Source organism: Shewanella sp. 125m-1 (assembly GCF_052977065.1).
Genome location: NZ_JBRILT010000019.1, coordinates 1 through 57,671, shown reverse-complemented (window position 1 = coordinate 57,671; position 57,671 = coordinate 1). Strand labels below are relative to the sequence as shown.

Sequence of the window (57,671 nt, the reverse complement as noted above, 5' to 3'; positions counted from 1 at the left end):
TTTGTTGCATATTAATAAAGAGCAGAATACGAATGTTTGATCAGACTACTCACACTGAAGTTCACCCACTTACTGTTGGCAAAATCGAAACCGCAAGTGGCGCTATTAAGCCACAATTACTACGTGATGCGGTAAAGCGTGCTGTCACCAACTTTTTCGCTCAAATGGACGGGCAAGAAGCTGAAGAAGTATATGAAATGGTGTTAAGCGAAGTTGAAGCACCTCTGCTAGATATCATCATGCAACACACTCGTGGCAACCAGACTCGTGCTGCCAACATGCTAGGTATCAACCGTGGTACGCTACGCAAGAAATTAAAGAAATACGGCATGAACTAAGACTAACGTCTTAACTTGTTGTATTGAAACGGGCTTTCCAGCAATGGAAAGCCCGTTTTGCTATGCGTGCTACACACCGTGCTACACACGGACAATTTCATCATCGTGATATCCGCCTCTCTTCTTCTTTCCCCTATGATTTAATCTTCCTTCCAAAAATAACTATACCCAAAGCAGAGCATCTCAACCGCCTCGCACCTACCTCGAGTTAATCAATGGACAAACACAGATTATTTCCCAATTGCCCTAATCGTGAAAATGACAAAATCCACTCTTCAGATATTGCTCTTCATCAAACATCACAAGAAATAACCCCTGAAGATGTATATATGGCAAAACATAATCCAGTAGCTTCTCAAGGGATGGCTACAACTCAAAACATTTTTACGTCAATACAGTCCCTCAAACCAATCACCTTTCAAGAAAGTCAGCTAGATGAGATATACCTATTACAACAAGCTGAGATCCGAGAGAAAACAGCGCAAGTAGAGAGCCAACTAGCCTTACTTAAACGTCACCTCAAAGACGCGCCAGAAGAGATAAAGTACTTTCTTGATAAGACGGTAACTGACAGCATTCAACTTGGTGAAAGCATCGGGGAGTTCAACGAGCGAATCGATGCCCTTCAACCAATGCGGAATGATAAGCAATATACTCAAGACAGAAAATTGGGACCTCAGAAACAGCAGCAAAAGTACTATCAACCCTTTCAAGATTTAGTTAATGATATTGTCCTGATGCTGGAAACCGATACACAACTGCGTTTTCCCACTAAAGAAAAGCTAGCTAAGTCCATAATCAATATGATCTCTACTAAGCGTCAGGATTGCCTAAGTAGCAAAACTATCCAAAAATATATTAAACAAAGCAGAACAATCAAAGCTAGTGGCGGTCACCCCTCTAAGAACACCACCACAGAAAACGAGCTCAAATTATGGCTTGATACCCACTTTACTCATAAAGTTGACCAATATTTCATCAGAAAATCTAAATAATCAAACTAAACCGGTACCTCTGCTAGCAGAGGTACCTGTTTCCAACTTTATAAACTCTTAATAATTGGCTCATCAAATACAAACCAATTAAAACTGGAGTTTACAAAGTGAAACGCAATTTTATACAAACAGACCGCTTCATTCGCGAAGCAGAACGTAAAGCAATTACCTCTATATCACGTACAACAGCTTGGATTCTTGAACAACAAGGACAATTTCCCAAGCGACGCCGCATATCCCAAAGTAGCCGCTCTGTAGGCTGGTTGCTATCAGAACTCATTGAATGGATCGAATCACGTCAATCTGTCAAATAAGGAGCTATAAAAATGACACATAAGCAACTTGATCCTTTAGCAATGTACATAGATCAAAATAGAGTCGTAATGAGACCTGAAGTCCAAAAGCTATTAGGAGGGATCAGTCGCTCAACATTAGGAAGAAGGGTTAAGTCAGGCGAATTTCCGTCACCTAAACTGACAATAAAACGGCACTCATGTTGGATATTTAAAGATATCCATAAATGGCTTCCTAACTGATAAACAATAAGCAGGCTCAGGCCTGCTTTTTTATACCCTGAATAACTCATAGGGCTTGTCAGTAGGGGCTCAAAAGACAACCTCACCCGCTGACACACTTTGACCCACTTATGAAGTGAACATTAACCAGCTGAAAAGCCTTCAAACCCAGACGTACTGCATCGTTCAGGCAAAAACCAATAATGGATTACGGCGGATATTAAATAATATACCCCACTAGGCTAACAGCAATGCAAACGACTAGAAAAACTAACCATGACTAAAAAAACAAATAAACCCAGCAGAAAAGCTAAGCCCCGTAAAAAGCCCTTTTGTATAACCAAACACAACTCAATGTTGTTTGCTTACAAGAACCATGCTTACGATGTTTTTAAACCGGAACATAAGTGTTTAAGAAAAAACATAGTTAATACCATTATCTCTGATTACGAGATCATGCATAGCCATTACAAACGACTGCTGGTTGCTAGAATTGACCTACACCCAAGCCACTACTCTGCTGATAATCAAACAATTACCAAATTCTTAAAGCAGTTACAGCAATTGCTTGAAACCCAATACAAATGTAAGGTGATTTACCACTGCGCCAGAGAGCAGAACACATCTGAAATTGAGCATTATCATCTTGAAGTCATGCTTAGTGCCCACAAAATAGAGCACTCCAGCCGATTACAATCACTTATTAAAGCAATGTGGGAAATGCATGCTAATGGCACAGTATCATTTGTTGAAAACCCTTATTGCATCACTTACAGAGGCGACAAAGCCTCACTCAAGAGTGCCATCTACCGCTCAAGCTACTTGGCTAAAGAGCACACTAAAGAGCTCAACGGTAAAGCTAGAGGCTTTTTAAGCAACAAGCTCGCTCCGGCAACAAACTTCGACCCGACTACAGAACTCATGCTGGTGGACCCAGAAATCACCTTCGATAACAACCAACGAAAGCAAGCCTTTGAACATTTTAAAATAGCTAACCCACAATTCAATAGTCAAACAATTCGACCACCAAAACATGGCTGGTTTAACCCCCTTTCTCACGAGCAGCAGCTAAAAGCGTGTATTGCCGAAAGGCCCACCAGCTTAGAGCATTTAACCAATCCCCCTCTAACTGATGCCAAACCAAAGTATCGCTATAAAGACTCGCTGATAAATGATCAAGCTAATGAAGTGATCAGTCTCCATGTAACAGTGATCACTCGACTAACAGCCCATGAACCGAAAAGTGATCACTCTTTTTTTGATCACTTAGATCATCAATGAACAAATCATAAGGCTGCTGCAAACAACAGAAAACCAATATGCCTCGGGGGTGTAGTGAACATTTCAGTGATCAGCTGCTCACTACAAATTTCAAAATGCAGAACAAAGCCCATGAACCGAACTAATTCCAAAAAGTGATCACTAGATTGATCAAAAGGAGTAGAAACAAAATGGCTAGATTTAACCTTGAGAACTTGCCCAAATGCGGCGCTAAAACCAGAAGTGGAAAGCCTTGCCAGCGTTATGGAAATAATACCAATGGCCGCTGTAAGCTGCACGGAGGGCGTTCGACTGGTGCAAAGACAAAAGAAGGAAAGCTTGCGTTACGTACTAATGCCTTACTCAACGTTTTTGCTTGGCACTGTGATAAAACAATCTATCTACAAATCAAAAATTCAGACCTAGAAGGGGCCCTCACCGCCTATCTAACGCTAATAGAGCTACAAGACCTAGATTCTCGCGAGCTAAAAGATCTGGTTTTCAACGTCGTTAGTCAATATCGAGTTGAGCTAGAAATGTGTAAATACCTCATCGCTGAGCGTGATGGTGCATTCGCTTTACTACTCATTCAATCAGCGTTAGATCATTACTATAAAGATGATGCCTACCAACACTTACTCTTCCACATTCATGCGCCAATATATCCCACACCTTTCTTTCAAAGGCTTATTGGCTCTAATGCTGAATTCGACCACCAGATGAAATTAATGATTAATGCAGACAGAAAAAAAGGACCTTTCTATACAGGCAGCACTAGATTAACCCCGGGAATGAGAGCATTCAATAAGCAAATAAAAGCACTAAAAAATTATGCAAAAAAACCATGAACGAATTAAACAAGTCCTTTAGAGGGATAAAAGGCACACAATAGGACGACTCAACATAAACCGTCCTAGTAGCTTAGCCTTCTCGCCCCCAAGAATCATATTCCATCCCTGAACGCCCATATGCACTGCGCCGATATTTATCTTGCGGTATACCTCTAGGACCAACTTTTTCTGGTTCAGGATTTTTCTTTAGATACTCGGCTATTTCGGGGTCATTATATGTCGACGAGCAAGCTTTACCACTTCTAAGACTTGTACCTTGAGATGCCGTAGTCCGATTCGGGCAACGGCTAGCCAAATGACTCTTAAGCTTTTTCTCAGAAATAGACGTAGAACACTTGGGACAAAAAACTAATTTTAAAGCGCCACTACTTTCTTTGTTAATTGGACTCTTTTTTATTTCTAGCAGCTTTTCTTTCTGCCTTTCAAGGCAAGCGGTCTCATGCTTTGCTAGCTTTTTCTTTGAAACCTGAACTCCACAGCAAGAGCAATTTGTAAGAGGCGTCTTCTTCGAAGTTTTTATTGGAGCAAGCAACCTATGACCGACACGATCAACACTTTTAGCGTTAAATGATTTACGAGGCTTACTACCTGCCCCTCCCTGACCAACGCTTAATACTGGACGTCCAAACCATCCATGAACATTCGCTAAATGTGTATGTAAATCGCACTCAGCAACAACACACTGACACAACCCGCACAAAAGAGCTTTCATTTTGCCCACCCTGTACCATCACATTTCCAACAACGTCCACCAGCTCCGCCATCTCCACCACATTGAGTACAAAAAACAGGTCCCGTATTAGCTGACGATTTACTTGTTGTTATGACCCTTTTAATTATAGAGGGGCTATCTGAGAGTGTTGCCTTTGAGGATAACGGCGCACTTGATAAAAAATTCTTATTGAGCATTGAGCTAATACGCTTTACTCGCTGAACGTAAAACTGCTCCCCTCTCTCTTTCGCATAAAAATCTAACCATTGCAGTGCAATTTTCTCCGATGGTAACGCAACCACTGATGCCCCGTTATTGGAAGTGATGTGCCAATTATTTTCATATTGAAATAAACACACATCCTTTATATTTTTATGTTGCTTAGATAATTTAGACCACTGATGCGCCGCAAAAGTATCGTGGGAATCAGCCATCAAATCGGCATTCTCAGATACTTTTTTCCATCCATGATCAATTACTAGATGGCTAAATAGCTCTCTGGGAGCAATAACCCTCCCACAAAGACCACAACAATTAGCGTTTAGCACCTATGCTTTCCTTTTCATAATGTATCGTAAAGTGCCAGTTAGGCAGGTAGCAACTTTGCTTTATTTGCAGCTTTCAATGTGCCATTACTCATCATTGCAGCTTTAATTTTCACTTTGGCTCCTACGGGAAACTTATCTCTTTCAGAGTTTGAACAACTCACAAATTTTCCCTTATGCGCCCCTTCTACCACCAAGAACCGCTTCTTAGCTCGATTAATCACAATCTCTCCAATTAGCAAATCACGGTCTTTATCTTCAAATTTGATGTTATTGTGATTTGTTGAACGAGATGCCAGCTCGAATGTGTTAACAACCTTATCTAACGAATCAAAGAAGCTCGGCTGAGATAAGCTAACTCCAGAGGAAGTGTTTAAGTCCGGTGCGTAGTACTGTATTGCCGCAGACTTTCTGGCCTGAGATTCATCTTTCGACTTTGCTAACGCAACAACAAAGAACTCAGGGTCGCGAAACTTAACGACTGCAGCTCGAACCTTGTCAGTAACAGAGTTAGGGGTGTTATTCCAAGAAGTGTTGTAAATAGAATACCAACTGGTAACTAAGTCCTGACTTTCTACTACGTAAGTAGAGCCATTTGAGAACTTAATTAAATAAACTAAGAATGCTGCACACTCAGTTTGAGTTCGAGTAATGCCGTTCACCGTATTAACGGTTAATGAATATCTTTCAGCCATGAAACTGTTTTCTCACAATATTTAGAGCCTTTCTTTTAGTTGGTTATTTACCGACGTTCAAGCATCTAAATACGAAAGAGTTCTTTGCATCACAATAATTTAGCTCTCACAACAGTTATATTTGTTTTACGTCAAATAAGCTCACACAAAAGCCTACCTTTATCACTCCACCAGCAATCAGTTAAAACAAGGCCGACTAATACAAAACGTACTATTTCCTTATCAATCCTTGAGCTAAATCCTGTGCTTCCTTAAGGCTTTATGACACAATTGAAATGGGCAAAGCTGTCCGTAACTGTTTGTTATCTTTCCTAGAAGGACCTTGTTAGGTTATGAGCATCAATAAAGCAAAACTGACTGAAACCGATATCATCACCAAATTCATCATGCCAGCAATTAAAGATGCAGGCTGGGATGATATGACGCAAATTCGCCAAGAGGTGAAGCTACGCGATGGTAAGGTCATTGTGCGTGGTCAATTAGGATTACGTAAAACCGTAAAGTCTGCCGATATTGTGCTTTATCATAAACCTAGTATGCCGCTTGCCGTGATTGAGGCTAAAGCGAACAAGCATGAAATGGGTAAAGGTATGCAGCAAGGTCTCGATTATGCGCGCTTGCTTGAAGTACCTTTCATCTTCGCCTCTAACGGTGATGGTTTTATCTTTCACGACAAAACCCATGCCGTCACAAACAGTCAAGGCACATCAGAAGCCCACAACCTAGAATCCGAAATCCGTCTTGAAGACTTCCCATCGCCACAAGAGCTCTGGGCCAAGTATTGCGCTTGGAAAGGCTACACCGAAAAGCAGCTGCCCATTATCAACCAAGAATACTATGACGATGGTAGCGGTAAGCACCCTCGTTATTACCAACTACAAGCCATCAATAAGACCGTAGAGGCAATATCATCAGGTAAAGACCGTGTATTGCTCGTCATGGCAACAGGCACTGGTAAAACTTACACGGCGTTTCAGATCATCTGGCGCTTATGGAAGTCTCGCGCTAAAAAACGCATTCTATTCCTAGCCGACCGTAATATCTTGGTCGACCAAACCAAGACAGGTGACTTTCAACCTTTTGGTCCCGCAATGACCAAGGTCTCAGGCAGAACCGTTGATCCATCATATGAGATACACCTAGCCCTATATCAAGCTTTAACCGGCCCTGAAGAGAGCCAGAAAGCCTTTAAACAAGTTGACCCAGACTTCTTTGACTTAATCATTATCGATGAGTGTCATCGCGGTAGCGCCTCAGAAGACAGTGCATGGCGTGAAATCTTAGAGTATTTCAAAAGCGCTGCTCAGGTAGGCTTAACGGCCACCCCTAAAGAAACCGATGAAGTATCAAACTCGGACTACTTTGGTGATCCGGCTTATACCTACTCCCTTAAAGAAGGCATTGAAGACGGCTTCTTAGCGCCCTATAAAGTGGTGCGTGTGGATATTGATGTCGACCTGCAAGGCTGGCGACCAACAAAAGGCCAAGTCGATAATCAAGGTGAGGTAATAGAAGACCGTATCTATAACCAAAAAGACTTTGACCGCACCATGGTGATTGATGAACGAACTCAGCTGGTGGCCGAGACGATAACCAACTACCTAAAGCGTACAGACCCAATGGCCAAGACCATTGTCTTTTGTAATGACATCGATCACGCCGAGCGTATGCGCCGTGCTATCGCCAACCTCAACCCAGAGCAAATGGCGAAGAACGATAAGTACGTGATGAAAATCACAGGTGATGATGAACTAGGTAAAGCCCAGCTTGATAACTTCATCAATCCTAAAAAGCCTTATCCAGTCATTGCTACTACTTCTGAGCTGATGACCACTGGTGTCGATGCTAAAACCTGTAAGCTAGTGGTGCTGGATCAAAACATTCAGTCAATGACCAAGTTTAAACAGATCATTGGTCGCGGCACCCGTATCGACGAAAGGTACGGCAAGCTATGGTTTACTATCTTAGACTTCAAAAAAGCCACCGAACTGTTTGCCGATGAGCGCTTTGACGGTACACCAGAAAAGATAATCATTAAGAAACCTGAAGAGATTGAAGATCCTGACATTGATATTGATGGCGCAGGAGGTGAGGACTCAACCGATGGTAACGGTAATGATGACGAACACGATGGAACGAACCAACCAGATACGCCCGACACAGGTGGGAATGAAACCGGTGGTGAACAAGGTACAGGTGAAGGTGAATGGACAGACGATGAACCCCGCAAGGTAAACAAATACCGAGTTTCAGGTGTTACTGTCAGTAAGGTCGCAGAGCGTGTGCAGTATTACGACAGTGACGGCAAGTTAGTCACCGAGTCTTTCAAAGATTACACCCGTAAAACCATGGCTAAGCAGTTCAGCTCACTTGATGAGTTTATTAAGCGCTGGAATGATTCTGACCGTAAACAAGCCATCATCGATGAGCTCGCTCAAGAAGGCATTATCTGGGCCGCACTTGAAGAAGAGGTTGGCAAAGATATGGACCCCTTCGACATGATCTGCCATGTGGTTTATGACCAACCAGCGCTCACCCGTAAAGAGCGTGCAAACAGCGTTAAGAAGCGTAATTACTTCACCAAGTATTCGGATACCGCCCAAACGGTACTAGAGAATCTACTGGTTAAATACGCCGATGTTGGAGTGCAAGAAATCGAGACCATGCAAGTGCTTAAAGTGCAGCCCTTCAACGAGATTGGTAGCCTAAGTGAAATCGTAAAAAAAGGCTTTGGCGGTAAAAAAGAGTACGAGCAAGCGATTAGCGAATTGGAAGCTGAGATCTATCAAATCCACCAGCAATCAGCTTAAGGATTATTCTTGGGGTCTATGTTAACTGTTACCCCAACCGTTATTTTTACAGTGTGCAGTGACTAATCAGTTAGTCACTGCACTAGCTCCAGTACGAACTCTAACCCAAACAGAACCCTAAACTGCCACTACGAATCCAATACACATGCAGCCAAACCTCAAAGCTTCAGCCTTTGTAAGCGCATATCGAAGTATCAACTTCAAGCTGCTACTGGTGCTCGTCTTAACCAGCTTAATCCCGTTAATATATTCCACGACTCGGATACATTTTTTAGGCGATATCCCTAATCCATGGGCGTTCAGTATCGCAGCGCAAGTGGCTTGGCTTAATGTGATTTATGAGGTGCTTAGTGAGGCGCTACTTTTGCCGCTAGCATTCGTATTTGGTCAAGTGATACGAGAACCTAAAAAGTACAATGTCAGGTTATCGACAGGGCTTACTATCGTGGTCATGGCCTATATCATCGTTACTATTATGGTAATAACACTAGCACCACAAATGGTTGCAGCTATGCAGCAGCAAGCCGCGCTTATAGAGCAAACCGTCAGTTATATTCGCCTTGAGTCCATTGCGATTTTATTGTCGAGTGTATTCTCATTTGCAAGCTTAGTGCTCGTGCTCAAAAACAAGCAAAAGCTTATCTACCTGTTATTACTTATCCAAACCCTACTAACCCTATTATGCGACAGCGTGTTTGTCAGTCAGCTACCATTCTCTTTAAACCTTGGGGTTAACGGCATTGCGTGGACCAATATTATCGTCAGCTTGGTTCTATCTAGCGTGGCCATTTTATATCTAACGAGTAAGGGCTTATCAGTACGCTGCATTCAGTTTCATCAGCAACCATGGCTGGTAACTTGGCTAAGGGTTGGCGCCAAGTCAGGTTTAGAGTCATTAGTTCGCAACACCGCTTTTGTGGTGATGATCCTGCAGCTGGTTAATCAGGTTCAACAAGCAGGAGTATTTTGGTTGGCGAATCAGTTTATCTGGGGTTGGTTACTATTACCTATTCTGGCGCTAGGCCAGTTAGTGAAGCGCGATACGGCCAACAATGGTGGATTAAGCAAAGATAAAGTGAACTGTTATATGGGCATCGTATTGGTATTTGTATGCTGCTGGCTGGGGTCTATACCTGCATGGCAACCTTTTATCGAACAAGTTATGGGTGTTAGCCAGTCGCAAGCCGTCACAAAGCTAGTTTTACTTATGCTTGGCTTTTACATTGTGTTTGCCTTTAACCATGTCATTGATAGCTACTTTTACGGCATAGGCCGAACTGACTTAATGTTATACCAGTCGTTAATCGTAAACATCGGCTTCTACGGCAGTGCATTTATGTCTTATCAAATGGGCTGGTTCGTTCCATCGCTTGATAAAATCGCCATCATGTTTGGCTTGGGAATAACAATCGATGCCATCATCACCGCTTACCTGTACTACCGGCTAACTAAAGCCCGTGCCCCCGACATGACTAACATTCTAGTCCATTAGAATATGCAGCGACCATAGGGGGTGTTAGCGCCCCTTTGCTTTTACAGTTAGCTATCTAGTTCACTAGACAGCTCAGTGAGACTCATCGTAATGTCATCATTTAAGCAGCTATGGTTAACATATTGGCTGCGGACTTTATCAAGGTTGAGGCTTTGGTAACTAGGCTGATCTGCCAATATATCAAGGTATGAGTCCAACACTTCCTCTTTGGTGGTTTTTCGCTGTAGCTGCTTCTTAATGTTCGCGGCGAGCTTCAGCTCTGCCTCCTCATCATTGTCATCAAAACGCGCTTCATAAACTAACCCTGCGAAATTGTTGATACTCAGGTTTAGCTTTTGCAGTAACGCTTTTATTTGTTTCTGTTTTACTTCTGTCCCCATCGGTCCCCGCCCCCTATGTCATTCTGTGCCTGTCTTAGCGAAGACACTTATTAAATTAACCAGTAAAAAAGGAATTGAACATGACTAAAAGTAAAACCCCTATGACACCTGAAGCCGCTGCTCGTATTCAATCAGGTACTGCCAAGCAAAATAGTGGCAAGGTAGATAAAGGCAGTTTTGGTGCTCGTGCACAACGAGCGGCTGAAACCAACAAAAAGTCAGGCCAATAAGGAGATTACCGTGAGCAAATCAACACCAAAATCAAGCCCAAAAGCACCTGCTGCACCTCGTCCAAGTAACAACCCCAACTACCCAAGCACAACGGGTAAACCGTCTGGCAACGGGCGAGGTAACGCTCCAAAGGGTAAATAAAACCCTAAAAGGTTAAACTCGGCGAAAGCGGTCCCTCAAGGTGACCGCTTTTTTACCTTTAAATTACCTACAGCTCTTAGCATACCGACGAAAAATAGGCACAAAGCCTTTCGCATCATCTTCATAATCAGAATAAGGATAATCTTCTTGAGCCCCTTCCAGAGCACATAGACAAAGATCACGCTTGCTGAGGTAACGGTTTTGAGAAATAGAATTGCTACTGCCGTTAATACAGCTGTCGAGCAGAGCGTATTCCACCGCGATAGGATAACGATCTCCGTAGCCTTTAACCTCGTCATTCAGGGTATGAAAACCAACATAAGTTAAAAGGGCGAGCGCTGTTCCTGTTATGATTTTTCGTTTAGAAAATTCATAACCCTTGTAGTCTTTCTCACATTTTTTACAGCGTATGTTTTCAGCGTATTCGATTTTATTATCTTCGCTGCAATGAGGGCACTCAATAATCATGGGTCACCACTAACGTTCATCCTTGCTAATTAGTTGTTTTGCTAACTATTTAATCACGACTGGATATTAAATGCACCGCATTTATACAGTCCTAAACACCTACCGATGCAGCCATCATCACCGCCTACCTGTACTACCGGTTAACTAAAGCCCGGCCCCCCAATATGACTAACATTCTAGTCCGTTAGAAAATGCAGCGACCAAAGGGGTGTTAGCCGCAAAATTATCATAACTTACTCACTGATTAACCCTACTGGACTTGCTATACTGCGCCGCATTATATTTAGCAATTAAAGTAGCTTTGTTATGTCTATCAGTTCAGCAGTTAAATCCATCCAAGATATTATGCGTAAAGATGCCGGTGTCGACGGCGATGCCCAGCGACTAGGGCAGATGTCTTGGTTACTTTTCCTTAAGGTGTTTGATGCCCAAGAGGAAGAGTTAGAGCTTGAACTAGACGATTACCGTGAGCCAATCCCAGCAGAGTTCCTATGGCGCAACTGGGCTGCGGATAACCAAGGCATCACTGGTGAAGAGCTACTGGATTTTGTTAACGATGAGCTATTTCCACAGCTTAAAAATCTGACTGCGCCGATAGATAAAAACCCGCGCGGCTATGTAGTCAAAGAAGCATTCTCCGATGCCTTTAACTACATGAAAAACGGCACGCTACTGCGCCAAGTGATCAACAAGCTCAATGAAATTGACTTTACCGACTCAAAAGAACGTCACTTGTTTGGTGACCTGTACGAGCAGATCTTAAAAGACTTACAAAGCGCAGGTAATGCGGGCGAGTTCTATACCCCACGCGCCATCACTAAGTTCATTGTAGCGGTAACAGATCCTAAGCTTGGCGAGTCTATTATGGACCCTGCTTGCGGCACTGGCGGCTTCTTAGCGTGCGCGTTTGACCATGTTAAAACTAACTACGTTAAATCAGGCGAAGACCACAAGACCCTACAGCAACAGATCTTTGGTGTTGAGAAAAAGCAGCTACCGCACCTACTGTGTACTACTAACATGATGCTGCACGGCATTGAGGTGCCTGTACAGATTAAGCACGGCAACACCCTCAATAAGCCGTTATCAAGCTGGGATGACCAAGTTGATGTCATCATCACTAACCCACCATTTGGCGGCACCGAAGAAGACGGTATTGAGAAGAATTTCCCAAGTGAAATGCAAACCCGTGAAACTGCCGATCTATTCCTGCAGCTAATCATCGAATTGCTAGCAGAGCCCTCAGCCGGTAAAGAGGGGGGCCGCGCAGCTGTGGTATTGCCAGACGGCACCCTATTTGGTGAAGGCGTTAAAACCAAAATCAAAAAGCTGCTGACTGAAGAGTGTAATCTGCACACTATCGTGCGTTTACCTAACGGTGTATTTAACCCATACACTGGCATTAAAACTAACATCCTATTCTTCACTAAAGGTCAGCCAACCAAAGATGTCTGGTTCTATGAGCACCCATATCCTGCAGGAGTGAAGAACTACAACAAAACCAAGCCAATGAAGTTTGAAGAGTTTGCAACTGAATTGAGCTGGTGGGGTGTTGAAGCCGACGGTTTTGCATCACGAGTTGAAAACGAGCAAGCATGGAAGGTGTCGATCGATGACATCATCGCTCGCAACTACAACTTAGATATTAAAAACCCGCATGTAGGTGATGTGGTCAGCCATGACCCACAAGAGTTATTACAAGACTACGCCAAGCAGCAAGCAGATATTCAAGCCTTACGCGAACAGCTAAAAGGCATACTTTCTGCCGCCCTTTCTCCTAAAGATTCAGCGGGAGAAGTTAAATAATGGCTGAGCACGATATAAAAGTAACTGCTGATCAAAATTCGGAAATAACTGCAGAGCAATTAATCATAGAAAACCTAGATATCTGGACCAGCGCCATCGAGCAAAAGTCAGCGTCAGGCCGTGGTTCATCGAAGAAGTTTTCACTGCATGGCATCAAAAAGCTGCGTGAGCTGATTTTAGAACTCGCCGTGCGCGGTAAGCTAGTACCGCAGGCCAGCCGCGAGGCGAGAAATAGTGAGGAGTATGAACCAGCATCGGTCTTGCTTGAGCGTATTGCCGCTGAAAAAGCGCAATTGGTTAAAGACAAGAAGATTAAAAAGCCTAAAGCTCTGCCTGAAATTAGCGAGGATGAAAAGCCGTTTGATTTGCCGAAGGGGTGGGAATGGGCGAGGCTTCAAGATATATCTTCATATATTCAAAGGGGAAAAGGTCCTTCGTATGCAGAAGAAGGGACTGTTAGAGTTATTTCCCAAAAGTGTGTGCAAAATACAGGGTTTGATATTTCACCAGCTCGTTTTGTTACTGACGATAGTTTAGAAAAGTATCAAGCTGAAAGGTTTCTAATTAATAAAGATATTTTATGGAACTCTACTGGTACCGGAACTGTTGGTAGAGCAAATGTAATTACTAATATTGAAGAAAAGTCACTTGTTGCAGATTCTCATGTAACAGTTATTCGACCAACTCTCGTCTATAGTCGCTTTATATGGTGCTTTATTATGGCACCGGGGATTCAATCTCGAATCGAGCCAGACCATGAGAATGCTCTAGTTTCTGGTTCGACAAAACAAGTGGAATTAAATACAAGCTCTGTAATCACAGTAGTTACTTCCCTCCCCCCTCTTGAAGAACAATACCGTATCGTCGCTAAAGTCGATGAGCTGATGAGCTTGTGTGATGCCCTAGAAGCGCAAACAGAAGCGAGCATATCTGCACACCAAACCTTAGTTGAAACCTTGCTAGGGGCGTTACTGCTTCCTTCTGCTGATGCTAACAGCCCTGAGCGGCACTTTATAGAGAGCTGGCAACGTGTTGCCGAGCACTTCGACACGTTATTCACCACCAGCGCCAGCATCGACACACTAAAGCAAACCATCCTGCAACTCGCCGTCATGGGCAAGCTGGTGGAACAAGATGCTAATGATGAACCTGCTGCCAAGCTACTAGAGCGTATCGCCGCAGAAAAAGCCCAATTAATTGCTGACAAAAAAATCAAAAAGCAGAAACCACTGCCTGCTATCACCGACGAAGAAAAACCGTTTGAACTACCGAAGGGCTGGGCGTTGTGCAGAATAGGACAAGTGATCAATTTAGTTTCAGGGCAACATTTGAAACCAAATGAATATAGCGAGAATAGCCTAGAGAATGGCGTTCCATATATCACTGGACCAGCAGAGTTTGGTTCGAAATATCCAACCTATTCAAAATATACTACTGAGTTTAGAGCGTTAGCGAAGAAAAACGACATACTAATTACGTGTAAAGGGGCTGGTTTAGGCAAGTTGAATCTCGCAAATGAAACCATTGCTATTAGTAGGCAGCTAATGGCAATTCAATCACTAGAAGGCAATCTGGATTTTTTGTTTATTTTAGTTGATTCACAATACCAGTACTTTCAAGATAAGGGGGTAGGTATTGCGATACCAGGTATTTCAAGAGGTGATGTTGAGGAGCTAGTTTTGATGCTCCCACCACTCGAAGAACAACACCGCATAGTCGCTAAAGTTGATGAGTTAATGGCGCTTTGCGACCAGCTCAAAGCCCGCTTAAGCGACGCCCAAACTACCCAACTCCATCTCACCGACGCCATCGTCGAGCAGGCAGTGTAGATATGATGGACTCTAATGAAAATCTTGGCGATTACCATGTGTTTTTTGCACCTGATGATGTATTAATTCCTCTCGATAAACAAATCATTATTAGCCCTATAGCTACTAATTGGAATGACTTTGGTTTTCAGATTAATTGTCGGTTTATTGTAACTAATACAGGTGGGTTCTATGAAGGTGAACTCTATATTGGTTTCGTCTTACCGAGAGCATCTACCGATGAGGTTGGGCGGAAAAAGTTATTACATGACGAGTATACTCTTCCCAAGCTGCTTGATGAAAAAGGTGCAACTAGTGATAGAGGAATAGATGCGGCACAGATGCCGCCATTTTTCACCATGCTGCCTACTCAGCAAGATTATAGAGAGCTAATTAGTCAACTTGGTGTTGAAGTTGCTAACGACATCTTACATTCAATCTGTGATCTTTTAGCATATAAGGATGAAGATGTACGCTGGTATACAGAAGCGGTAGCAAGCAAAGTATTCAGTTTAGCCTTTATGCGTAATTCAGAAACATACTTTACCTACCATAATGCAGATTCAATACTTCAGGGTGTTGAATTTGAAGCTATTGGGGAGTTAGCTCAGTCATTAAGATTAACTTATCAACTAGATGGGTTTGAAAATAAACATGAAATTAACCTTCAATATGATTCAAATTCGATATTACCGCGAAGAGTGAGTGTTTTAATAGGCAAGAATGGAGTGGGCAAAAGCCAGGGGTTAAAGCAATTCATTCGTGCAGCGATGCAAATTACAGACCCATCGATTTCTTTAACTGAAAATGGTTACCGACCTAAAATTAGCCGATTGCTCGCTATAGCCAGCCCAGGTGAAACTAATACCTCATTACCCCCAGAAAGAAAAAATCAAAAACTAGCTTACAAAAGGATGACCTTAACCCGTGGAGCTAAAACTAGAATCGGGCGATCTTTTAAAGATTTGTTGGTTACGCTGGCAAGAATAGATGAACAATTTGTAGGTGGAAAAAGTCGTTGGGACATTTTTATCTCAACTGTTGCGGCTTTTGTACCTATTAAGGAACTTTACTTAAAAGATCGTCAGGGGAAGATGGTGCCTCTACTTGACTTCAGGCGCTTTCTTGGGGAGCAGAGACAGTTAGAAACATGGGGAGGCCTACTTCCATCTGCAGAGCCTAGAAGAAAAGCGGGGCCAAACTATCACTCTTTAAGCAGTGGACAAATTACGTTTATTAAATTCGCTCTTGCTTGTTGTGTATGCATAGAGAATGGCTCATTTGTATTACTTGATGAGCCTGAGACTCATATGCATCCTAATATGATTGGTGACTTTATGATGTTGTTGGACACCTTACTTGAGGAAACTGGTTCGTTAGCACTCATAGCAACGCATTCACCATACTTCGTTAGGGAAGTAAGTCGTGAGCAGGTACATATTTTAAAGCATGTTGATGGTTATATAGATACGCAGTCGCCAAGGCTCAGAACTTTTGGTGCTGATGTGGAATCCATTTCACAATTCATCTTTTCTGAAGATGTCGATGGTAGACTTGTAGATAAAATAATCGGCAAATCAGCGGGTAAATCCTTTGCTGAAATAGAGGAGCAATTAGGCAGTGAGCTTTCAATGTCAGCTTTGATGACTATTAAGGATAGGCTTGAAAATGAAGAGGCTTAATCCTAAAAGAGTCCGAGATTTAACTAAGTTAGATGATTTAGCTTCAAATACTTCTTTAAGTGGTACGAGCTATCCTGAGTTGAGTCGAGAAAAGCAGGTATTAATTGCAGCATATGCTGACTATGAGGTCCATAGAGGGAATGCAATACAGATTGCAATCGTTAATATTAGCAATAAACTCCAAACTGGCTTAATAGCTCATTATGAGTCCCCACCATCGATAGTTGATTATAAGGATTCAATCAGAAATTCCTCACCGGATGTTTGCCCTATGTGCGGAAGTCAGCATCCCCGAACTCTAGATCATGTGTTGCCAAAGTCGCTATATCCAGCTTGGTCAATTTTTTCTAAAAATTTGGTACCCGCTTGTAGTTGCAACCAGAGCCGAAGTGTGGCTACTTTTCTTGCGGGTTCTATAAACAAAAGGGTACTTCATCCTTATTTTGATGACTGTTTAGACACAAGGTTGCTTTCTACATCGTTTGAATATCCCGAAGATCTCAGGTGGGTGAGGGCTAAGTTATCATGTGTAGATGAATCCCACCCAGATATTGATGCGATTAAATATCATGTTAAGCATATTATTGAGAGAAATGGGATTGATACTTGGTTTCGCGGGAAATTGAATAAAATTAAAAACTCTCCGCAGAGTGTAATTACTCAACTCCCTAGAAGAGAAGCAATTCAAGCAATAGATTTACCACCTCTATTACAAGATACACTTGAAACTTATGATGAGCAGCATGGAACACCTAATAATTGGTATTCAATTTTATTACATGGGCTATTAAATGAGAGCTGTTTACATGAATGGATTGTCGATAATCATAATAGGTGGTTAGCTTCCAGAGCGCCAACCTGACGTAACCTGTTTAACCGTAGTATCTCAAACTTCAGAGCTTCTTGAATACGGGAAGTCATGGCCTTCATTTGAACAACTATAGGAAATTATTAGTTTAAATGGCAATCAAATCCAATGACGTTAAAACCATCGCAGAATTGCTTAGTCAGTCACTATACATTCCAACTTACCAACGCCCCTACAAATGGCTGCCCAAACACGTTAATCAGTTGTTTGATGACATCTTTAACCATCGTGCTAAGCCGTGTTATCGACTTGGTACTGTGGTACTGCATCAAGACAAAAACTCCGAAAGTGCAGTGGAAAAGGGTGGTCTTAACATCGTTGATGGTCAGCAGCGCCTACTTACCTTAACGTTGCTTTGCACCATTATGGATGGAGAAGAGAAAACCATCGCATCTAGCCTTCTTGAGCACAAATTTGAATCATCAATTAGCATAGCAAACCTCAAGAATAATGCGCAAATTATCTCTGAACGAGTCGCAAGTCTGCCTGCTACAGAAAAGCAGGAACTACTCGATTTCGTCCTTAACAAGTGCGAACTTATTCAAGTTACATTAGATGACCTGAGCGAAGCGTTCCAGTTCTTCGATTCACAAAACGCTCGTGGCAAGGCACTTGCCCCTCATGATCTGCTAAAAGCTTATCATTTACGTGAAATGATGGACTCAACAGAGCAAACCGAGCGTCTGCATCACGTCAGCTTGTGGGAGCAGGGCGTAAACCCAGATGATGACTCTGCTAATTTGCACACCATTATGGGGGAGTTCTTGTTCCGTATGCGCCGCTGGATTGACGGCGAATACGGCATTCAGTTCAGTCGCCATAACATTGGTGTATTCAAAGGCATTAACCTAGACAGCACTCAATACGCTTATGTGGATGCCATGCTTGCGCTTGATTATGCGATTGAAACCTTTAATGCCGATCCTGCACGCAAATGGGACAAGCAAGCCAAGGGCTATCCATTCCAAGTTGATCAGGTGATGATCAACGGTAAGCGCTTCTTTGAGTACATTCAGCACTACATGGCAATTCACTCAACCTTGTTTGTCGGCAAGGGGGCAAGGTTATCTTCATTCGTATATGAGCATGCTGTTAAGTACAGTGGCAGTAACCGTAAAGGGGATAGCTACGTGCGAAACCTCTTTTTATGTGCAGTGATGTACTACTACGACAAGTTCGGTGATGTGGAGTTAGAGAAAGCGGCACAGATTTGTTATCGCTGGAGTTATTTCTTACGTCTTGAGCTGCAACGCATCGGCATGGAGTCGGTAGATAATCATGCCAAGGCGCGTAGTGGACTGTTCAGAGCAATCAGTAAAGCCGTTCACCCTCAACAGGTGTTGAACTTTCAGCCCCCTTATATCAAAGAGCCTAAGTTCAACAATGCTAAGGACGTACAGGTATCTATTGAAGCCATGAAATCGGGAAGTGTAAATGAGTGATTCGAACCAAGTCGAGCAGTTATCCGTTAGAGCACTTTTTGACAGCAAAACCCAGTATGTGATTCCTATCTATCAGCGTAACTACGCTTGGGGCGCGACAGAGATTGAGCAGCTTATCCAAGATATCAGTGACGCAGCAGGACTCATTACTCAATCTGATGAAACAGCTACCGCCAAACAAGCAAAGTACTATCTTGGTAGCCTTGTGGTTTATCAGCGTACAGCTCATTCACGCCAATCTAATGTGGTGTACGAAACCATTGATGGGCAGCAAAGGCATACCACGCTCTCTATCTTATTGGCGTATCTCAAACATCGTGAAGTACTGGGTACAGATAAACTAAATGGGCTAGACATTAACCTTACCTTTGATAGTCGTCCAAAATCCTCCAGAGCGTTAGATGACATCTATACAGGTAAAACTAATGGCGAGTCAGAAGAGCCTAATATTCACGCTGCCTTTAACATTATTCAGCGTTACTTCAAGACCAAAGGCTTAGATGCAGAGGCGAAAACTAAGCAGTTCTTTGAGTACCTATTAGAAAGCGTCACCATACTGAGAGTCATCGTTCCACCACAAACAGATCTCAACCACTATTTTGAGATCATGAACAACCGTGGTGAGCAGCTGGAAAAGCATGAAGTATTGAAAGCAAAATTCATGGCTACGCTCGCTACTGATGAGGAAAGAGGCTGCTTTTCCACTATTTGGGATGCATGTGCGAATATGACGCGCTATACCCAAATGGGCTTCCAATCTGACTTACGAAAAGAGGTATTCGGAACAAACTGGCAGACGATGCCAACAAGTTTTGAGGCCATTCAAGAAAAGCACGCGAGTAAACAGCAAAAACAAGATGCAATGACGCTGCGAGAAATCATCAGTAACAATGCATCTAGCCCAAATACCGATGATGACGAGCGGGAGAAAGAAGAGCGATTTGGTACGGTTATCGACTTCTCAAACTTCTTACTTCATGTTTTAAAGCTGATGAAGGCGGAAGAGAATGTTTCGTTAGATGATAAGAAGCTGATCGATGCATTTATTTCTAAAGACGATGGCTTGAGGGTTGGAGCCAAAGCCTTTGTTTATGAGTTGCTTAGGTATCGAGTTTTATTTGATAGCTACGTAATTAAGCCTGAACAACACGATGATAAGCGCAAGTGGAGTTTGTTACGGCTTAATGCTTATACAAACAAAAATAGCCTAAGCCCAGAGTACCCAAATGCCTTTAGTAGTGAGTGGAACGAAAAGATTCGCATGATACTGGCGATGTTCCATGTGTCGAATCCAGCCTTAGTTTACAAACGCTGGCTAAATGACGCTTTACGAGTATTGAACGACCTCGCTACTGAAGGCCGATTGGAAGTTGATGGCAGTTCGTACCTAGCAGCACTCGAAAAGCAGAGTGACAAGTATTTTGATGAGATCTGCGATGGTTCTCAGCTTGAGTTTACAGAGAATAATGCAGGTGTGTTACATAAGGGCACTGGCGTACAAAACTTTGTTTTCAACCATTTAGACTACCTATTGTGGAAGAGCCTCTCTGATAATGAATCCTTTGATAGTATAGGTAAAAAAGAACTTGGAAAGCACTTTGAGGAATTCCAGTTTTCATTCCGAACCTCTGTTGAGCATTATTTTCCACAAACTGATCCATCCGGTGCTAAAGGCATGCATGATGTCGACAGGTTCGGTAACCTTTGCCTTATTTCGCCAAGCAGCAACTCAAGGCTGAGTAATTATTCTCCAGCTGATAAAAAGAAGTTTTACCGTGAGAACAACCGTGCCGAGAGCTTAAAGCAAGCGCTCATGATGAGTTACGATCACTGGGGACCTGATGGTGCTGGCATAATTAATATTGAAGAACACGAAAGACTAATGCTTTCAGTATTAAAAGGGGAGTAAGGTAAAACTTAGAAAAATGCGATGGTAACTGAATTGCAGAGTTTTCTAGCACATAACTTCTTCAAAGAAACGCAACAGGCGAGAACAGTTATACCAATAACTACGCTCGCCTGTTCAAAATAAACAAACTACAAAGCCTTCTCACTCTCCACAACAGCCTCTCCATGTATCTCATCGAGCCACTTATCAAGCGCTATCTTTTTCTCATTGATATAGTGGCTGCGGTTGTAGATCCCAGCAACACCAGAGACAGAGTGGCCTAATAGGTGCTCTACAACATGAGGTGGAATACCTAAGTCGTTAAGCCGAGTCGCAAGGGTTCGCCTTAAATCGTGCAAGGTCCACTTCTTCTCGTGTTGTAGCTTTTCCCAAATTTTACCGCCGTAAACGCTAACCGACTCAGGGCTCTTTAACTGCCCAAGTAGATAGCCTGACTTCTGGTTTTTAGCTTTAAGCTGCTTTAACCACGAGTACAACCTAGGCGGTATTGGCCGGATAATTAACTCGTCGGTTTTACTGTTAGCTTTAGGGACTGTCCACAAGCCTTTGTCAAAGTCCCATTCATCCCAAGAAGACAAACGGACCTCTTGTGTACGCGCACCAAAGATAATCAACAGCCAGATAAGATTGTTGTAATACTCTTGATGCTCACCCGCTTTAACTTGATTAATCACATCTTGTAATTCGACCTCTGTAAGTACCCTATCTCGCTTTTTCTGCTTACTACCAACATCAGTGATAGTTAAGTCATCAATTACATAGCTGGTGGCATATTCCCGCTTACGACAAAACAGCAGAGCTTGCTTAGCCCCCTGCAAAACTTGCCCTGCAGCAACAGGTGCCGCCCTTTGCTCATTGGGTATGCCCTTTCTTATTCGGTCAAAACAGGCTAACCATTGAGGCTTAGTTGTTTTATCTAACGGGTACTTACCTATGTATGGGTACAAATGCCGTGCAAACTGCGCCCTATGCTTATCAACATTTTTACGGTTATCAGTGGCATATTCCACCAGCCAATATTCAAGCGCCTCTTTCACAGTCACAGCTTCTTTGCGAACAACTTTAGCCAATGCCAGCTCGACAGCAGGGTCTTTGTCATTATCCAGCCATTCACGGCACTGATCACGCTTATCTCTTGCCTGTTTAATTGAGGTTTCTGGGTACTTACCCAAGCTTGCCCACTTAGGGTTGGTTTCGCGGCCACCCAATCTGTAACGAAACACCCAACCAATAACACCCGTTTTCGAAATACGTACAGCTAAGCCATCGCCATCAGAAATAACTGATTTTCCGGTGTAAGGCTTACCGGAAACTTTACGTAAGAATGTGTCTGATAGTTTATTAATAACGCCCATATGAACCCTTGCCCTGCCACGTTCCGTGCTACACACCGTGCTACACACGGATTGGTTAACGAAGAAAAACCAGCTTAAACAAACACGAACAAGAGTCTCGCTAAGATACTAAAAAATAGCAAGTTTTAAATAGGAGACAGAACAAGCCCGAACAAGAAAAAACACAGATTAGAAAATACGGCATGAACTAAGACTCACGTCTTAACATGTTGTATTAAAACGGGCTTTCCAGCAATGGAAAGCCCGTTTTACTTTGTGTGCTACCCTCATATGTACCCCTGTGGTTTTGTTGCCCTCTGCCAATTCCTATCCTTTTTCACCCTTAAAAAATATCATGTGAAAAGATCTGCCACTGGCATGCTAAAACCCTTAATTTGCTACAAAGCCGAAATGCCGTTTCCCCTCAAACTCCATATCTGCGCAATCAAGCGCTGTGAATACGAGGAAATACCAATGAAAGACGTCAATTTAGCTTTAACGGATATCGGTGCAGCAAATGAATTAGTGTTTGACCGAATGGTTAAAGAGAAAGAGCGAAAGCTCATCACCTCAGTAAGCAGAGCATAAACCTTTCACCTAGAGCACAAAGGTATGCCCTCTAATCGAGGGAAATATCTAAACACTCGTAGACAGCCTGCTTTCAGAGCGACTTTACAGAGTTAGCTTCACAGAGGCTGTAACGTCAGTAGAGGATCTGAGCAACTACAAGTCATAGCAACCTAGAGCTTTCACTATGGGGTTATCAGGAGCGTAGCGCACTCCCACAGGTTAGAACTATACCGCTTATAGGTACTGCAGCAGTGTTAGCTAATTTACGCACTGTGCTGGCTTGAAGAACTGATAGCTTCAAGCAGCACCAATGCCTTTGTAAAAGTCCAAGTAGCAGTAGATAAATTACTGGCAGAAATAGTTATTGTGCTTGTCCTGGAGCTATATATTTGTAAATTTCTTGTTTTAGCTTTACGGGGACTTCGCTTGATAGCAGCTCACGCAAGGTCGTTTCAACGACTGAATGGCTGTCTTTATGCTCACCTAGATAGGTGACTAGCGAGGTAGCGCCTGCCGAGTCTTTGTGCCTTAATACTTCTTCGCTCGCCCAAGTAACGGCTTCAGGCCTATTACTGGTGCTGAGATCCCTGAGCGCTAACTCTCTCACCATAGGGTCGGTTTCATTAGCCAAGCCTTGGGTGAATGTGTTGATAGCATCGCTCCCCTGTAAGCGCAGCATGGTTGTATATGCAACCACCCTTAGATCTGAGTTATCACTGATTAAGAACGCTTCTACATCAGAAACAAAACTGGGATTTCGACTATTCGCGATGGCGGTTAATATTTGGTCTTGATGGTATGCTTGCGAACTATCTTGCAGCTGCTCTCTTAATAACGTTTCAACGTGCTGTGCTTGAGTCGGATTCAATTTATCGCTGCCACCTAACGTACCCACCGCGTAAATAGCCATCGAGCCCAACTCACTGTTGACGGCATCGACAGCCCCACTGGCCCCCTGATGAAATGCAAATAAGCTATCGACCAATTCAGTGATGGGGTATTCAAAATCGTGAGCATAGGCGATGGCGCGATTTCTAGTGGTTGGGTTAAATGCGGCATCGGTGGCCGCCGCCGCGACCGCTTGTTGAGCTTCAGTATGCCCCGCCTCAGTAAGGCTACTCCACAACGCTAATTTAACCGATAAATCCACACGTTCACTTTTAGTGTCTAACTCTTGCACTAATGAGCCAGAAGCCACCGGATACAGGCGCAAATAGTTGACCATAAACTTTCTTGCAAGAGACTCGGTATTAGGATCGCTAAACAATTCAACAAAACGTCCAACCGCCTCTTCAGTATTTAAGCCTTGAGCCATCATATTGAGTTTCGGCTCTGTAGCGTAATAGTCTGCCATGCTTGGCGTTGCAGTATTCGCTTTTGATACTTGCGCGTAGAAATCAGGAAAGCGCACGTTAGAGTCGACTGCCATGCTATTGGCTGCAAAAGTCATCTTAATATCATCAAATGTCTTACCCATGATCTCGGAGTTAATCAGCTCAATGGTATTGATCGATTGAAACCAGCCGCTGTGCTGATCAACAACAAATTCAGCCTGATGCTCCTCAATACTGACTTTAACGTCAGCTAAGCCAATGCCAAGATCCATGTCATTAAGATGACTTTGCTGATAGCTAAGTTTATTTTTGATGATAGTTAGCGGCTGGTATTTAACACCATCGTCTGCCAGTAGTTGATATTGCGCTTTATAAGTCCCATTTTCATCAAGCTCTCGGGTTAACCAACTGGATTTATATTGATTAGGATAAATCAGCTGTACATTATTTATAATCAGTTGGGTGAAATCGGCACCTTGAGTAGCGGTATTGGTTGCAAGATTAGTTATCTGCCCAGTTTGAGAAAAATCAAAAGAGAATTGATGCTCAGCGCCTTGTGGAGTCTCAATCTCCTGGCCATTATTGATATAGCGTAAATCGCTATATTGGCCTAACACATGCCAACCGCTCGTCTGCTGAGGATAAAATTTAAAATGCACTTGAGCATTCGCGCGAATACTCATATTTTGACGTTGTGACCCACTAGCTTGGATCCCTTGAGTGAGTGCTGACGCATCGACTACGCCGTCGATATCCAACATTATTTGGTAAGCATAAACACCATTATCGGCAAAATCATAAATCAATAGGGTCTTATCTGACCTTAAGTCATCCGTAGTAATAGCTTTAGCATCGTTTGAATGACGACCTTGGCTTAGTGATTCATCAAACGCTAATAGATAAATGCCAATACATATTAGTAGTACGCTAACTAGCACCATCATTGGGGCTGCATTTTTTTTCATCATAGAAATGCCATTATTCACTGCATGAATTTCGAAAGTAAAACAGAAAGCCACCTGCAATCATTCACAGGTGGCTATTTTTAACAAAGTATCACCTAAAGAGTTACTCGACTCTAAGGGTGACGTTCTTCCCCCCAGTTTTTCCACCCTTGTAATTCACATGGGCATAGAGGTTACAATCCTTATGAGGCAGAGTATGCTTTCGATCAAATTTGTTTCTCAAGCTGTATTTAACCCAGTATTTTTTACCCGTTAAACCGTATTTTTTTATCTCGCTACTGCTTAATGTCTTACCTACTTTTTGCAAAAATCTGTGGTACTCAATACCCGCAAATCCCTTTTTAAGACCGTAGTAATTTTTTCTTTTCATATTATAGTTAGTGGCTAGGTGTTTAAGTTCAGTGCCACTGGTAATCGGACAGCTAGCCAATACATCGATATGATCGCCATTAAGTCGACCTTTGGCTTTTAGCACCATTTTATCATCACTGCGCTTACGTTGGCTTTTAGAGACATATAATTTATAGGTTGATTTTAAATAGGAGGTTCTAGGTACATCTATCTCTTGAGAATGGCCCCACATTCTATATTTACGCCATAAGTTGTCTGAGTACTTAGGTCCTTTCCAGCTCATAATCTTATGTGATTTCTTTACTTTACCAACTAAAAGGTTAACTTTAGCCCATATTTTTACATAACCATCTAAGTGCTCACGTACCATATCCAGTGAAACCGTCGACGATACCTGGTTACCGTTGTCAAACACCCCTGAATATCCTAGCTGTGGCGATAAATAAATCAGATCCAGATTTGAACCGATCCCAGCCGAAGCAAATTTACCACCAATCGAAGCATCTGCCGTCGCTTTAAGTTTTGCATAGGGACCGGTGCGACCCTTTAGAGTATTTGTACTTGTATGGTAGTAATTGCGGCTCATTAAGCCCACTTCCCCCTTAATACAAGCTTCTGACTTAAACTTGACACTCCACTTCTTAATGGTTTTCCCCTTACACACCTTAGCAACTTCTTTGCGTAAAGTTTCTTCATCACCATCGTGGGAATTATAAATAACTTGCATCCCTTTATAGTCGTCAGGCACCCATCGGGTTTTGCTCCATACCGTCTTACCTGCCACTTGGACTTTGTACTTTAAATTAGACTTGTCGGCATTTTCCATAAGGGCGGTACTATCTACCTTTAACAGCGTCACGCCCTTACCAAATACCCAAGCCTTAACCCAGCCATACAGGCGTGTATCGATATTTTTAGGTACCCCAGCTGTACCTGAAGTGTATTTGGCTGAGCCTTGCACTTTATATTCTATTTTTGCTTTACCACTAGAACCCACACTTTTCTGGTAGGCCTTCTCAAAAATAGTCGAGGTTTTAGCTCTAGCAACAGCGCTAGCGTACGAGGCGATACCTTGTTTAGCATCTTCAACTATCGGTTGTTCATCATCTGAATCCGGTGGTGTAGTTGCCAGGAAAATAACCGGTAAGCGGATACTATTATCGTCGACCATACCTTGCCATTCCGATATAGCACCATTAGGGTCAAGGCTGATCGTTACCTCACCGACTAGATCTTGCTGATGCGCCGCGAGTAAGTCATACACTTGCTCATTAAGCCTTAAATCAAGTAATAACCCCTCTTGATCATCGACGCCGATAGAGGCACATCTTTCCTCTTCACAGGTCACTGCCAATGTGCGGGTATCACTTTTTACATAGTCATAGACTTGATTGGTTTCAGGGTGAACAATCGCATCTTCTTCAGTCGGCTCTCGGCCAGATACTGCTGAGGTTAAATTGAGTGGGAACACCCCTAAACCAGGTAAGTCGATTGTCGCTTGCAGCTCAACAGGCTCGCTGACATCTAAAAACTCAGCTGTCATCATGAAGTTGACATAAATATCGCCATCGCCTTGGTTAAATCCCTGATTGTCATCAGGTCGCTCTGCCAGCACAAAACTAGCATTTTCGAGTTCGGCCATGGTGATTTTAAGGTTGGGCTTATCCGCTTGGATCACATCGATTTGCCCGAGCGAAATCGGCTCGGCAATAGCAACGATCTCTCCTTGAACGTCATCAGGTACGGTTTCAAATTTAGCCATTAACTGGTATTGACCACTGAGCACATCACTAGGCACAGCGAGCCCTGAGGCCGAAACCGGTGTAAAGCGAGTCAATGCCTCCAGCGTCACCGTATCCAAGAGGTATTGCTCATCTGATGCTGCGGCATTGCCAGCCATCAGCACCAAGATGACATTCACTTTTGCATGATCTTGATTACTCGCTAAATTAAAATCAAGGTCAAAGCTCTGCATGGTGGTCACGGCGGTCGCGACACTAATGTTCGATGCCTGAATTAGCGTGTCTGGCGCTAACTCCGGTTGTGGTTCATTAACCTGATTAGTACTGTCTTCACTACAACCTGTAAGTAATGCAAGAAGCAGTATGCTGCATAATGAAACCGTCTTCATGACACCAATTCCTTATTGTTTCTTTCTTTTCTGTTTCTAAAGTAGATCCCGCAGAGCAACATCGTTACCCAAGCAAGGTTAATAGCGCCGCCTGAGTTGTTCTTTTCTGGCACCACTTCTTCTGATGGCTCATCACTGGATAAAATAGCGATGCCACCGGGATCAACGATGGTGCCATTCTTGATGCCATCAGCATCATTTAGGCCACCGTCTTCAATAGTTAATTGCAGGCACATATATCCAGGTCGCAATCCATGCTCATATAAATTACTGCCAGGATCTGGACACTGGCCATCGAGTCCAGAAGCGGATTGAATAATATTTTTGTCATCTTCTATAAAGTCCATCCAGCCTGCAGATGGGGTCTCTTTGCGGTAATAAGCATTAGCGGGAATTTTAGTCTGCAGCGGTAGCACGACTGTGGCTGTCGTTTGATTGTCAGCCAGATCTTTAATTTCAAAGTCAAAGATGCCGCCAACATTGATATAGTCAGGGTCGAGTTCCCTCCCCTGCTCAATCAGCAAGCCGGCAGTGGCCAACGCCAATTGACCTGGCACCAACCTTAGGGTGTTAGCGACTTTAGCCACTGATTCAAGATTATTTTGACTCACAGCGACTTCGCTTTGACTTAAAAATTGGTTATCTAAAAAGTCAGGGATACCGTCAACATCGCTATCTTTATATCCTTCCTCGGTATCAAGAATGCCATCATGGTCTGAATCTATGGCGCTCAGCGCTGCGAGACGTTCTCTCACCACAATACTTAAGCTGTGGTGAGTTGTTTTTGCCGGAGTACCTGAATCAACCACGGTGACCCCCAGCTTGTGCGTGCCCATTCGGTCCCGTGAAGGAATGAATTCAAAAGCATCGCTAGCAAGATAAGACACGACTAATTGATCAGGTATATGCCAAGTGATGCTATGGGAATCTGCAATGTTAAGATCGGCGATATTTAGCTTAACTTTGACACGACCCGATTCGAGATCAACCCAAGGTGAGTCTTGCGAGTCTTGCACCACCGCAACACTCACTGCTGGAGCAAGATTTGATTCGGTCAGCGTAAGTGTGACTTCGGCGCCAAAGCCTAAATTAATGCTCTGCTCTTCGATCCCCACATCCTGACTCATAGCGGTAATAACGATATTTTCATCGGCTTCAACCCGCTCGTCAGTTAAGGTATCAAACTCGATGATGGCTTGTGTTTCTCTATCGTTAAACACTGCCACGCCAGCTTGAAGGTTATGATCAACCATTGACTCAGCGCTGCCTGAAACTTGGTAAGCAACCACTAAAGGGTAGGTTGGTGAGTAGCCATTTAATTGTAATTTAACAGCAAACTTTTTCCCTTCGGTGATGAATAACTCCGATGGTTTAACCCTAAATGAAATTAACGGCCTAACATTTAAGGTCACTTGCTTTTCTGCTTTATTGCCGACAATATCTGTCGCAGACACTGTCACCTGGTGCTGTCCTGGAGCAAATACAGTAATCGGCCACTCTAAATCAACGTCACCATCAACTAAGTCAAATGCGGTTTGTGATAATAAGTTCATCTCAGCCATGGGTGTCATTGCGCGAGTCGCATTAACCCAAATCACATCATCAACCGATAAGTTTGGCGCCACTGAATCTTGATCCGGAGGCGTGCCTTGCTGATACTCGGTAAGATTGCTTAAGCCATCGCCATCAAAATCTAATTCAGCATCAAAAGGAGCCAAAGCATCTAATCCATATCTTCTCTCGTAAGCATCGGGTAACAGATCACCGTCGCTATCTAGATAGCTCGCGCTATCATAAGGATCGGTGTTGTCTTTTAGCTCCTCTCGGTCTGATACACGGTCACCGTCAGAGTCGATAAAATCCGTGGCATCGTTAGCATCTGTGCCGACGCGATTTTCTTCCGCATCCGACATGCCATCTTCATCGTTATCAATAAAATCTAAGCGATTAAACGGATCCGTTCCCTGTTGGAGCTCAACAAAGTCCGGCACAAAATCGGCATCACTATCGAGAAAACTATTGATATCATTTGGATCTGACTGTTCAACCTCTTCTTGGACATCAGGTACACCATCGCCATCGGCGTCCTTGTCTGCGGCACTATTCGGATCTGTCCCTCGTAAGATTTCGACATAATCCGCTACACCGTCACCATCACTATCGATGAAGCTGGTTTTATTAAGGGGATCCGTTTGCGCCAGCATTTCAGCATAATCGGCAACACCATCGCCATCGCTATCTAAATAACTGAACTTATCAAAGTGATCAGTCTCATTCATACGCTCTTGATAATCAGAGACCAGATCATTATCTGAATCGATATAACTGGTGTTGTCGTTAGGGTCGGTGCCATTGAATATTTCTAACTTGTCGGCAACCCCATCCTTATCACTATCAATAAAGTCATGACCATTAAGCGGATCGGTACCATCAAGTAGTTCCTGATCGTCGTAAACGCCGTCATTATCAGTATCGAAGGTGTAATCGTTAGGATCGTTTGGATCTGTGTTGGCCAAGCCTTCCTGATAATCGGAAACAGTGTCGCCATCGGTATCCTGGAAGCTGTTTTCATCTTGCGGATCGGTACCATTGATCAACTCTTGCTGATCCGGCACACCATCACCATCACTATCAAGAAAACTGCTCGGATTATTGATATCAGTATTATCAATTAGCTCGGCATGATCTGATACGCCATCACCATCGCTATCGATAAAATCAGTACCATCTTCAGCAGATGTTCCCTGGATCAATTCTTGGTAATCGGGCACACCATCAAAGTCAGTGTCTTGGTAGTTTTTACTGTCATTAGGGTTAGTCCCCGCAAGGATCTCGACATAATCGGGTACACCGTCTTTATCTTGATCTTGGTATGAAGAGGCATCGTGGGGATCTGATCCTTGGGCGATTTCTAAAGCATCTGACTCACCGTCATTATCGCTATCGAGGTAGTCATTGCCATCGTAAGGATTGGTTCCTTGCTCAATTTCTAGAGCATCAGATTCACCATCACCATCGACGTCACCATTAGTTTCTAAGGTGAAGTTAATCTGACGCTCTAACGGTGAGAAACCATCATTGATGATCAGTTTAACGCTGTAACTTGCCTTGGCTTGATTGGCAGCAAGCAAGCTCACTGATACTGGCTCAATTAAGCTGATAACACCTAGCTCATCAATATTAAAATACGCATCGTCGCCAGATTCTGAAAGGGTATAAGCAAGAACGGTATCCTTATCTATATCTGTTACATCAGGTGTGAGCAGTTCAGCCTGGCCTAAAATAAATGATATTTCAGATGTTTGGCTATCGCCAAAAACTTCGGGGACGATGACTTCAGGCAGATCATTTTTACCTTGAATACTGAAGGTTAAGGTTTGTACAACAAGTTCTGGTGACGCGTCGTTAAGCGAGCGCACGTTAAACTCAATGGTTTCGGTGGCCATTTCATTTTCACGTAGGGTCTCAACCAAATCTTCAGCCGCGCTAGGGTCTACAACCGTCGAATCATCCGCTGGAGTATCGGTATCGACATCAGGGACTTCACCATCTTCTATGCCTTCGTCAATGCCGCCATCGTCATAATCAGGCTGCTCTTCCGGTGCTTGATCGACTATATGATGCTTATATTGATATACCCAGCTGCCATTAATTTGAAATAGATTGCCGTAAGTCCCTTCATAGGTATCAACAACCACTTCAGCTAAATCATCATCGGCATCATTAATATTGACTAGCAGTGCTTCAGCTGTAAAGGGAACAGCGTCAACCTGATCTTCACTGAGCATCTCTGCAGAAATGACACCTATTGAGACCGGATCATCATTCACCGCTAATACGGTTATCTTGACCACTGCTTTGGCACTTTTTATGCCATCACTGACCGCAAATTCAAATGCGTCGTTGCCGGAATAGTTCAGTTCGGGCATATAGGTTAATGTGGCTACGGCTAACTCTTTACCAACTTCAACCGCTTGCTGGTTTATGGTTAACGCACCATAAGCTGGCAGACCAACAATGCTAAAGCTTAATGCGGCATCTGCATCAATATCCGTTGCCGATAAAGTAACTGCAATGGAGTTATCTTCATTGACTGTTAAAAATTGCGCATCCGCTACAGGGGCTTGGTTAACATTAATGACATTAATGTTAAACGCCGCAAGATTGACCGTTGCTTGGCCATCAGAGACCGAAATACTGATGCTCTCACTGATGCCAACATCACTATTTTCAGGGGTACCCGTCAAACTGCCGTTTTGCTGATTAAAGCTTGCCCATGATGGTTTATTCGTAATCGCAAAGGTTAAGTTATCATCGGTATCAACATCGTTAACCTCGGGCGTAAAACTATAAAGCTCCCCCTCATTAACACTCGTGCTTGGTCGACCACTAATGGTCGGCGCGTCATTGACATTAGTCACCATCAGCGCAAAGGGCGCTAGGCTGGCAGTCGCATTCACGCTATCTGTCACGCTAATAATAATGCCTGCCGTAGTGCCAACACCACTGTTACCTGGCGTACCGCTCAATAAACCAGTTTGACTGTTAAAGCTCGCCCAACTCGGCTTATTGCTGATGCTAAATGTATGGCTTTCATCAGCATCAATATCGGTCACCGTAGGTACAAAGCGATAGCTATCCCCTTGTGAAACAGTTGTAGTCGGTCGACCACTAATGGTCGGCGCGTCATTAATTGAGTTAACGGTCACGTTGACGATTTGAGTCGCGCTACCCGTGACCCCATCACTCACTTGCACGACAAAGCTATCGGCACCGAAGTAATTAGGCTTAGGAACATAACTTATGGCTTTACTTTTACCCGTTCCGCTCACTGTAGCAACACCAAAGTTTCCTTGCTCAGCAACAGACCAGTTAATGGTGTCATTATTGACATCTGCAGCGTGCAAGGTCAGTGAAAATGGCCTTGGGTAACTGTCTTCATCCATGCTGATAGCTACTGGCGATGATTGACTAAATGTGGGTGCAGTCGGTGGCTGAATAGCAGAACCACTCAAATCTACAAAGAATGAAGGCCTGCTGTTACCGTTGTAACTAGAATCATTGCAATAAAGTCGGAAGCGAGAATTATGATCTATGGGCGTAGTGGGAGCGAAGCGTAATGTAACGCTACAACTTGAACCACTATTAACCGCTAGACTTGTCAGTGGAGCATCTGGGTAGTTCGCCCAATCAGCGCATGTTTGCCCGACAATGGTAAACTCAGGCTTATTGGGTTTATAAGTCCCACAATTATCTAATACATCAACAGATTCACTATTATAGAAATTAATAACGGCATCCGATGAATGACCAATCAATACCGAGCCAAAGTCAACAACACCCAGGGTGCCATTAATACTTTCATGAGTAATGCTCAAATCATCAGCGAACGAGTAAGTAGAAAAAAGCGCAATTAAAACCAGTGGCTTTAACTTCATATAGAGGTGTTCCCAATCAATTAAATCTAATCAGAGTTATAATTAATGACACTTAACGACTACATCGACAGTGATAATAATTAACAATCTGTTACATGGGCGGCAAACTACCACTACAGCAAAATGAAAACAACAGCAAAAACAACAACAAAACACCACAAGCAGAAACATAGAATTCACAAGGTACTACTTTTGACTGATAATGATTATTAATTAGATAATGCGTCCTTAACATCTTACTTTTTTAGCGTTTCCATCTGAAAAATCCCGATAACTACCCTTCTGCCGTAAAAAACAGCAGTCGTCTAGGATCTTGCAATACTTACCTAAGGCCTAGCTGATTAATGCTCAACTTTAGATCTACAGAATCAGCAAATAACTTCAGCAGCATTTTCATATTTATTATGTGAGCCCAAATAGTGGAACAACATTGCCTGCGTTTATAGCCATCTACTCCACGGTATAATTTTATAAATATTCTATAGAAATCATTGAAATAAATTTCAGCACGGTCTTTTCTTTCAGCTTCGGCTAATTTTTACCTTGTAGACTCGCAAACCATGTGACAATTCCTAACAAGTTTTAACTTAGTTGTTAATTCAAAAAATGATAAATTGCACAGCCTTCTGCGATTAACGCAAGAAAGTGCCAATAAAAACAATAACGACAACTACAACAAAAAGAAGCTGCGACGCCTTTGGCAAAACCCGATCGCAGAACTAAATCCCGATAGAGGACATTATGCTAACCAAGAAAACCCTGCTAACCAGTGCATTAAGCTTAAGCCTGTTAACTAGCTATTCAGCTCACGCCGAAACCTTTTCTTTTGTAGAGAAACCAGCAAATAATATCGACACCTTAGTCGTCTTCCAAGCAGGCGAAAATGCATCAAGCGCCCTTACCAAGCTAGATAAACAATCAAAGCAGCAAATTAGCAATGCCTTGGCACTGCAAGAATTTACTGGCGAAAAGAAGCAAATCGTTGAGATTTTAATGCCTACGGGGATTAATGCTAAACGCCTTGTGGTAATAGGTGTAGGTGATGAAGCAGAGCTAACCCCAGGTGAAGTCAATAAGCTTGGCGCAGAAATTACTGCCCACTTTAGCGGTATTAAAACCGATAACATCCAGCTACTGACATCAGGGATCTCTGATGCTAGCAGCAATGCGAGCTTTGGTGCACAACTGGCTCACGGTATTAACCTGCGCGCTTACAAGTTCGATAAATACTTTTCAGACAAGAAGCCCGCTGAGAAGAATTACACCATTGCCGTCAGCAAGCCAAAGGATGCAGACAAGCAATACGCCCAACTTGCAGCAATTGAGCAAGGCGTGTTTCTAGCCCGCGACCTCACCTCAGAAACACCTACTGAGATGACGCCCGTTGATTTTGCCAATGCGGCAAAAGAGCTTAAAAAGCTTGGCGTAAAAGTCACAGTACTTGAGCCGAAGAAAATCGAAAAACTTGGTATGGGTGCGCTGCACGCTGTTGGCCGCGGCTCTTTAGAAGGAGCCCGCTTAGTGGTTGCTCACTGGCAAGGCAATGACGATGCGCCTATCGCACTGGTTGGTAAAGGCATCACCTTTGACTCGGGCGGCTACAACATTAAAGCCTCAGGCGACTCTATCTCGCGTATGAAGTCAGACATGGCGGGTGCCGCTGCTGTACTGGGCGCCATAAAAGCGATGGCACTGCAAAAAGCAGATGTGAACGTGGTAGCCGTTATGCCTCTGGCAGCCAACATGGTGTCTGAGACCGCACTTGCTCCAGGTGATGTATTAATGACAGCAGAAGGCTTAAGCGTTGAAGTGCTTAATACTGATGCTGAAGGCCGCTTAATCCTTGCTGACGGCATGTGGTACGCCCGCGAATACTATCAACCACAGGTAATGGTAGACGTTGCTACGCTAACGGGCTCTAAGGTACGTGCGCTAGGTAAACGCTACACAGCAGTATTTAGTGATGACGACACCTTAGTCGATGAACTGAGCTTCTCTGGTCAAGCCGTAGATGAAAAACTATGGCGCTTACCGCTAGCTTATGAAGACTTACTTAAAAGTCCGATTGCAGACCTAAAAAATGCCGGTTATGGCGGCCCAGGTGCCACGACTGCTGCGGTATTCTTACAGCAGTTTACCGGCGATACTAAGTGGGCTCACTTAGATATTGCTGGCAGCGCATTAGCGGCAAAAGATGTGGGTGTTACTCCAGCAGGCGGTACAGGCCACGGCGTACGTTTACTAAGTAACTGGCTTATGACTCAAAGCAAGTAATTGCTATAAGTTAGGAATTAGCTCTAGATATGGTTCTAGACTGAATTCTAAATTTAGCTTTAAAGCGAATAGAAAAAGCCCTGCAACTGCAGGGCTTTTGTTTTTCACGCTTTGGTAAAACTAACTAGCACTTGTTAAACATTAGCTTAAACAGGCGCTTGCTCAAGTTTTTCAGCATTGGCTCGCTTATTCTCACTCTTGCGATGCTCACCGCGCTGGTGTGCCATACGGTACAGAATAGGCAATACAAACAGAGTTAATAACGTCGATGAGATAATACCGCCAATTACCACTGTGGCAATGGGGCGCTGCACTTCTGCACCTGTACCAATATTCAGCGCCATAGGCACAAAGCCAAGCCCTGCCACTAAGGCCGTCATCAGTACTGGGCGCAGTCTTATTAATGCACCATCAATAATCGCTGTCATCAGCTCGCCCTTTTCTTGGTAGAGCTGACGAATAAAGCTAAGCAACACTAAGCCATTAAGCACCGCTACACCCGAGAGCGCAATAAAGCCCACGCCTGCCGAGATCGACAATGGCATGTCTCGTAACCAAAGTGAAATGACCCCGCCTGTTAGCGCTAATGGAATGCCCGTAAAGATAATCAAGGCATCTTTGACCGAACTAAAGGCCATCACCAACAAGCCCAGAATAAGCGCCAGCGTTAATGGCACTACAATCGATAAGCGCTGACTTGCCGATTCAAGCTGCTCAAAGGTGCCGCCATATTCCAGCCAGTAACCGGCAGGGATATCCACTTGCTCGGCAATTTGCTGTCTAGCTTCACTGACAAAGGTGCCCAAGTCGCGACCACGGACGTTAGCAGTGACTACAATGCGACGCTTACCGTTTTCACGGCTGATCTGGTTAGGCGATGGCGCAATATCTAACGTCGCCACTTCAGATAACGGTACATATTTCCCAGATGGCAACATGATTGGCAGCTCGTGCAAGTGCTCAACGTCTTTGCGGATCAATTCTGGTAAACGCACCACGATTTTAAAGCGGCGATCGCCCTCAAAGATAAGTCCTGCTTGCTCGCCACCAATAGCGGTAGCAACAAAGTCCTGTAACTCATCAACCGTTAAACCAAAACGTGCTAACGCCATGCGATCAGGCTGGATCGATAGCATTGGCAAACCCGTTACTTGCTCAACTTGCAGATCGGCAACGCCATCGATCTTTTCTAGCACTTCATGGATCGCGTTAGCTGAAGCTAATAACTGATCGAGATCATCGCCAACAACCTTAATACCCAGATCGGCACGCACTCCCGAGATCAATTCATTAAAGCGCATTTCGATCGGCTGAGTTAGCTCAAAGTTATTTCCCGGCTGCCCAGAAACCGCAGCAACGATATCTGCCGCCAAAGCGTCATGACTCATCTTAGGATTAGGCCATTCATTACGCGGCTTTAGCATAATAAAGGTGTCGGCGATATTTGGCGGCATAGGATCATTTGCCACCTCTGGCGTACCGATCTTAGAAAATACATTTAACACCTGTGGGAAGTGTTTGATGCGATCTTCTAGTAAGATCTGCATATCAACGGATTGCTCCAGCCCAGTCCCCGGAATACGGATAGCTTGCAACAAGATATCTTCTTCATTGAGCTGTGGGATAAACTCAGAGCCTAGGGTTGTTGCCAGCCAAATAGAGAAACCAACTAATGCCATAGCCGCGCCAAGCACTAACCAGCGTAGCTTCATCGCACCGATTAACAGAGGCTTGTATAGCGACTTAGTGGCGGTAATGACACGGCTCTCTTTTTCGCTCACTTTACCCGTCATAAACAGAGCAACTGCTGCAGGCACCAGTGTTAACGACAAGACTAATGCTGCTAACAGTGCCATCACCACGGTTGCCGCCATTGGGTGGAACATCTTGCCTTCTACGCCTGTAAGGCTAAATAGCGGGATATACACCACGGTAATAATCAGCACGCCAAACAAGCTTGGGCGGATCACCTCATTGGTGGCTTCAAACACTAACTGCAAACGTTGTTTACGTGGCAATACATGACCACCATTTTGCGCTTGCGCCTGACCCAGCCTGCGAATCGCGTTTTCAACAATAATCACTGCGCCATCGACAATCAGACCAAAATCGAGTGCACCAAGGCTCATCAGGTTAGCCGAAACGCCCGCTTGTACCATGCCCGTCATCGTTGCCAACATCGCCAGCGGAATAACCGCCGCGGTAATGAGTGCCGCTCTAGCGTTACCCAGTAGAATAAACAGCACCACGATAACCAACAACGCGCCTTCTACTAGGTTTTTCTGTACCGTGTATACCGCTTTGTCCACCAAAGTGGTGCGATCGTACACCGCTTCAACTTTAATGCCATCAGGTAGCGATGCTTTAACATCTTCAAGCTTAGCTGCAACCGCTAGCGACACCTGCCGTGAGTTTTCGCCCACCAACATCATGGCACTGCCCAGCACGGTTTCTTTGCCGTCACGAGTTGCAGCGCCAGTGCGCAGCGCCTTACCAATACCGACTTCTGCCACATCGGCAATAAAGATTGGCGTACTATCAATATGCTTAATCACCACTTGCTCAATATCGCTAATGGTCTTTAGCTGCGCCGCAGAGCGCACTGTTAATTGCTGACCATCTCGCTCAATAAAACCGGCACCACGATTACTGTTGCTGCTTTGCAGTGCCAGCTTGATATCGACAAATGACACACCGTATTGCAGCATATTGGTTGGCAATGGGGTGATATGGTACTCCTTGTCATAGCCACCAATGGTGTTGATCTCGGTAACACCAGGCACCTGCGCCAGCTGAGGTTTAATGATCCAATCTTGGATCTCTCTTAACGCTGTTGCATCAAATTCACGGCCATCAGCTTGTTTAGCATTAGGCAGCGCTTCGATGGTGTACATGTAGATCTCGCCGAGCCCGGTGGAGATCGGTCCCATCTCCGGCTCGATATCACTGGGTAACTTACCCTTGATCGCGTTTAAGCGCTCATTAATCAAGTTACGTGCAAAGTACAGATCTGTGCCCTCATCAAACACCACGGTCACTTGCGATAAACCATAACGCGATAGCGAGCGGGTGTAAGATAATTGCGGGATCCCCATCAGTGCATTTTCGATCGGATAGGTAATTCGTTGCTCGGTTTCTTGCGGTGAATAACCTTCTGCTCGGGTACTTATTTGTACCTGCACATTGGTAATATCCGGCACCGCATCAATCGGTAATTTTTGATAACTCCACAGCCCCACTGCAACTAGCAGCATGGCGAGGAACATCATCATCCAGCGTCTATTTATCGCAAGACGCAATACTGACTCAATCATTGACGTCTCCTTTAGTGAACGTGGGCTGCGCTTGATTTCTCAAGATCGGCTTTTAATAGAAAACTATTGTCTATCGCGTATTCTTCACCGCCCTCAAGACCAGACAACACTTCACTCATTTGGCTATCGCTTTGACCAAGTGTTACCACACGCTTTTCAAAACCCTCTTCATTGCGGATAAACACCACTTGCTGCCCTTCTGACTCCTGCAGTGCGCGGTTATCTATCGTTAACGCCACCGCTTGTTTACTCAGCGTCAGTTTGCCTGATAACAAAGCCCCTACCGCCCATTGGCCGCTGCTGTTATCGAGTGGCGCACGAGCGAGCTTAATGTTGTCACCGTTTGTTGAATTGAGTAGATATTGGATACTCGAAGCCGCTGTTAGCTGCTGAGCAGAAATGCTGAGCGCTTGCCCCACTGCAACCTTGCTGAGTTGACCCGGAAAGATTTGGTACTGCGCCCAAAGCTGACTGTCATCCATAATTGTCAGCAGCACATTGTCAGTGGCCATTTCGCCAGTATTAGCAGTGCGGCTCACCACCACTCCGGAGATCGGCGCCTTAATCGAGTAGCGTTTTAAGCTAGAGTTTGACTCGACTTCAGCTACCACTTGCCCGGCTTTAACGCTATCGCCAACGGTTACATTCATGCGGGTGATTAAGCCTGCAAAACGGGCGCGGATTTCACTGCTGGCCGCCTCTGGCACTACTGCACGGCCATATACCGTCAATGTTTGTTTGATATCGCCCGCTGCAGCAAGCTCTGTCGCAATACCCGAGGCTACAATTTGCTCGGCGCTGATATGAACTCTGCCATCTTCATGTTCGTCATGACCATGTTCATCCCCATGCTCATCATCGTGACCATCATGTTCGTCTTGATGACCGTCATTATGGCCATGTTCATCGCTATGCTCATCATCGTGACCAACATGTTCGTCTTGATGACCATCATTATGACCATCATTATGGCCATGTTCATCGCTATGCTCATCACCATGACTATCATGCTCGTCTTGATGCTGATTGGTGTGCGCTGTTTGCTCTTGATGCGCAACTTCATGATTATGCTCAGGCTCATGGCCATTTACAGGCTCATGGCTGTGTTCAGCTGAAGCGTTAACAGTGCTGCTAATCATCAATGCAACTGCAGCAACAACAGCAAGGTGAACTGAGGAGAATTTATTTAATAAGGTCGCGTTCATTTGGTTTGTCCTGTAGCAGCATTAGAAACATTAGCTGCGTTAGAAAAGTCAGCAGTCTTGGAAAAATCATTGAAGAAGGTATGTTGAGAAGCAGGTAATGGCTCAGCAATCAGCTGCTCAATATCGACGCCATAACGCAATGCAGAGGCCGCTGCATCAATTAACGCACGGCGAGCAAATAGCAGTTCTTCTCGGGCAGTTAAATAATCAAGATAGCTGTAAAGCCCCTGTTCATAGGCTTGTTTGGTATCTTCAAGGGCTGAGGTTAAGGTAGGGATAACACTTGCCTGTAGGCGGTTAACCGTCATTATCGCTTGTTTACGGCTGGCATAAGCACGATACAGTTGGCCATATAACTCTAAAAGTGCCACTTCTCTGTTGGCGAGTACTTGCTCTTTTGCGGCTTGTGCCGAAAGCACGGCACCAGTGTTACGCTCACCATTAAACAGCGGCATACTAAAACCGGCGGTCAATGCCATATCATTAGTTTGCTGAAATTGCTTTACACCAACCGACCAGCTGATATCGCTGCTAGACTGGGTTTTAGCAAAGCGTAACTCGGCCTCTTTAAGCTGTGCCTGAGTTAAAAAAGCGGTAATAGCTGGGCTATATTTTACTTTCTCAAATAAAGGCTCAAGTGCGACATCATCTGTAAAGGCAAACAAACTCCCCTCTAGTGAATCAAAATCAACCTGAGACTCACCCCACATCATGCTTAACGCTAATTTGGCGTAATCGAGCTGCTGTAGCTGAGTTTCTGCAACCAGTCTGGCATTAAATACCGCCGCTTGGGCGCGCTTTACTTCGGCCTCTGGTGTTACAGCTGCTTGAGCGCGCTTAGCTACAACCGCTTGTGTTTCTTCTGCAAGCTGTAATGAATCAACAGCAAGTTGCAGTTGCGACTGCGCCGCCAATACATCGATATAACGACGTGTTGCTTCAGCTAATAAGTTTAATGCGGTAATTTTTTGTTCGGCATCTAATACAGCGCGCTGCTCACTAACAATACCGCTGCGAGCATCTAACTTGTCACCAAGCTCAATGACAGAAGACAGAGATACGCTAAACTCGGCGCTATCAATTCCTTGGAACTCACCGCTGCCCACGAGATTGTCGGCATCAAAGCCGATTTCAAAGCCTGGGGTCAACGCTTGAGTTTGCGCTGCGCCATCAAGCGCTTGCTGCCTAAACTTAAACACTTTCAGTGATGGATGCTGTTGTTGAACCCGTTCAATCACAACCGGTAAAGAAAGCGTATTAGATTGTTCTGCATTACCGTTAGAGTCGGCTGTAGCCGCAATAACTGAGGTTGCGGATATCAGAGCAATAAGCGCCAAGGTGCAATAAAGCCCTCGCCAAACACAAAAAATGCCAATTTTAGTGACAGATTTTGCGCAATAAGTATTATGAAACATCGGAGATTAAGCCTCGATTTAATACAAAAATACAGAGCTGTGAGTTAAACCTACAAGAGGCCCAACAGCTCTTTAGCAAGCTTGTAAAAGCTCGCTAAATGAATAAAGTTTTGATTAAACGATTAAGGCTTTAGGGGGGCGCAGGAAAGCGAAATAAGGGGACTCTATAGAAGTAGAGCTAAAAGCAAAAATGTGGCTATTAGGGCTTGCTGTCACTGATTTTAACGCAGTGATAGGGTGCATTAAGGTCATGCAACATGAGCAGCAGTTATTGCTACACTCAGCGCAGTCATCTTCTACATGACTTGCTGTTTCAACTTCATCACATTGTGATGTGTTATTTACAGTGCCGTTCGTATGCTCAGCCACATAGGTGACTTCACTGCCACAATCATCATGAGCAGAAGTACAATCATCAGCCATAGTTACCATGGATTGCATCGTTAAAATCACGATCAACAGCATCCGCCCCAACTTAGCTGGAGAGGTGATGAATATTGCTCGGATAAAACTCGATAAGCTCGACATTAGGCCGCAGCATTACCTTTGTTTTTAATAACGTACATAACTGACTTTATCGCACACTCGTATCACTTTGATTCAGGCTAGTTTAAATTAATCAAAATTAAAACACTATGTGTTTACAAATCTTAATCGGCTCTGTGTATAAAAAACTTCCGAAAACATCGATGAGACCACATCTATAGCAATAAACCTTGGCTTGGGACTTCTACCTAGATCGAGCTAAATTATACCTCAAAGTGTGATTACCTGAGCATTTTACTCAAGTAATAATTGAACACGCCAAAAGATGCAAATAATATGCACGTATATTTCAAACTAAACTTGCCTTGGATCTGCCAATGACTAAATCAAACACACTTCACTCGAACGCTCTTCAATCCAAAGAAAGCCTACTTGCCTCTCGTGTAGGAGAATTAGTCGCTAACGATTTTCGCACTGCCCATTTGTTTAGCCAGCATGGTATCGATTTTTGTTGTGGTGGCGGTATTTCATTAGCCCGAGCAATTACACGCTTTGATGCTGATGAAACAGCGCTTCTCGATGCATTAATGGCGTTAGACACTGAAGGCGAGAAGCAGCAAGGTCTAGAGCAATTAGCTTTACCCGATCTGCTCAATTACATTGAATCGACTCATCACACTTTTGTAAGAGAGAAAGCGCCTTTACTGGTAGAGTACAGCCAAAAAATGGTGCGTGCCCACGGTGAAAATCATGACGAGATAAAGCCTCTAGCAGGTTGGATCCGTGCATTAGTCGATGACTTAATGCCTCACCTGATGAAAGAAGAACAGATATTATTCCCTGCAATTTTAGGGCTACATAACCAAGTCGAGATGCAAAACTGCTTTGGCCATATCGGCAATCCAATTAATGCTATGCAGTATGAGCACGATGATGCACAGCAGATCTTTGAAAAGATCCGCGAGCTAACAAATAACTTTACCCCACCAGCGCACGCCTGCACCACTTGGCGCGTATGTTACGCCAGCTTGGCAGAATTCGAAGCGGACTTAAAACAGCATATTAATATTGAGAACAACGTTTTGTTCCTCAAAGCGCTTGCGCTAACCGCTTGAGTCATCGAACTGATGGTTAGCGTATAAAGGCTGACCCATAAAAATAAGAGGCTCACATCAGTGAGCCTTTTCTATTAAATAGCAGTTTGTTGCAACGGAGACCAATTTACTGAAGCTTGCTTTTGCTGAATAAGCTGCTCAATCAGCTCACGTATTTTAGGTTCAGCATCAATAAACTTATTCATATTCGCGCCACCATTGCGCGCATCATAAATAGCCTCACCATCTAACCGTCCTTCATGGAAGACCTTAATTTCTGCGTAAACCATATATAATGCAAGATCCCAACGCCAATTAGCGGTATAAGTCGCTGTCCACTCACATTGCTGACTTGCATCTAACTGTTCAACAATGCGGTATTTAATTTGCTTCTCCGCTAGAATTTTTTCCATCTCTTGCAGAAAACCCTCTCGTACATCGGGGTTCTTCTGAATACAAACTTCAGCATCATTATTCACGTGTACCGGATCAACTCGCTGTTTGATTGAACAGGCGCTGGTTAATAGTAGAATTGACACTGCAACAAATAGTTTTTTCATGATAATCCTTATCTAGTATAAGACTCTGTTTATTCTTAATTTTTTAAGAAATATGAGCATATCAAGATAAAGGAAGATAGCAAGACGTCAGCAAGTCGCTTGCATTAGACCTTAATAAGATCTCTCAATTGCAGCACAGACGCGATTTCAATATGTGGCAGTTGCCTGTTGGCGATCGATTTCTCTGTAACGCCGAAGCCCGGGTTAAGCCATACAGCCTGACAACCGGCTTTCCTGGCGCCATCAACATCGCTTTTAGCGCTGTCGCCCACATGCAAAATACGCGATAAAGGTAGCGCTAATTTATCCGCCGCATGGGTAAACATATCGCTCGACGGCTTTTGCTTAAAGCCATGGCCGGGGTGCAGTACAAACTCAAATACCCCATCTAAACCAACGCGCTGATGATCAACATTGCCGTTAGTTATGCCAATTAATCGGTAACGGGCTTTAAGCGCATTGAGTAACTCAACCACCTCACTTGATACCTTGAAGTGACTACGATGCATCACAAAGTGCGCGAGCCCTGCTTGAGCCCCTGCTGTTGCCGTCTTAGCATCATAACCTAGCTCTAGCAGGCCACGCTCTAACATTAGCAGTCTTGCTAGCGTAGTATCATGTCGCAGCTTAGGAGACTCCTTAAACAAGGCGAGTTTGAGCTTGTGCCAATCAGCAAGCTGCCACAGCTTCGATTTAGGCCACTGCTGATGTAAAAATGCTTGCAGCGCGGATTCGGCCTGACGAATGATTGGGCGATTATCGTAAAGCGTATCGTCTAAGTCGAAGCTAATCGCGTCAAAGGCTTGTGGGCGAATAAAGATCTTCATGATCGGTTGCCTCTTTTTTTCGCTCTTGGGTGTGCACTGTCGTACACCTTAGCTAGATGCTGAAAATCGAGACTGGTATAAACCTGAGTCGTCGACAAGTTTGCATGACCTAACAGCTCTTGCACTGCACGCAGATCGGCACTGGATTCGAGCATATGGGTAGCAAACGAGTGACGTAATTTATGCGGGTGTACCTTAATGCCTATGGCTTGCTCTTGCCCCCACTTAGCCAAACGAGCCTGAATACTACGGTGAGCTAAACGTTTGCCTTTAGCGGTAACAAACAAGGCATCGTCTTCACAAGCGATGTCACGCTTAACCGCTAACCACTGAGTAATCGCGGCTAATGCCAACTTGCCTATGGGTACTATCCGCTCTTTACTGCCCTTACCTAACACTTTGACTTGCGCCTGTGAAAATTGAATATCGGCTGCATTAAGCGCAGCGAGCTCAGCAAGACGTAAACCCGACGAGTAAAATAGCTCCATTATGGCTTTATCGCGAAAACTTAACGGATCGTTAGCGTCGATATCAAGCAGGTGCGATATCGAGTCGACATCCATATTTTTTGGCAAAGGCTTGCCTTGCTTGGGTGCAGTAAGGCTTACAGCTGGGTTAACCTTTAACTGCTGTTCCTTAAGTAAAAAACCATAGAACTGTTTTAAAGAGGAGAGGGTTAACGATAAGGAACGCGGACTTAGACCCTTGCGGTGTAATTTAGCTAAAATCGCCTGTAAGGAGTCATGTTGCTGTGACAACCATGACTCCGTATCGTTAAATAGCTTCTCGACTCGCTTTAGCTCAAACAGGTAGTTACGCACTGTATAAGCCGAAACTTGACGCTCGGTGCGTAAGTAACGTTCAAACCCGCTCAACCAAGCTGAATTATCAGCCATAAAGCCTCGCTATTAGATTTTAGTCAGCTGGTGATCAAGTAACTGTTTAAGCTGAGACAGCAGAAGGTGGTCCATCTCAGGATGAAAGTGGCTAGGATCGTGGCTAGCAATCGCAAAAATAACCTGACCGCATTCTTTAGATAATCGAGACAGTGCGACCGAACCCACCTCGGTTCCAAATAGACGCTTTGACTCTTCATTAGTCAGGCGGCCAAAATAGTAACCAGAGCTGAGGCGTTTGCTCCAGATCTGCGATAGCTCGCTATCGATGTCATGCACGGTGATCAGCCTGACATGACTGAACTGAAACTGCTCTTTTAACCCATTAGACAAGACTTGCCGTAGATCGCCCATATCTTCACATTTTAGCAGTTGCATAGATAATGCACTGTTAAACATGTAGATCTGCTCATTACGTGATGCCATCGCTAGCAAAGCGGTGATCTCTTCTTCTAACTGAGCGACTCGTTGGCGTAACATCTCTTGCTTGCGCTCGACTAATGACACCGCCCCGCGCTCAACATGGGGAATTCGCATCGCTAGTAATAACTCTGGATAGCGGCTGAAAAAATCTGGGTTATCCAATAAGTATTCGCGGATGAGAATTTCATCGAAGGGAGGGGCCTTGTTCGAGTTATCTATCATTGTGCGATCTGCCCGTCATAAACATGCTCAGCAGGCCCTGTCATCCATAAAGGCTTGCCCTCGCCGTCCCAGTTAATCGTTAAACTGCCGCCAGGCAAGTCCACATGCACGTTGCGATCAAGTTTACCTTGCTCAATACCCACAACTACCGCCGCACAGGCTCCTGTTCCGCAAGCTAATGTTTCACCTGCGCCACGCTCATAAACTCTGAGCTTAATATGACCTGAGTTCACCACCTGCATAAAGCCAACATTCACACCTTTTGGAAAGCGCTCATGATTTGTCAACTCGGCGCCAATGGTATCGACATCGGCTGCGGCCACATCGTCAACTTCAATCACGCAATGGGGGTTACCCATAGACACTGCGCCACAAAGATAGGTGCCGCTCGATGCCAAAAGCAGATAGGTTTTCTCAACTTTCTTGGCGGTAAAAGGAATTTTGCTCGGCTCAAGTACGGGTATGCCCATATTAACCGTTACTTTACCGTCACGCTCAAGACGCAAAGTGATTTTACCCGAAGAGGTGCTCACGCGAATTTTGTGTTTGTGGGTCAAACCTTTATTACGCACAAAGCGTGCAAAACAACGGGCACCGTTGCCACACTGTTCAACTTCGCTGCCATCAGCATTAAAGATGCGATAATGAAAATCTAAATCGGGATCGTACGGAGGCTCAACCAGCAGTAACTGATCAAAACCAACGCCAAAATTCCGATCGGCTAAGCGCTTAATTTGATCTGGGGAGAAAAACACATTTTGTGTCACTCCATCAACGACCATAAAATCATTGCCTAACCCATGCATCTTAGTGAATTGGATCAAGGTGGACATCCTTAAAAAGTATCTGTAGCGCATGCTGTGGCATCCACTACATTAGTATTATTCTAGTTTACGGCAGGATCTGCTCACCTTGCCATAATTGAGCTAATTTTTCTCGCTCTCGAATCACATAAGCTTTGTCTGCATCCACCATCAGTTCTGCGGCACGTGGACGAGTATTGTAATTAGACGACATGGTAAAGCCGTAGGCTCCCGATGAGCGAATAGCCAAATAATCACCTGCGAGTATATTAAGCTGACGGTCTTTGCCTAAGAAGTCTCCCGTTTCACAAACCGGCCCAACAACGTCATAGCTTTGCGTCTCACCCGCACGTTCAATCACCGGGATAATCTTCTGCCATGCACTATAGAGAGACGGGCGAATAAGATCATTCATAGCGCCATCAACTAAGGCGAAACGTTTGTCACTGTTCTCTTTTAAGTAAAGCACTTGAGTAACAAAAATACCTGCGTTGGCAGCAATGGCTCGGCCAGGTTCAAAAATTAATTTAAGATCACGATCGCCTAATCGTTCTAATAAAGCAGCAGCGTACACATCTGGCTGAGGTGGCACTTCATCATCGTAGGTCACCCCCAGTCCACCGCCCACATCAAAGTGTTTAATGTCGATACCTTGCTCTGCTAAGCGATCGATTAACGCTAGCATACGATCCATCGCATCTAAAAACGGTTTAATTTCGGTTAACTGAGATCCGATATGGCAATCGACGCCCTTAACCTCTAGGCCTGGCAATTCATTGGCGCGGCTAAAGATAGCCTCAACCTCTTCCATTGCGATACCAAATTTATTCTCTTTTAGACCCGTAGAGATATAAGGGTGAGTACCCGCATCAACATCTGGATTCACTCGTAGTGAAACTGGCGCGACCTTGCCAAGGCGCAAAGCAACAAGATTAAGCTGCTCAAGTTCGGCTGCTGACTCGACATTAAAACAATAAATACCAAGATTCAGCGCCATCTCCATCTCTTCGACGGTTTTACCAACGCCGGAGAAAACCACTTTTGCAGGATCGCCACCGGCCTCGATGACGCGTAGCAGTTCACCGCCAGAGACAATATCAAAGCCACTGCCTAAACGTGCTAATACGTTAAGTACCGCAATGTTTGAGTTTGCCTTTACTGCATAGCAGATAAGGTGTGGATGATCGCTCACGGCATTGTCAAAGGCGTGCCAATGACGCTCTAAGGTTGCACGGGAATAAATATATAGTGGCGTTCCATGCTGCTTTGCGAGGTCGGCAACTTGGCATTGCTCCGCATAAAGCTCATCTGCTTGATATAAAAAATGATCCAATGTCTTTAGTCCTTTTTGCTTTGTTCGCTTTGCCCATGCTCTGCGTCAGACACCTGCTTATCAGTTGCCTGCTGATTAACGTCTTGCGGAGGCGCTCTAAATAACGCACTTTTCTGTCCACAACCTAAAAGCACTAGGCTACCAAGCCCTACTAGCAAAAACAGTCTCATTTTTTTCAACATCAGGTGACCCTTGTAGCAATAACACTACGGCTTGCTATACGGCGAAAATTGTAATCCTGATGTTTGCAGACAGCCCGCAATGCGTCAACCCTATAACGCATTTATATCAGGCCTTTCTTGCATAAATCCCTCGCTCAGTTAGCCATGTATTGACTAGGTTAATTAGGATAAATCACAACTTGACTGCACAAAGCGATGCTAATGCAAAATAATTCAACTTATCCCAAGTCTTTTATCTAGAGGGCAGCCCCACCAATAAGTTAGTAAAGAATTGAAAAGTAACGCATTAGCTGTATTAAATAATCGCTAGCATTACTTAGATAGTGATTAACCACACAATTAATGTGATTGGTAATCAGGCTATCGATTGGTAATATGTTTGTATTACCTAAATCTGAGGAATAATCAGCATGGCTATAACAGATTTCGAATTTCATCAATTGGTTGATGAAATATTTCAAACAATTGATAACGCGTTAGAAGTACTGATTGATGAGCAAGATGCGGATGTGGATGTCGATGGATCAGGTAATGTGCTGCAATTAGAATTTAATGGCACATCTAAGATTGTTATCAACAAACAAGAACCACTGCATGAAATTTGGTTGGCAACCCAGTTTGGCGGTTACCATTTCGCTTATGTTGACGGCAAATGGATGGATGAGCGTAATGGCAATGAGTTTATGCCTTTCGTGGTTGAGTCTATCTTCAAGCAAAGCGGCTTAAAGCTAGATATTTAACGCTTTAGTAGCAGAATGAGTCGTCATACTTCTCATTCTGCTATGTTTAACCGCCTAGTGCTCACTGCTAAAAATCGACTTCAGAAGACTCCAGCGTCACACCAAAAGGGACTGCAAGCAGCTCGCCTTTTACCCGATCTAATTTAAAAAACTGCGGCAGATTAAAATGCTCTTTTGCAAGTTGAGGATCTTCAAATGTGTGATAGTGACTCAACTTGTTCACTAACGCATTCACGTCTGTTCCCTCTTGTACATAGTGGTTTAGCTCGTTCATCTCATCTAAAATAAACACATCTAAACCTTCCTCTCTTTGGCGCAAGAAATACTGAATCGCACCTTTAGCCGCATAGTCTTGGATCACTGAAGGCACTTTGGCAAAAGGCTCGTCACCTAACGTTGGTCTGGGCAGCTCAAGTAATTTACGCTGAGATAGCTGTTGATAGAAAGATTTTGCATCACTTAAATTCTCGTAATGCATGCCACGATTATTGAAGAACAAACCGTAACGCAGCCGTCCGACCTGTAATGCATAACCTAAGGTCGTTGAGCTTTGCGCCTGACGGCTAAGTCGCACCGCTCTGTAAAGCAGGTTCTGCACAGTACGTTCTGTTTGCGATCGTAACTTGCTTGAACAGCTAATCACCTCCACCGAGACTGGCGCACTGGCCCGCTTCATACCCGGTGTCACGAACGACAAAGCATCTAAGATACTTTTTTCTCCCTCAAAATGATGACAATGCCATTCCCCCCAGCTGTTAAGGCTAATCACATCAATCGAGTCCACCATATTCAAATGCTGTCGACCAATCGAGAACACATTACTGTTCATATAGTCGACCATGATGTCTTGCCCTTGCCAACTCTCGGTAGGGTCACTATTGAAATTCAATAAAAACACCAGCTTGCTAAAATGCCACGGCTGGTAAAGTGCCATCTTAGACACTTTTGTCGATTGATTTACAATAAGTCCATCAAGCCGATGAGCCGCTTGAGTTAAGTAGGTCGATTTGCGCTTACTTTGCCTGACTTCATGCCACTGGGTTTTACTGTCTGCCACACCATTCAAACTAGCCCATACCAACAACTTAGCCTTACTTTTTGAATGGAATACTGCGCTATGCTCAAGGAAGTTTCTAGGATTAGGCGAACATCGGTAGAGGTAATATTGCTTATCTTGTTCACTATAGATAACAGATAAATGAGTCTCTAAAATCGAGTGACTCCACAGCGGATTAAGGCGCATGATCTGGTGAGCATCTTCACTAAAGTAGGTATGTAGCTTACGGGTTAGCAAGCCTAACTCTGAGATCCTTAAACTTTCACTTAATCTATGGATTGAAGCGAATTGCAGCAATGTTTGATAGCTACCTAGCATCAGTTCGTTAAGTTGCTCGTTAAACCATTGCAACTGACCACAGTGCCAATTCTCACAATTATCTAAGGTTTTCAGTAAGCTTTCAGACCAGTTCCAATCGGCAACTAATTTTTGCATTTTAAAGTAACGCCAATCGATCGCTTGATCATGCCGACTCAATTTAACGCCACATTTTAAGTAAAAACAACGCCGCGTGATTTCCAGTCGGCGGCCATCACCCCGTTTCTTTAGATAGCACTCTATCGATTCATATAGCAGATAATAAGCGTCATTAGCCGCCGAGAAATCCCCTTCTAATGTATGCTGCCAAATCCGCTCGCTCACTAACTGAGTATGGGGGTAATCACTGGCATACGCCTCCAGTAACAGCACTTTCAACAATGCTTTATGAGGCTTTTCAACCCCCTTGTAGAGCTGCCACAGCGAAGCCCCAAAATATTCACTCGCTGGCAGGGTATTGGCATCGCCTAATGAAAGTAATTGAGGAGACACTTTAGCATTGGGCCACCATGCAATAGGCTTACCCGCTAAACGAAATTGACTACGATAAAACTCTTCGAGTAGCAACCAATGTTGAGCACTACCACTGTGTTCATGCCCCATGCAATTGTATAAATCAGCCTGTTCGCCCTGCTCTCTAATAAATTGTTCTGGATGCACCAAATAGAAGTTCACTTCTAAATCAAATTTAGCGAACCACTGCGTCAATAATGCAGCTTTGCTAGCAAGTAACTCGCACTCATTTTTACTCAAAAGATCGCTATGTATTAGCCATACATCGATATCGCTTTGAGGGTTTTGGCCAAAGCTGGCTGTGCTGCCCATGCTGTAAACGCCCTCTATTTGAGGGCGTTTACTATTATTTGTGGCAGCGATATCAAGGTTGAGAGTTTCACAGGCTTCTTCAGTGTCTGAATCGGGCTGATAGTCAGCAATACCGCGAGGGGTTAGCGGTCCGTTATAACCGGGTAATTTAGGTAGGTGACTATGGAGCAAAAAAGGGATTAAGCGAAGAAGATGGCGCTTTAAAGGCGACAATAATGCAATAGCTCTGGCATACCTGATCACATCCAATCTCTTCGCGGCATGTTCGAGTCTAACAAGCTCTTCTGGCAAATGATTAACCCTAAATCGTAGATAACTACTCACTAATGTATATGGCAATTGTACAAGCAGCAAGTAAATGCGATCAAGATCACACTTTTTACCTGTGTAGAACTGGGTAGACTTCAAAGAATCAGCAGCAGAATGTTACATCTATATGCAGGCAATGTTAGCATTGGCGCAAATAAGTTCTAAGATGGAATATCGTGCATGTCTCAAAATCTGATCCGTATCGCAACACGTAAGAGCCCTCTTGCCATGTGGCAAGCCGAATTTGTGAAAGCTGAATTGGAAAAAATCCATGAAGGTCTCACTGTTGAATTACTGCCAATGAGCACCAAAGGTGACATCATCTTAGACACACCACTTGCAAAGGTTGGTGGTAAGGGCTTATTTGTAAAAGAACTTGAAGTCGCAATGCTAGAAGGCAAAGCCGATATAGCAGTTCACTCAATGAAAGATGTGCCAGTTGAATTCCCTGAAGGTCTAGGTCTTGAAGTGATTTGTGAGCGTGAAGATCCACGCGATGCATTCGTATCAAACACTTTTAAAACAATTGAAGATCTGCCACAAGGCGCAGTAGTGGGTACCTCTAGTCTACGTCGTCAGTGCCAAATTCGTGCTGCTCGTCCAGATCTTGTTATCAAAGATCTGCGCGGTAACGTCGGAACTCGTTTAGCAAAACTAGATGCCGGTAACTACGATGCCATTATTCTTGCTGCGGCAGGCCTTAAGCGTCTAAAGCTAGAAGAAAGAATCGCTAGTTTTATTTCTGCTGAACAATCTCTACCAGCAAACGGCCAAGGCGCTGTCGGTATTGAATGTCGTACCGACGATGCCCGTGTTAAAGCGCTACTTGCACCACTTGAGCACGCTGAAACGCGTATGCGCGTGACTGCAGAACGTGCAATGAATACTCGTCTTGAAGGCGGTTGCCAGGTACCAATTGGTGCATACGCAGAGATCGACGGTGACACGTTAAGCCTACGTGGTTTAGTGGGTAATCCAGATGGTAGTCAAATCATCACTGCCGCGTCTTCAGGCAATAAAGCCGATGCTGAAAAGCTAGGCGTTGCATTAGCAGAAGAGCTACTCGGCAAGGGTGCTAAAACCATTCTTGATGCTGTTTACGCTAACGCGTAATTATCATAAAAATGAAAGTCTTACTGACGCGTCCTGAAGGGCGCAATCAGTTGATGGCAGAGGCGTTAACTCAGCGCAACGTCTCTTATTTCATCACGCCCCTACTGAATGTTCAGCCCACTTCTAACCTCGATGCCCAGCAAATTGATATCACGCTAAAACGAGCCGATATCATCATTTTCATCAGCACTAATGCGGTTAGCTTTGCTTCTAAAACAATCAATAATCAATGGCCTGAATCGGCCCATTACCTTGCGGTTGGAGATGCTACTCATGCAGCCCTTAAGGATATAGGAATTGATGCAGAGCAAGCCCCCGAAGACTGTCAACAGACAGAAGGCTTACTCACCCTGTCCACGCTGACTCAGGTCAGTGGTAAAAATATCCTGATTGTTAGAGGCCAAGGCGGACGCGAAGATCTCGCCAACGAACTGAGTAAACGCCAAGCCCAACTGAATTACTGGGAAGTCTATAAACGCGGTTGCCCAGCGCTAGATACAAGATCCCTTTGCCAACAATGGCAAAGCTTCGGTATAGACACTATCATCATTACCAGCGGCGAAATACTCGATAACCTCATTAAAACAGTACCAAAAGAGCTATTTGCTTGGCTGCAAACTTGTCATATTATAGTGCCAAGCTCCCGAGTATATGAAAAAGCAAAAGCGTACGGCCTAGTGCAAATTAGTAATGCCACCGCCGCAAACACCAATGCAATGTTAACTGTGTTATCTCTAAAGTAATTCGCAGTTAATGTTAAGTTCATACTCGCTATTTCTGCAGCATCATAGCTTTCAAGGACTGTTAAATGGAAACCAAGAACACTGACGCCAACGCTTCAGAGCCGACTACCGAGCCAACTGCAGCAACACAGCCAGTTATCGAGGCGCAGTCAGAACCGCAAACAAATACAGACGAAAATACTGTTAATAAGCCTTCCTCTCAAAGCAAGCCGGCGCCTTGGGGTATTATCTTTACCCTCTTTTTACTATTGCTATTAGCCTTTGCTTCTATCGCTGGCGGTTACTACCTGTATCAACAGCTTCAAGCCCAAAAAGCAGAGTCTGCAGCGTTAAACCAAAAGCTTCAATCTGCACTGACGAAACCCAATCAGCGCATAGCGTCTTTAGAGCAGCAACAAAACCAATTCAAGTCTAGTGTTGACTCAACCCTGAAAAAGACACTTGAGCAGCAAACTCAGCTTGAAGAGCGCGTATCGATTATTGCTCAGCGTAATCCAAACCATTGGCGCGCCGAAGAGGCCAAATACCTGGTTAGGCTTGCAGGGCAAAAACTGTGGCTAGAAAAAGACCCTAGTACTGCTACCAGCCTGTTAAAAGCGGCAGATGAACGTATTAAGTCAATGCGTGATCCTTCACTAATGCCGCTAAGAAAAGCATTAGCTAAAGATATTGCAGTCGTTGCAGCCATTAAGAATACCGATATATCGGGCACCGTTTTAACCATAGATAACATCATAACAGGCCTAGATAAGCTGCCTTTGAATCGCGCAGAGACCCACTTCTCTGCCGAAGAGCTCAGCGATAATAAAGTCAGTGACTCGCTAGATGATTGGCAGTCTAACTTGGCTAAATCATGGCAGGCACTCATTGATGATTTCGTGATTATTCGAAAACGCACCACAGATGCAGCGCCATTACTTGAGCCTGATCAACAGTGGTATTTAGTTGAAAATATAAAGAATAAACTGCTCCAAGCTCAACTGGCCTTGTATCGCCAAGATCAGGTCAATTACCGTAATTCAATTAAGTTAGCCAGAAAATGGGTCTATCAGTACTTTGACCTTAAAGATCAACAAACAATTGATACCTTAGCCACTTTAGATGCACTGGAGACGTTGAAGATCCAAACAACGAATATAGAGCGTTTTGAAGCATCTAACCTGCTTAATCAATTAGTCACTTATGGCAACTTGATGACAGAGGAGGCGCAGTAATGGTTCGCGCTCTCGTCTACCTTATTATTATTTTACTAGGGCTTTGTATCAGCCCTTTTCTTGTTGGCAGTAAAGGCTATCTCTATCTGGCCATTGGTGATTATCAGGTCGAAACCAGTATCGTCTTCGCCATTATTGCGCTAATTATCTTTTACAGCTTGCTACAACTCGTTGAATTTGTTGTCGTATGGCTATTAAATTTAGTATTAAATAGTCGCTACCTCCCAGAAAGATGGCGTAAAAAAGCTGCACGTAAACACACATTATTAGGTGCACTAGCATTAGCTGAAGAAGATTGGCCTGCGGCAGAGAAAGCCATGGCTAAAGGGGCTGAAAAAGGTGAAATCCCAGCTTTAAATCTATTAGCTGCAGCCCGTGCAGCACATCATCAAGATAATCACCAAGCCCGTGATGAATACTTAGCAAAGGCGCAACTCGAACCCCTCGCAGTTAAAGCCGTCAGCACCACTCGGACTCGTTACTTATTACAGCAAGGCGATTTAGTCGCAGCAAGAGAGGAGTTAGATAAACTCAATCCGACCAGCAAGAGTAAGTTACCCATTCTCAAATTGGCTATTGAGCTTTATCAAGCACAACAAGATTGGCAAGCACTAAAATTACTGCTGCCAATCGTTAGTAAAAAGCACGTATTAGAAGATGATGCTTTTAACGCTTTATCGCTTAAAACGAATACGGCTTTACTCAGCCAGGCAGCTAAAGCCAATGAGCAAGAATTAGAAAAGTGCTGGCATTGGTTAACCCGTGGCGAAAGAAAGCAAGCAGAATATATTGCGCTATACGCAATAGGTTTGAGTCGTTTTGAACGTAAAGACGAAGCCGTCAAAATGTTACTCAAACAGGTAAAAGCATCGCCATCTGCATCAGTATTAAATGCGTTAGCACAAGTGCTCACGCCTAGCGACGTTGACGCTAAAAAGCAGTTATTGGCATTGGAGTCTAGCTATGAAAATAACGCCGATTACCAAGTCTGCTTAGCAAAGCTTTACCAGCAAAATCACGATTACCATCAAGCTAAGATCTGGTGGCAAAAAGCCTGTTACCTGCAAGATGACATCAGTAGCTTACATGCTCTAGCTGATGCACAGGAGCATTTAGGTGAACTTAACCGGGCGCTGCAAACCAGACGAAATGCAGCAAAGCTAATGTAACGCTTATACCTTTTTTAACTAAAGGCCGCATATTTTGCGGCCTTTTTTTATGTAGCAAAGCCCGCCAATTTACAAACTCTATTCTAAGTAATTGATAACAAGCCTATTCGCAGCATCATACGTAAATGTTGCTTAATCCTCCCCTTCCTCCTTGACTTCCCTAGATTTGACAACGGCTCAATGCAGTACAGAATTCATACTGTCAGTGCGCAAAAAAATGATTACTAAGTACTGATAATTCTTAATTTAACTCACGGATGAGAAGGTTAGAGTAACTTATGATGGATACATTCACTCCCAAGCAGGACGCCACGATTGTTAAGCTCTCTGGCTCTATAAGTGCAAAAAACAGCCAAGGCGAAATGGTTCCACTACGTGTCGGCGATACATTAAAACAAGATACAGCGCACAGTATATCAACAGGCACCACATTCACATTGCAATACAGTGATGGCACAACTGCGACCCAAGACGAATTAGCAGTTCCCCCTTCTACTAGCAACGAGAACGTACAGGCATCTGAACCAACTGAAGCTGCGCTCGATCCTGAAATCGCAGCCTTACAAGCTAAAATCCTGAGCGGTGAAGATCCGACAGAAAACTTACCTGACACAGCGGCAGGAGAGACGGCTCAAGCTGGCAATGAAGGCGGTGGCTATATTGCCGTTGGCCGAACGGGCGATGAAACTCTGGCTAATGCCGGGCATGATACTGCGGGCTTTGCGCAAGTAGAATTAACCCAGGTAGATGAATTACCTATTTTTCTAACAGAATTCGCACGGCCTCAGCTTTCAGCTCGTGCTGTGACGCTATATGAAAGGCATCTAGAACAAGGTTCAGAGCCCCAAGCGGCTTTGCTATCTCAAGCTGAAAGTGTATCTGTTAATGTTCAAGCGGGGATCCAATCTCTCAGCATTAATGGCATAGCCGTTTTTACTGATGGGAATTTTGTCGGGCCTGTATCAATCAGCACCCAATATGGTGTGTTAACTATTAGCAACTATGACGCTGTCAATTCAGTATTAACTTACAGCTACACCTTAGCTGCCACACTCGATCACTCCGATTCAGATACCTTATCCGAACTATTCCTATTGCAGCTAACTGATAATCAGGGAGTTCAAACCACAACCTTAGTCACTGCAAATGTTGTTGATGATGCCCCAAGTGGCTTAGATGACAGTAATGAAATCAGCCAAAATAATCTTGATGGTGTCACCGGCAATGTACTGCAAAACGATACCCTCGGTGCAGATTTAGCCACTGTAACTCAAGTAACCAACAGTGAAAACTCAAGCATTAACGTTGCAGGAAATACTCTAATATCGGGAGTTTATGGTTCACTAATTATTGCGGCTGACGGTAGTTATACCTATCAATTAAATAATCAGTTATCAGAGGTTCAATCTCTTGCTCAAGGCGAGCAACTCTTCGATACATTCAATTACCAACTAACCGATAGTGATAGTGACTCCATAGTCCAAGCACTTGTTATTACTATTACAGGTGAGAATGACGCACCTGAAATCACCTCATCCCTCGAAGATGCCCTAGGTAATGTTATTGAAGCGGGTGTCCTTATCGGTGGCAATATAGCAACTGCAGGTATCCCACAAACTAGCGGTACCCTATCAGCAGATGATGTTGATAACGGAGCCCTACTCACTTGGCAATTAAATGATGACCCTGTCACTCCCTACGGGACCTTCACACTCGATGGTTCTACTGGCGAATGGTCTTTTACCTTAGATAATGAACTTACGAATAGTTTGGCTTATGGCGATACAGAAACTGAAAGCTTTACCGTAACCGTTACCGATGAATTTGGTTTATCAGATACTCAAGTCGTCACCATCACCATTACCGGTACCAACGATATTCCAGAGTTAACAGTTGGCGTGTCTGGTAGTGTGACTGAGGATATGATTGATGTCGACCCAGATAGATTGGTGGCCACCGGCATCCTGACTGCAACCGATGTCGATAACAATGACGTACTCAGCCTCGACAGCAGTTATAACGACGATATCAATTGGCAAAATGGCGCCAATGCAACGCTATCAGCCCAACAAATCAGC

The 57,671-nt window shown here is 44.1% G+C and carries 45 protein-coding genes (1 of these 45 running past the window's edge); 24 read left to right on the top strand and 21 right to left on the bottom strand.

Translation table 11 applies throughout. The annotated features are described in order from the left end of the window. From dusB to ACVBIK_RS10575, 6 genes are all read left to right on the top strand, one after another. On the top strand, nt 1-15 hold the 3' portion of the coding sequence (gene dusB / locus ACVBIK_RS10600; RefSeq protein WP_447164380.1) for a tRNA dihydrouridine synthase DusB. It extends 954 nt beyond the left edge of the window; only the last 15 of its 969 coding nucleotides appear in the window; its start codon lies off the left edge, out of view; it ends in the stop codon at nt 13-15. Nucleotides 16-32: 17 nt separating this feature from the next. Continuing rightward, a complete protein-coding gene (gene fis / locus ACVBIK_RS10595; RefSeq protein ID WP_012153658.1) occupies nt 33-338 on the top strand; it encodes a DNA-binding transcriptional regulator Fis in 306 nt (101 codons plus the stop codon). Between the two features lie 215 nt (nt 339-553). Then, the gene (locus tag ACVBIK_RS10590; RefSeq protein WP_447169652.1) at nt 554-1,333 is read left to right on the top strand and encodes a hypothetical protein; all 780 of its coding nucleotides are present in this window, start codon (nt 554-556) and stop codon (nt 1,331-1,333) included. Nucleotides 1,334-1,440: 107 nt separating this feature from the next. Next, nucleotides 1,441-1,647 (top strand): helix-turn-helix transcriptional regulator, encoded by a 207-nt coding sequence (locus tag ACVBIK_RS10585; protein WP_447169651.1) that lies wholly within the window; start codon nt 1,441-1,443, stop codon nt 1,645-1,647. Nucleotides 1,648-2,304: 657 nt separating this feature from the next. After that, nucleotides 2,305-3,129: a YagK/YfjJ domain-containing protein gene (locus ACVBIK_RS10580; RefSeq protein WP_447169650.1), complete on the top strand. Its 825-nt coding sequence runs from the start codon at nt 2,305-2,307 to the stop codon at nt 3,127-3,129. A gap of 170 nt (nt 3,130-3,299) precedes the next feature. Further along, nucleotides 3,300-3,956 (top strand): HGGxSTG domain-containing protein, encoded by a 657-nt coding sequence (locus tag ACVBIK_RS10575; RefSeq protein WP_447169649.1) that lies wholly within the window; start codon nt 3,300-3,302, stop codon nt 3,954-3,956. 73 nt (nt 3,957-4,029) lie between these two features. Here the strand turns inward: ACVBIK_RS10575 and ACVBIK_RS10570 are convergent, their stop codons facing one another. Genes ACVBIK_RS10570 through ACVBIK_RS10560 form a run of 3 tightly spaced genes read right to left on the bottom strand, consistent with a single transcriptional unit; the run spans nt 4,030 to nt 5,911 of the window. Further along, the gene (locus tag ACVBIK_RS10570) at nt 4,030-4,671 is read right to left on the bottom strand and encodes a hypothetical protein (RefSeq protein WP_447169648.1); all 642 of its coding nucleotides are present in this window, start codon (nt 4,669-4,671) and stop codon (nt 4,030-4,032) included. Beyond that, nucleotides 4,668-5,219 carry a hypothetical protein gene (locus tag ACVBIK_RS10565; protein ID WP_447169647.1) on the bottom strand — a complete coding sequence of 184 codons (552 nt, stop codon included), beginning with the start codon at nt 5,217-5,219 and terminating at the stop codon, nt 4,668-4,670. The genes ACVBIK_RS10570 and ACVBIK_RS10565 overlap by 4 nt, the downstream gene beginning before the upstream one ends. A gap of 38 nt (nt 5,220-5,257) precedes the next feature. Further along, nucleotides 5,258-5,911 carry a hypothetical protein gene (locus tag ACVBIK_RS10560; RefSeq protein WP_447169646.1) on the bottom strand — a complete coding sequence of 218 codons (654 nt, stop codon included), beginning with the start codon at nt 5,909-5,911 and terminating at the stop codon, nt 5,258-5,260. Between the two features lie 332 nt (nt 5,912-6,243). Here ACVBIK_RS10560 and hsdR point away from each other — a divergent pair, with 332 nt between their 5' ends. Continuing rightward, the gene (gene hsdR / locus ACVBIK_RS10555; protein ID WP_447169645.1) at nt 6,244-8,721 is read left to right on the top strand and encodes an EcoAI/FtnUII family type I restriction enzme subunit R; all 2,478 of its coding nucleotides are present in this window, start codon (nt 6,244-6,246) and stop codon (nt 8,719-8,721) included. 145 nt (nt 8,722-8,866) lie between these two features. Next, nucleotides 8,867-10,213: an MATE family Na+-driven efflux transporter gene (locus ACVBIK_RS10550; RefSeq protein WP_447169644.1), complete on the top strand. Its 1,347-nt coding sequence runs from the start codon at nt 8,867-8,869 to the stop codon at nt 10,211-10,213. A gap of 47 nt (nt 10,214-10,260) precedes the next feature. Here ACVBIK_RS10550 and ACVBIK_RS10545 read toward each other — a convergent pair whose 3' ends face one another. Beyond that, on the bottom strand, nt 10,261-10,593 hold the full coding sequence (locus ACVBIK_RS10545; protein ID WP_447169643.1) for a hypothetical protein: 333 nt from the start codon (nt 10,591-10,593) through the stop codon (nt 10,261-10,263). 80 nt (nt 10,594-10,673) lie between these two features. Between ACVBIK_RS10545 and ACVBIK_RS10540 the strand changes: the two genes are divergently transcribed. Both ACVBIK_RS10540 and ACVBIK_RS10535 read left to right on the top strand, forming a co-directional pair. Next, a complete protein-coding gene (locus ACVBIK_RS10540; protein ID WP_447169642.1) occupies nt 10,674-10,823 on the top strand; it encodes a hypothetical protein in 150 nt (49 codons plus the stop codon). Nucleotides 10,824-10,833: 10 nt separating this feature from the next. After that, nucleotides 10,834-10,965 carry a hypothetical protein gene (locus ACVBIK_RS10535; RefSeq protein WP_447169641.1) on the top strand — a complete coding sequence of 44 codons (132 nt, stop codon included), beginning with the start codon at nt 10,834-10,836 and terminating at the stop codon, nt 10,963-10,965. A 63-nt stretch (nt 10,966-11,028) separates the two neighbouring features. On the opposite strand, the gene ACVBIK_RS10530 is transcribed toward ACVBIK_RS10535, so the two are convergent. Beyond that, on the bottom strand, nt 11,029-11,433 hold the full coding sequence (locus tag ACVBIK_RS10530; protein WP_447169640.1) for a hypothetical protein: 405 nt from the start codon (nt 11,431-11,433) through the stop codon (nt 11,029-11,031). Nucleotides 11,434-11,739: 306 nt separating this feature from the next. Here ACVBIK_RS10530 and ACVBIK_RS10525 point away from each other — a divergent pair, with 306 nt between their 5' ends. The 6 genes from ACVBIK_RS10525 (at nt 11,740) to ACVBIK_RS10500 (ending at nt 20,948) form a co-directional block, all read left to right on the top strand. Next, a complete protein-coding gene (locus ACVBIK_RS10525) occupies nt 11,740-13,239 on the top strand; it encodes an N-6 DNA methylase (protein WP_447169639.1) in 1,500 nt (499 codons plus the stop codon). Continuing rightward, the gene (locus tag ACVBIK_RS10520; RefSeq protein ID WP_447169638.1) at nt 13,239-15,068 is read left to right on the top strand and encodes a restriction endonuclease subunit S; all 1,830 of its coding nucleotides are present in this window, start codon (nt 13,239-13,241) and stop codon (nt 15,066-15,068) included. The genes ACVBIK_RS10525 and ACVBIK_RS10520 overlap by 1 nt, the downstream gene beginning before the upstream one ends. A gap of 2 nt (nt 15,069-15,070) precedes the next feature. Further along, the gene (locus ACVBIK_RS10515; RefSeq protein WP_447169637.1) at nt 15,071-16,729 is read left to right on the top strand and encodes an AAA family ATPase; all 1,659 of its coding nucleotides are present in this window, start codon (nt 15,071-15,073) and stop codon (nt 16,727-16,729) included. Further along, on the top strand, nt 16,716-17,591 hold the full coding sequence (locus ACVBIK_RS10510) for an HNH endonuclease (RefSeq protein ID WP_447169636.1): 876 nt from the start codon (nt 16,716-16,718) through the stop codon (nt 17,589-17,591). The genes ACVBIK_RS10515 and ACVBIK_RS10510 overlap by 14 nt, the downstream gene beginning before the upstream one ends. Before the next feature lie 98 nt (nt 17,592-17,689). Next, entirely contained in the window at nt 17,690-19,039 is a 1,350-nt protein-coding gene (locus ACVBIK_RS10505) for a DUF262 domain-containing protein (protein WP_447169635.1), read from the top strand. After that, entirely contained in the window at nt 19,032-20,948 is a 1,917-nt protein-coding gene (locus ACVBIK_RS10500) for a DUF262 domain-containing protein (protein ID WP_447169634.1), read from the top strand. The genes ACVBIK_RS10505 and ACVBIK_RS10500 overlap by 8 nt, the downstream gene beginning before the upstream one ends. Before the next feature lie 128 nt (nt 20,949-21,076). Here ACVBIK_RS10500 and ACVBIK_RS10495 read toward each other — a convergent pair whose 3' ends face one another. The 4 genes from ACVBIK_RS10495 to ACVBIK_RS10480 all read right to left on the bottom strand — a co-directional run bounded on the left by ACVBIK_RS10495 (nt 21,077) and on the right by ACVBIK_RS10480 (nt 33,071). After that, nucleotides 21,077-22,303, bottom strand: coding sequence for a tyrosine-type recombinase/integrase (locus ACVBIK_RS10495; protein ID WP_447169633.1), 1,227 nt, complete (start codon nt 22,301-22,303; stop codon nt 21,077-21,079). Nucleotides 22,304-23,213: 910 nt separating this feature from the next. Further along, nucleotides 23,214-25,154, bottom strand: a complete 1,941-nt coding sequence (locus ACVBIK_RS10490) for a HEAT repeat domain-containing protein (RefSeq protein WP_447169632.1) — start codon at nt 25,152-25,154, stop codon at nt 23,214-23,216. A 100-nt stretch (nt 25,155-25,254) separates the two neighbouring features. Beyond that, complete coding sequence (locus ACVBIK_RS10485) at nt 25,255-27,633, bottom strand: hypothetical protein (RefSeq protein WP_447169631.1); 2,379 nt, start codon at nt 27,631-27,633, stop codon at nt 25,255-25,257. Then, entirely contained in the window at nt 27,630-33,071 is a 5,442-nt protein-coding gene (locus ACVBIK_RS10480; RefSeq protein ID WP_447169630.1) for an Ig-like domain-containing protein, read from the bottom strand. The genes ACVBIK_RS10485 and ACVBIK_RS10480 overlap by 4 nt, the downstream gene beginning before the upstream one ends. A 741-nt stretch (nt 33,072-33,812) precedes the next feature. Here ACVBIK_RS10480 and ACVBIK_RS10475 point away from each other — a divergent pair. After that, nucleotides 33,813-35,345, top strand: coding sequence for a leucyl aminopeptidase (locus ACVBIK_RS10475; protein WP_447169629.1), 1,533 nt, complete (start codon nt 33,813-33,815; stop codon nt 35,343-35,345). A 146-nt stretch (nt 35,346-35,491) separates the two neighbouring features. On the opposite strand, the gene ACVBIK_RS10470 is transcribed toward ACVBIK_RS10475, so the two are convergent. From ACVBIK_RS10470 to ACVBIK_RS10455, 4 genes are all read right to left on the bottom strand, one after another. Then, nucleotides 35,492-38,659: an efflux RND transporter permease subunit gene (locus ACVBIK_RS10470; protein ID WP_447169628.1), complete on the bottom strand. Its 3,168-nt coding sequence runs from the start codon at nt 38,657-38,659 to the stop codon at nt 35,492-35,494. 11 nt (nt 38,660-38,670) lie between these two features. Continuing rightward, complete coding sequence (locus ACVBIK_RS10465; protein ID WP_447169627.1) at nt 38,671-39,864, bottom strand: efflux RND transporter periplasmic adaptor subunit; 1,194 nt, start codon at nt 39,862-39,864, stop codon at nt 38,671-38,673. Then, a complete protein-coding gene (locus ACVBIK_RS10460; protein ID WP_447169626.1) occupies nt 39,861-41,279 on the bottom strand; it encodes a TolC family protein in 1,419 nt (472 codons plus the stop codon). Before ACVBIK_RS10460 ends, ACVBIK_RS10465 begins: the two co-directional genes overlap by 4 nt. Before the next feature lie 114 nt (nt 41,280-41,393). Next, nucleotides 41,394-41,807 (bottom strand): hypothetical protein, encoded by a 414-nt coding sequence (locus ACVBIK_RS10455; RefSeq protein WP_447162544.1) that lies wholly within the window; start codon nt 41,805-41,807, stop codon nt 41,394-41,396. A 335-nt stretch (nt 41,808-42,142) separates the two neighbouring features. On the opposite strand from ACVBIK_RS10455, the gene ric reads away from it, so the two are divergent. Continuing rightward, nucleotides 42,143-42,880, top strand: coding sequence for an iron-sulfur cluster repair di-iron protein (gene ric / locus ACVBIK_RS10450; RefSeq protein WP_447162545.1), 738 nt, complete (start codon nt 42,143-42,145; stop codon nt 42,878-42,880). 74 nt (nt 42,881-42,954) lie between these two features. Here the strand turns inward: ric and ACVBIK_RS10445 are convergent, their stop codons facing one another. From ACVBIK_RS10445 to ACVBIK_RS10415, 7 genes are all read right to left on the bottom strand, one after another. Next, a complete protein-coding gene (locus ACVBIK_RS10445; protein WP_447162546.1) occupies nt 42,955-43,419 on the bottom strand; it encodes an Sbal_3080 family lipoprotein in 465 nt (154 codons plus the stop codon). A gap of 104 nt (nt 43,420-43,523) precedes the next feature. Beyond that, nucleotides 43,524-44,246, bottom strand: coding sequence for an HAD-IA family hydrolase (locus ACVBIK_RS10440; protein ID WP_447162547.1), 723 nt, complete (start codon nt 44,244-44,246; stop codon nt 43,524-43,526). Further along, the gene (gene xerC / locus ACVBIK_RS10435; protein WP_447169625.1) at nt 44,243-45,142 is read right to left on the bottom strand and encodes a tyrosine recombinase XerC; all 900 of its coding nucleotides are present in this window, start codon (nt 45,140-45,142) and stop codon (nt 44,243-44,245) included. The genes ACVBIK_RS10440 and xerC overlap by 4 nt, the downstream gene beginning before the upstream one ends. A gap of 12 nt (nt 45,143-45,154) precedes the next feature. Continuing rightward, nucleotides 45,155-45,787 (bottom strand): DUF484 family protein, encoded by a 633-nt coding sequence (locus ACVBIK_RS10430; protein ID WP_447162549.1) that lies wholly within the window; start codon nt 45,785-45,787, stop codon nt 45,155-45,157. Next, nucleotides 45,784-46,611: a diaminopimelate epimerase gene (gene dapF / locus ACVBIK_RS10425; RefSeq protein WP_447162550.1), complete on the bottom strand. Its 828-nt coding sequence runs from the start codon at nt 46,609-46,611 to the stop codon at nt 45,784-45,786. The genes ACVBIK_RS10430 and dapF overlap by 4 nt, the downstream gene beginning before the upstream one ends. Before the next feature lie 67 nt (nt 46,612-46,678). Continuing rightward, a complete protein-coding gene (gene lysA, locus ACVBIK_RS10420) occupies nt 46,679-47,923 on the bottom strand; it encodes a diaminopimelate decarboxylase (protein WP_447164356.1) in 1,245 nt (414 codons plus the stop codon). A 5-nt stretch (nt 47,924-47,928) separates the two neighbouring features. Continuing rightward, on the bottom strand, nt 47,929-48,105 hold the full coding sequence (locus tag ACVBIK_RS10415) for a hypothetical protein (protein WP_447162552.1): 177 nt from the start codon (nt 48,103-48,105) through the stop codon (nt 47,929-47,931). Between the two features lie 410 nt (nt 48,106-48,515). On the opposite strand from ACVBIK_RS10415, the gene cyaY reads away from it, so the two are divergent. Continuing rightward, nucleotides 48,516-48,845 carry an iron donor protein CyaY gene (gene cyaY / locus ACVBIK_RS10410; RefSeq protein ID WP_447162553.1) on the top strand — a complete coding sequence of 110 codons (330 nt, stop codon included), beginning with the start codon at nt 48,516-48,518 and terminating at the stop codon, nt 48,843-48,845. A gap of 67 nt (nt 48,846-48,912) precedes the next feature. Here the strand turns inward: cyaY and ACVBIK_RS10405 are convergent, their stop codons facing one another. Further along, complete coding sequence (locus ACVBIK_RS10405) at nt 48,913-51,336, bottom strand: class I adenylate cyclase (RefSeq protein ID WP_447162554.1); 2,424 nt, start codon at nt 51,334-51,336, stop codon at nt 48,913-48,915. A 198-nt stretch (nt 51,337-51,534) separates the two neighbouring features. On the opposite strand from ACVBIK_RS10405, the gene hemC reads away from it, so the two are divergent. From hemC to ACVBIK_RS10380, 5 genes are all read left to right on the top strand, one after another. Beyond that, on the top strand, nt 51,535-52,467 hold the full coding sequence (gene hemC / locus ACVBIK_RS10400) for a hydroxymethylbilane synthase (RefSeq protein ID WP_447162555.1): 933 nt from the start codon (nt 51,535-51,537) through the stop codon (nt 52,465-52,467). Nucleotides 52,468-52,478: 11 nt separating this feature from the next. Continuing rightward, nucleotides 52,479-53,210, top strand: a complete 732-nt coding sequence (locus ACVBIK_RS10395; protein ID WP_447169624.1) for a uroporphyrinogen-III synthase — start codon at nt 52,479-52,481, stop codon at nt 53,208-53,210. Nucleotides 53,211-53,275: 65 nt separating this feature from the next. After that, entirely contained in the window at nt 53,276-54,424 is a 1,149-nt protein-coding gene (locus ACVBIK_RS10390) for a uroporphyrinogen-III C-methyltransferase (protein WP_447162557.1), read from the top strand. Then, entirely contained in the window at nt 54,424-55,593 is a 1,170-nt protein-coding gene (locus tag ACVBIK_RS10385; protein ID WP_447162558.1) for a heme biosynthesis HemY N-terminal domain-containing protein, read from the top strand. Before ACVBIK_RS10390 ends, ACVBIK_RS10385 begins: the two co-directional genes overlap by 1 nt. Before the next feature lie 278 nt (nt 55,594-55,871). After that, the coding region (locus ACVBIK_RS10380; protein ID WP_447169623.1) for a retention module-containing protein at nt 55,872-57,671 on the top strand (1,800 nt) is incomplete at its 3' end.

Excerpts from the sequence above, each read along its gene's own strand:
- ACVBIK_RS10590 (WP_447169652.1), top strand. The coding sequence starts at position 554 with ATGGACAAACACAGATTATTTCCCAATTGCCCTAATCGTGAAAATGAC.
- hemC (WP_447162555.1), top strand. The coding sequence starts at position 51,535 with ATGTCTCAAAATCTGATCCGTATCGCAACACGTAAGAGCCCTCTTGCC.
- ACVBIK_RS10570 (WP_447169648.1), bottom strand. The coding sequence starts at position 4,671 with ATGAAAGCTCTTTTGTGCGGGTTGTGTCAGTGTGTTGTTGCTGAGTGC.
- ACVBIK_RS10445 (WP_447162546.1), bottom strand. The coding sequence starts at position 43,419 with ATGAAAAAACTATTTGTTGCAGTGTCAATTCTACTATTAACCAGCGCC.
- ACVBIK_RS10560 (WP_447169646.1), bottom strand. The coding sequence starts at position 5,911 with ATGGCTGAAAGATATTCATTAACCGTTAATACGGTGAACGGCATTACT.
- ACVBIK_RS10485 (WP_447169631.1), bottom strand. The coding sequence starts at position 27,633 with ATGAAGACGGTTTCATTATGCAGCATACTGCTTCTTGCATTACTTACA.
- ACVBIK_RS10575 (WP_447169649.1), top strand. The coding sequence starts at position 3,300 with ATGGCTAGATTTAACCTTGAGAACTTGCCCAAATGCGGCGCTAAAACC.
- ACVBIK_RS10515 (WP_447169637.1), top strand. The coding sequence starts at position 15,071 with ATGATGGACTCTAATGAAAATCTTGGCGATTACCATGTGTTTTTTGCA.
- ACVBIK_RS10455 (WP_447162544.1), bottom strand. The coding sequence starts at position 41,807 with ATGTCGAGCTTATCGAGTTTTATCCGAGCAATATTCATCACCTCTCCA.
- ACVBIK_RS10550 (WP_447169644.1), top strand. The coding sequence starts at position 8,867 with ATGCAGCCAAACCTCAAAGCTTCAGCCTTTGTAAGCGCATATCGAAGT.
- ACVBIK_RS10390 (WP_447162557.1), top strand. The coding sequence starts at position 53,276 with ATGGAAACCAAGAACACTGACGCCAACGCTTCAGAGCCGACTACCGAG.
- ACVBIK_RS10385 (WP_447162558.1), top strand. The coding sequence starts at position 54,424 with ATGGTTCGCGCTCTCGTCTACCTTATTATTATTTTACTAGGGCTTTGT.
- ACVBIK_RS10500 (WP_447169634.1), top strand. The coding sequence starts at position 19,032 with ATGAGTGATTCGAACCAAGTCGAGCAGTTATCCGTTAGAGCACTTTTT.
- ACVBIK_RS10395 (WP_447169624.1), top strand. The coding sequence starts at position 52,479 with ATGAAAGTCTTACTGACGCGTCCTGAAGGGCGCAATCAGTTGATGGCA.
- ric (WP_447162545.1), top strand. The coding sequence starts at position 42,143 with ATGACTAAATCAAACACACTTCACTCGAACGCTCTTCAATCCAAAGAA.
- ACVBIK_RS10505 (WP_447169635.1), top strand. The coding sequence starts at position 17,690 with ATGGCAATCAAATCCAATGACGTTAAAACCATCGCAGAATTGCTTAGT.
- ACVBIK_RS10430 (WP_447162549.1), bottom strand. The coding sequence starts at position 45,787 with ATGATAGATAACTCGAACAAGGCCCCTCCCTTCGATGAAATTCTCATC.
- hsdR (WP_447169645.1), top strand. The coding sequence starts at position 6,244 with ATGAGCATCAATAAAGCAAAACTGACTGAAACCGATATCATCACCAAA.
- ACVBIK_RS10470 (WP_447169628.1), bottom strand. The coding sequence starts at position 38,659 with ATGATTGAGTCAGTATTGCGTCTTGCGATAAATAGACGCTGGATGATG.
- cyaY (WP_447162553.1), top strand. The coding sequence starts at position 48,516 with ATGGCTATAACAGATTTCGAATTTCATCAATTGGTTGATGAAATATTT.
- xerC (WP_447169625.1), bottom strand. The coding sequence starts at position 45,142 with ATGGCTGATAATTCAGCTTGGTTGAGCGGGTTTGAACGTTACTTACGC.
- ACVBIK_RS10545 (WP_447169643.1), bottom strand. The coding sequence starts at position 10,593 with ATGGGGACAGAAGTAAAACAGAAACAAATAAAAGCGTTACTGCAAAAG.
- ACVBIK_RS10440 (WP_447162547.1), bottom strand. The coding sequence starts at position 44,246 with ATGAAGATCTTTATTCGCCCACAAGCCTTTGACGCGATTAGCTTCGAC.
- ACVBIK_RS10520 (WP_447169638.1), top strand. The coding sequence starts at position 13,239 with ATGGCTGAGCACGATATAAAAGTAACTGCTGATCAAAATTCGGAAATA.
- ACVBIK_RS10415 (WP_447162552.1), bottom strand. The coding sequence starts at position 48,105 with ATGTTGAAAAAAATGAGACTGTTTTTGCTAGTAGGGCTTGGTAGCCTA.
- ACVBIK_RS10475 (WP_447169629.1), top strand. The coding sequence starts at position 33,813 with ATGCTAACCAAGAAAACCCTGCTAACCAGTGCATTAAGCTTAAGCCTG.
- ACVBIK_RS10525 (WP_447169639.1), top strand. The coding sequence starts at position 11,740 with ATGTCTATCAGTTCAGCAGTTAAATCCATCCAAGATATTATGCGTAAA.
- ACVBIK_RS10480 (WP_447169630.1), bottom strand. The coding sequence starts at position 33,071 with ATGAAGTTAAAGCCACTGGTTTTAATTGCGCTTTTTTCTACTTACTCG.
- ACVBIK_RS10580 (WP_447169650.1), top strand. The coding sequence starts at position 2,305 with ATGCATAGCCATTACAAACGACTGCTGGTTGCTAGAATTGACCTACAC.
- ACVBIK_RS10465 (WP_447169627.1), bottom strand. The coding sequence starts at position 39,864 with ATGAACGCGACCTTATTAAATAAATTCTCCTCAGTTCACCTTGCTGTT.
- ACVBIK_RS10530 (WP_447169640.1), bottom strand. The coding sequence starts at position 11,433 with ATGATTATTGAGTGCCCTCATTGCAGCGAAGATAATAAAATCGAATAC.
- ACVBIK_RS10540 (WP_447169642.1), top strand. The coding sequence starts at position 10,674 with ATGACTAAAAGTAAAACCCCTATGACACCTGAAGCCGCTGCTCGTATT.
- fis (WP_012153658.1), top strand. The coding sequence starts at position 33 with ATGTTTGATCAGACTACTCACACTGAAGTTCACCCACTTACTGTTGGC.
- ACVBIK_RS10460 (WP_447169626.1), bottom strand. The coding sequence starts at position 41,279 with ATGTTTCATAATACTTATTGCGCAAAATCTGTCACTAAAATTGGCATT.
- ACVBIK_RS10495 (WP_447169633.1), bottom strand. The coding sequence starts at position 22,303 with ATGGGCGTTATTAATAAACTATCAGACACATTCTTACGTAAAGTTTCC.
- ACVBIK_RS10510 (WP_447169636.1), top strand. The coding sequence starts at position 16,716 with ATGAAGAGGCTTAATCCTAAAAGAGTCCGAGATTTAACTAAGTTAGAT.
- ACVBIK_RS10490 (WP_447169632.1), bottom strand. The coding sequence starts at position 25,154 with ATGATGAAAAAAAATGCAGCCCCAATGATGGTGCTAGTTAGCGTACTA.